We start from the raw sequence: 54250 nt of genomic DNA, 5'->3' as shown, positions 1-54250 counted from the left end.
GCCCGCGACCGCGGGCGCGTCGGGTCGCGCGCCGAGGCCGACGCCGACGCTCATGCGGCTGCAGGCGTCGGCCGGCAACGCGGCCGTCACGGCCCTGCTGCGGACGGGGAGTCGACCGAAACCCTCGCCGACGGATGCGCCGGGACCGGCCATCGCTCAGGCGACGGCGTCGGCTGCCCGCGGGCCGGCCGTCGCCGCTTCGGCCACCCGCGTGCCGGCCGCCGCCGGGTCCGTCGCGTTCATGTCGGGAGCCGTCGACACGACCACCGCTCCAGTCTCCGCTCCAGCTCCGGCCGAGCTCGAACGCGCGGTGCAGCGCCTCGTGCGCGGCGGCCCCGTGCCCCCGCCACCCGTGCCCCCGCCGCCGCCCGCCCCGCACGCGCACCCCGGCCTGCGGCTCGCGAAACGCTCCATCGCGCTGAACGCCGCGGCCGCGGCGAGGCATCCGTCGCCCGCCTCGAAGGCGCAGGAGGCTCAGCAGGCCGCGCAGCCCCCCGCAGGCGACCGCGACGCGCAGGCCAAGGCCGCGAAGGCCGACGCGCTCGGCGCCGTGCCCGCCGGAGGGTTCGACAAGGCCGCGTTCGTCGCGGCGGTGAAGGCCGCGATCGACAAGCAGACCCCGAAGACGCTCGAGGACGCCGACGAGTTCGGGAAGTCCGGCAAGGCCGACCAGGTCGGCGCCGAGGTGCGCGGCATCGCCGGCCGCAACGCGCAGGCCGCCGCCCGGCCGATGAACGAGGCATCCGCCCGCCCGCCCGACCCTTCGCGCGCCGTCGAGAAGGACGTCACCCCGCTGCCGGCCCAGGGCCCGCCCGGTCCGCTGAAGATCGACGCCGCCCAGGCCGCGCCGTCACGGGCGCCACCGGAGCAGACCGACCTCCGCAATGGCCCCGCCGAGACCGACCGGGCGATGTCCGACGCCGGGGTCACCGAAGATCAGCTCCGCCGCTCGAACGAGCCGGAGTTCACGGGCGCGCTCACCGCCAAGGCCGAGGCCGAACAGCACTCGGCGACCGCGCCCGCGCAACTGCGGGCCCAAGAGGGGGCGCAACTCGCGCAGGCGACGCAGGCTGCCGCGGGCGCCGGCACCGCGACATCCGCCGGGCTCATGGGCGTGGGCGCCGCGAACCGCAACGGCGTCGCGCGCGGCCAGCAGACGGCCCGCACCAAGGACGAACAGGAACGCGCCGCCGTCACCGCGAACGTGACGCGGCTCTTCGACGAGACCAAGACCGCGGTCGACGGCATCCTGAACGGCATCGACGCGAAGGTCGACGAGGCGTTCAAGGACGGCGAGGGCGCCGCGAAGAAGGCCTTCACCGAGCAGCACACGCGCGAGATGAAGGCGTTCCGCGACAAGCGCTACTCGTACGACACCGTCGGCGCCATGCGCTGGGCCGCCGACCTGCTGCTCGGCCCCGAACCCGAGGTCGACGAGATCTTCCGCCGCGCCCGCGCCACCTACGAGCGCGAGATGACGAAGGCCATCGACCGCATCGCCGACCTCGTCGGCGGCGAACTGAACGCCGCGAAGGTCAAGGTCGCCGAAGGCCGAGCGAGGATCGCCGCCTACACCCAGAGCCTCAACCCCTCGCTGCGCAAGGTCGGGGCGGATGCCGCGAAGGAGGTCGGCGGCCGGTTCGACGAGCTCGAGGCATCCGTCGACGAGAAGGGCCAGGCGCTCGCCGAGGACCTCGCGACGAAGTACGTCGAGGCGCGGAACGTCGTCGACGACGAGATCAAGGCCATGCAGGAGGCCAACAAGGGGCTCGTCGACAAGGCCAAGGACGCCGTCGTCGGCGCCGTCGAGACCATCCTGAAGCTCAAGACCATGCTGCTCGGCGCGCTCGCCCGCGCCGCCGGAGCCGTCGAGAAGATCATCAAGGACCCCATCGCGTTCCTCGGCAACCTCGTGAACGCGGTCAAGAGCGGCATCATGGCGTTCGGCGCGAACATCGCGACCCACCTGAAGAACGGCCTCCAGACGTGGCTGTTCGGCGCGCTGTCGGCCGCCGGCATCGACCTGCCCGCCAAGTTCGACCTGCAGGGCGTGCTCAAGCTCGTGCTCTCCATCCTCGGGCTCACGTGGGCGAACGTGCGCGCCCGCATCGCCGCGAAGCTGCCGCCCGGCGCAATCGAACTCGTCGAGCAGGGATTCGACGTCGTGAAGCTCATCATCAAGGAAGGGCTCGGCGGGATCTGGCGCATCATCCTCGAGAAGGTCGGGGACATCAAGGACATGATCATGGGCCAGGTCAAGGAGATGGTCGCCGTCGAGATCATCAAGGCCGGCATCGTCTGGCTCGTCTCCATGCTGAACCCGGCCTCGGCCTTCGTGAAGGCCTGCAAGATGATCTACGACGTCGTCATGTTCTTCGTCGAGAAGGCCGAGCAGATCAAGGCCTTCGTCGACTCGATCCTCGACTCGGTCGAATCGATCGCCTCGGGCGGGGTCGGCGCCGTCGCCGGGTACATCGAGAACACGCTCGGACGCATGGTTCCCGTGATCATCGGTTTCATGGCCTCCCTCCTCGGCCTCGGCGGCATCAGCGGCAAGATCAAGAAGATCATCGAGGCCGTGCAGAAACCCGTGAACAAGGTCATCGACTGGGTCGTCGGCAAAGCCGTCGCCTTCGGCAAGAAGGCCATCTCGCTCGGCAAGCGCGCGCTCGCGAAGGTCAAGGCGAAAGGCAAGGAGGCCTGGGGCAAGCTCAAGAAGAAGATCGGGATCAAGGAGAAGACGCCCGAGGAGAAGGAACGCGCCGGCGCTGCCGCGGGCGTTGCGGCGATCAACCGCTTCGCCGGGAAACGCGTCGGACAGCACATTCTGAAGCCGGCGCTCGGGTTGGCGCGGATCCGCAACGGCCTCGCCGTGCTCGAGGCCGTGCCGGGGGAGAAGCACTGGATGGTGCGGGCGTCGGTGCAGCGCGAGCAGACCGCCGAGAGCAACGTGGACAGTTCGGCCGGTGACGAGGCGAAGGATGGGCCGGTATCGATCAAGGTCGAGAACTCGAGCAGCGCGCCACCGCCGTACATCGGCCCGGAACGTCAGCTCGGGCCGGGGAAGCCGACGACGTTCACGCTCGCGCAGATCCTCAAGATGCCGCCCTCGCAGGAGAAGTACAAGGCGGCGGAGACCTTCATCGCCGAAACCTACCAGGGCACCCCGCAGGTGCACTCGCCCGTGCCGCAGGCGCCGACGAGCAACTTCGCCGTCGAAGGCACCGGAGGTCGGCACACCGACACGGTCGCCGCTGGCGGAGTGGGCCAGACGCTCGGCATCGAGGTGAAGACGTACATGCGCTGGCGGACCGTCAATGGAGTGGCCGTCGCCGGTTCCGTCCCCCTGAGCGACGAGATCATCGAGCAGGTCAACAAGGATGTGCACCTGCGCAAGCTCAACCCCGGATACGACCCGCGATGGATCTTCCTGGAAGCACCGCCGCATCCGAAGCTCGCGAACTACCTGAGCAACGCGGGCATCGTCTCCATCGTCTTCGCCAAGCCGGTCAAGGGCAACGCGCCGTAAACCACGCCTGCCCGATCGCGCACGCCTCGCTACCCGCACGCACGTCCCGGCGGACAGGGCCGCGCCGCGGCATCCGGTCGATGCTGAACCCGAGCATGCGAACCGCTGCGAACCGCGAAGGAGCATCCGATGCCCACCTATCTCTCTCCAGGCGTGTACGTGCAGGAGATCGAGGCTGCGACGAGGCCCATCGAGGGCGTCGGCACCGCGGTCGCGGCCTTCGTCGGCATGGCGCCGAAAGGCCCCGAGAACGCCCCGACGCTCGTGTCGAACTGGACCCAGTTCGTCGACACGTTCGGCGGGCTGTATCCGGGCGCGTACCTCGCCTACGCCGTGTACGGCTATTTCCTGAACGGCGGCGGCAACTGCTACGTCGTCCGCATCGGCACGGCCTCGGCCGGCGGTGGCGGCGGCGGAGGGGGCAAGGGCGCGAGCAAGCGCGGCGAGCCCAAGCAGCTCGCCGCGACCGGCCCGGCGACCGCCGCGGTCGGCAACTACGTCTTCACCGCCAAGAACGCGTCGCCGAACGCGAAGCCGATCTCGGTCGAGGTCGCCGAACCCGGCGGCGAGGATCCCGAGGAGGGGGCGTTCAAGGTCGTCATCACCGTCGACGGACGCGCGCCCGAGACGTACGAGCAGGTGTCGCCGAAGCCCGACAGCGCGGCCTACGTCGTGACGAAGATCACCGCCGACTCGAAGCTCGTCACGGTCGAGGAGCTCGACCCCGCGTCCGCGGGCGTCACGCCCCGGCCAGGCACCTTCGACCTCGCCGTGCCGGAGCCCGAGGAGCAGCCGATCGTGCTCGACGGCATCTCGGCCGCGAACTACATCGGCAGCCCCGCCGACCGCACCGGCTTCGGCGGCCTCGAGGAGGTCGAGGAGATCACGATGGTCGCCGTGCCCGACCTCATGGCCGCATACGAGCAGGGCGTCGTCACGCTCGAGGTCGTGAAGTCCGTGCAGCTCGCGGTCATCGCGCACTGCGAGCTCATGGGCGACCGCATGGCGATCCTCGACGCGCCGCCGAACCTCTCGGCGCAGGAGGTGCGCGAGTGGCGCCGCACGGGCGCCGGGTACGACTCGAAGTTCGCCACCCTCTACTACCCCTGGATCAAGGTGCTCGACCCCGTCACCTCGACGAACCGGTTCATGCCGCCGTCGGGTCACATGGCCGGGGTCTGGGCTCGCAACGACGCCGAGCGCGGGGTGCACAAGGCGCCGGCGAACGAGGTCGTGCGCGGCGCGGTCGAGTTGCAGACGCAGCTGACCCGCACCGAGCAGGAGTTGCTGAACCCGATCGGCATCAACGCCATTCGGGCGTTCCCGGGCCGGGGCATCCGCGTCTGGGGTGCACGCACCCTCTCGAGCGACGCCGCGTGGCGGTACGTCAACATCCGGCGCCTCTTCAACTACCTCGAGAAGTCGATCCTCGGGGCGACCCAGTTCGCGGTGTTCGAGCCGAACGACGAGGCCCTGTGGGGCAAGCTGCGGCGCTCGATCTCGGCGTTCCTCGTGAACGAGTGGCGCAAGGGCGCTTTGTTCGGCGCGACCGCCGACCAGGCCTTCTTCGTCAAGTGCGACGACGAGACCAACCCCGCCGAGGTCATCGACGCAGGCCAGGTCGTCTGCCAGATCGGCGTCGCCCCCGTGAAGCCCGCGGAGTTCGTGATCTTCGAGCTCTCGCAGTTCTCGGGCGGCACGAGCCTCGTGAACGAATGACCCGCGAACACCCAGCGAACACGAACAGGAGCACATCATGCCACTCGCAGATGCGATGGACTCATCGCCGGCATACGCCTTCAAGGTCACGATCGACGGCATCGAGGTGCCGAAGGTGACCGAGGTGTCGGGTCTGAAGAGCGAGGTCGACAAGATCGAGCTGAAGCAGCAGCTCGCCGACGGCAAGTACGTCGTGCGGCAGGTGATGGGTCGCCCGAAGGCGGGCGAGTTCTCGGTCACCCGCGGGCTCACGGACTCGAAGACGATCTCGGACTGGTTGACCACCGTCATGACGGGTGACGTCAAGGGCGCCCGCAAGACCGCCTCGGTCGAGCTGCTCGACTATCAGGGAGCCTCCCTCAAGAAGTACGAGTTCACGAACTGCTGGGTGCGCAGCATCGAGGTCAACTCGCTCAAGGCCGGCGCGACCGAGCAGGCCACCGAGAAGTTCACGGTCTGCTTCGACGAGCAGAAGGTGGTGTGACATGCAGCGCGTCATCGCGACGCGTCCGACCAGTGAGGGGGCGGATGTCGCGGACGCGCCCTCCTCGGACGACGGGGTGATGCGCACCGAGTTCGCCTTCGAGCTGCCGCGGGGCTACGTCGGGCAGGACGGCACCGTGCACCGGCGCGGCGTCATGCGCCTCGCGACGGCGCGTGACGAACTGCTCCCGCTCTACGACGCTCGCGTGCAGGAGAATCCGGCGTACACGACCGTGGTGCTGCTGGGGCGCGTGATCACCTCGCTGGGCTCGCTCGGCTCGATCGACTCGTCGGTCGTCGAGAACATGTTCGCCTCGGATGTCGCGTTCCTGCAGGACTTCTACCGTCGGGTGAATGCCGAGGGCCACACCCGCATCGCGGTCACGTGTCCGGAGTGCTCGCATCGCTTCACGGCCGACCTCGCCGGTGGCCGCCTGGGGGAATCATGACGTACTCGGCCGACCGCATCCATGAGGAGGTCGCGTACGTCGCCTATCACTTCCACTGGTCGCTCGACGACATCCTCGACATGGAGCACGCGGTGCGACTGCGCTACGTGCGCGAGATCGCGGCGATCAACACCAGGCTCACCGAGGAGCGGTGATGCGTTGGCCGTGGCAGCGCGTCGCGGCCGACGGGGGCGGCGACGGGGGTCCTGAATCCGGCATCCGGCGTGCGTCGGCTGCCGCGGGGTCGGATGTCTCGGGTGCGGATGCCTCGCGCATCGCGCCGGCCGGCTGGGCGTTCCTCCCTCCGCTGCAACGGCAGATCTCGGACGCCCCGCCGGCAGTGCTGCGTTCCGGTTGGATCGAGCGGCTGCCGACGCGCACCGTGCCGAGCCGGGTCGCGGAACTCACGCACCTCGTCGATGATGCGGCACCCTCCGGCACGGTCGCGACGGCATCTGCCGTGCTCGGGGCTCCGGTGCAGCGCGCGGCGGCGGCGGATCTCACGTTGCGTCCGCCGCAGACCGCCGCCGAGCTCGCACGGGACGCCACCCGGAGCCGGGTCTCGCAGGCGCCGGTGCAGCGCGAGGTCGAGCCCGACGTCGTGGAGGCCGCCGGACGAGCGGATGCGACGCCGCCCGCGAGCCCGGCCGACGCGGCGGCCGACGCGGCCGACGCGGCCGACGTGATGGGCGTATCGTCCCCGTCGTCTGCTGCATCGGGTCCTTCGATGCCGATGCCGGTCGCGCCTGTGCAGCGTGCGACGGCCGATCCGAGTGCCGACGAGCATTCGACCTCCACCGACCCGCCCGCGGACCCACTTGCGGCCGAAGCGCCGCCGTCCGGGCATCCGGCTCCGGCCTTCGTCGACGATGCCCTCGCGCCGACGATCGCGGGATCGCCGCCCATCGCCGACCCCGCCCGTCTCGGGCTCGCCGCGCCGATGCCGGGTGCGCCCGCCGTGCAGCGCATGGCCGCCGCACCCGACGTGCGCCTGCAGCGTCTGGGACTCGGCGCGCCGCTGCCGCCGGGAGCCAAGGCGGAACCGCGGCCATCACGCACCGACCCCGCGCCGAACCACGGAGGTGCGGACTCCGGGGCCGGCGGATGGACCGGCGCCACGGACCCCGCCCCATCCGCCGGCGACCTCGGATCCACCGGCGATCTCTCCGCCGGCCTTTCCGCCGGCCTTTCCGCCGGCGGCGCGCCCGACAGTGGTGCTCCCGACGGCATCCCAGCCTCGTCGAACGCTCCGGAATCGGTGAGCGATCTCGGAGACTCTGCCACTGATGCCACCCTGGCATCAGTGGCAGAGTCTCCGGACCTGGACGCCGCGTCGGGCCCGGCGTCGGGGCAGGATGGGTCGTCGGGTCCGGGTTCGGGGTCGTCGCCGGGGTCGGCGGAGGCGTCCGCGGCGGCGTCCGAGATGGCGCCGGGGTCGGCATCCGCGGGGTGGTCGGCTGACGGTCAGGACTCGGGGTCATCGGGCGGACTGCTCGGGAGCGCGGTCGAGGCATCGGGCGACGCCGCGCCCGACCCTGCGACGCCGGGGGAGTGGGCCGCTCCGATCGACCTCGCACTCCAGCGGTCCACCGCGAGCGAGGCCGGCTTCGGCGCCTCCGTCGGGTTCGGCGGTTCGGCCGATGGGGCCGTCGACGCGACCTTCGCCGCATCGGGAGACGCCGGCGCGTCAGCCGGGGCCGACGCATCCGGTGGGGCCGACGCATCCGGTGGGGCCGACGCATCCGGTGGGGCCGACGCATCCGGTGCGGCCGGCGCATCCGGTGCCGTTGATGGGGCAGCATCGGGCGCGGCTGACGCGTCGGGAGCGGGCGCGGAAACGGGGGCGCTCGCGTGGCCTGCGGCTCGCTCGACGGCCCCGGCGCGAGATGTTCCGTTGATCGCGCAGCGCGCGCTCGAGACCTCGCTCGAACCGATGGCGCCTCCGATCGGGCCCGCGCGGGCCCACGCCGTGCGCGCGACCGCGGTGGTCGTCCAACCCGAGCGCGACGGAAGCGGGTCGGCGGCGCAGTCGAACCCGGGGGCGTCCGGCCCCCGCGACGGAGCAGACGGAGCTGTCGGACCACTCGGAGCAGTCGGAGGAGCCCGCGACCCACGCATCGGGTCGGCTTCGGCGACGACCGGCCCCGCGGTGCAGCGCGAGGCGCGCGCCACGGCATCGCAGCGCGCCGCGGCAGCGCAGCGCGCGAGCGTGCACCGGAGCGCGACCGTGCAACGCCAGGGCGGGGCACGTGTCGCCGGCGCGGCGCCGACCCCGATCGGGTCATCGCCCTCCTCAGTAGGAGCGGGTCTGCCGGCCCTGCAGCGCGTCGGCGAGGATGAGGTCGCGCCGGCGACCGGTCCGCTCGCGTGGTTCCGACGGTGGTTCGGCGGGGGCGAGCCGAAGCCGCCGACCCCCGAACAGGCCGGGGAGGCGCTCGCCGAGGTCGCCGGCGAGGACCCGGCCTCGGCAGTGCAGGGCGCCGCACAGGCCGCCGAGCACGCCGGCGGGAACGCGGCGCAGTCCGCCGAGCAGACCGCGCTCGGCGCATTCGGCGGCGCGTCCGGGCTCCCGCTGCCCCTGGCCGGGGCCCAGGGACTCCCCGACCGGGCGCAGGCGGCGATGCAGGGAGCCGCCTCGCAGGGCGCCGCATCACCCGCGACGATCGCGGCACCCGTGCCGCAGCCGGCGCCGCAGCTTCCGGTCGCGAGCCCCATGCGCTCCGTGCAGGAGGCCATGCAGGCGACGATGCAGGGAGCAGGCCTCGGCCAGGGGCTCGACGCCGGACTCGGCATGCTCGCCGCCGGCGGGGCCGGGGCGGTCGCGGGCGGGATCGGCGCGTCCGCGGCATCCGCCCTCGAACGCGGCTCGTCATTCGCGGGAGGCGCGGGCGACCCCGGCGACCCCGGCGGCCCGGCGGGTGCAGACCTCGCAGCTCAGGCAGGCCACGGCGGCACCGCGGGCGGGATCGCCGTCGACACCTCGCCCGCAGGGATCGAGACGCTCGCCGCCCGCCTGTACGGCCCGCTCGCGCGCCGCCTCAAGGCCGAGTTGCTGCTCGATCGGGAACGCCGCGGCGTGCGGATCGACGGAATCTGAAGGGGGAGGCGACATGATCGAGGACACCCGCATCGCCATCGGCGTCAGCTACGTCGTGAAGATCGACGGCGAATCGCTCGGCGAGTTCTCGAGCTGCGAGGGGCTCGGCGTCGAGGTCGTGCTCGAGTCCCGCGAAGAGGGCGGCAACAACAGCTTCGTCTGGCAGCTGCCCACCCGCCTCAAGTTCTCGAACGTGAAACTCTCGCGGCCCGTCGGCAAGGGAACGACCGGGCCCATCCTCGCCTGGATCGCGAAGGCGCCCGCGCTGAAGCCGAGTTCCGCCGAGATCCAGGCGCAGAACTCGTTCGGCGAGAAGATCGCCGCCTGGTACCTGCAGCGCGTCGTCCCCGTGCGCTGGACCGGCCCCGCGTTCACCCCCGACCAGCCGAAGGTGCTCACCGAGACCCTCGAACTCGCCCACCACGGCATCGAAGCCGACGCCTGAGAGGAGCAGCAGATGCCCGTCACCAAGACCGACTCCGCGACGGCGAGCCTCACGCACGCCGTGCTCGAACTGCTCGAGCCCGGCAAGACCCCGGGGGTGCCCGGCGGTCCGATCGGCTCCATCGAGTTCCAGATGAACCCGAAGGAGCTCACGATGGCGAAATCGGCGAGCTGGAAGACCGAGAAGCAGAAGAAGGCCTCGTCGGCGCCGCCCGCCACGTACCAGGGACCCGAGGCGCAGAAGCTCTCCGTCGAGATGTTCTTCGACGACACCCAAGTCGCGAGCGGCGACAGCGTCGTGCAGCGCGTCGAGAAGCTGTTCCAGGCGTGCGCCCCGACGAAGGACTCCAAGCGCAGCGACACCCCGTCCGCGCCGTGGGTGCGCTTCAAGTGGGGTGTGCTCTCGGGCTTCGTGGGCTACGTGAAGTCGGTGTCGGCGAAGTACACGCTCTTCTCGCCCACGGGCACCCCGTTGCGCGCGGTCTGCACGGTCGCGCTCGAGGAGATCGCCGAGGAGCCGGGCAAGCAGAACCCGACCTCCGGCGGTCTGCGGCCCCGCCGTGTGCACACGTTGCGCGAGGGCGACTCGCTCGCCGCGATCGCCTACCGCGAGTACGGCAGTGCGGCGATGTGGCGCGTGCTCGCCGAGGTGAACGGCGTCGACGACCCGATGCGGCTCGCCCCCGGGCGTTCGATCTTCCTCCCCGCCGCCGACGAGCTCGCCGGGCCCACGGCGCGTGAACTCGCCCGCAAGGAGGTGGCCCGTGCCGTCGGTTGACACCTACACGAGCCTGCTACTCGTCGCCGTCGAGGGGCGCCCCCTGCCCGCGACGGCGGCGAGCCTGCTCGTCACGGGCCGGGTCACGGATGCCGCGAACCTGCCGGACTCCTTCGAACTCGAGTTCGCCGACCCCGCCGGGACCGCGCTGACCGACGGCGGCTTCGCGATCGGCAAGAAGGTCGTGCTGTCGGTGTCCGAGAACGGGGCGCAGGGGCCTCAGCGGCTCATCGACGGCGAGGTGACCGCGATCGACCGCGAAGACGTCGCCGGCGCACTGCGCACGCGGGTGCGCGGGTTCGACCGGTCGCATCGGCTGTTCCGCGGGCGCCGCGTCGCCGCCTACCTCGACAAGACGACGGCCGACATCGTGCGCGAGGTCGCGAACCGCGCGGGCGTGCCCGTCAAGTCGATCGAGGCCGCCGGTTCGGTCTCCAAGCACGTGACGCAGGACAACGTGAGCGACTGGGTGTTCCTGAAGCGCCTCGCGGATGCCTCGGGCTGCACGTTCTCGGTCGTCGAGGGCGGCCTCGTCTTCTCGCCGCCGACCCGGGCCACGGAGGCCCCGGGCGGTGCGGTGTCCGCGCGCGACGACGCGCTCGTGCTCGAGCACGGCATGAACGTGTCGTGGCTCTCGGCGACGGTCACGGCGGCGAGCCAGGTGCCGCAGGTGGAGGTGCGCGGCTGGGATCCGGTCGCGAAGCAGGCCGTGGTCGCGAGCGCGAAGCCGACGACGCGGGTCGTGGAGCTGCCGACGCTGAAGCCCGAGTCGGTCGCTGCGACGTTCGGGTCGCCCACCTACGTCGCCGCGACCGGCGACGGGCGGCAGCGCTCGCAGGATTCGCAGGCGGGTGCCGTCGCCGAGCGCATCGCGGGCGGATTCGCCGAGATCGAGGCCCAACTGCTCGGCAACTCGAAGATGCGCTCGGGCACCGCGGTGAACCTGAAGGGCTACGGCGCGCCCTTCGACGGTCGGTACACGGTGACGGAGGCGAAGCACGAGTTCTCGGCCGAGGCCGGGTACATGACGAGCGTGGTCATCAGCAACGCATCGGACCGTTCGCTGTACGGCATCGCGAGCGGGGGCGGCGACGCCGGGGCATCCGCCGATGAGGCCGCGCGCATGCAGGGCGTCGTGTCGGCGCTCGTGAGCGACATCGACGACCCCGACGGCATGGGCCGGGTGAAGCTGACCTTCCCGTATCTCTCGGCCGACTACGTGAGCGGCTGGGCGCGCACCGTGCAGCCCGGAGCCGGTGCCAAGCGCGGATCCGTCGTGATGCCCGAGGTCGGCGACGAGGTGCTCGTCGCGTTCGAGGGCGGGCGGTTCGATCGCCCGTACGTCATCGGCGGCCTCTACAACGGCAAGGACCAGCCCGAGATGGGGTGGGGCAAGGCGGTCGTCGACGGGGCGGTCGTGCGCCGGGCCTTCACCTCGCGTTCGGGCATGGAGGTCGTGTTCACGGAGGAGTCGGGCACCGAGACGTTGACGCTGTCGACGAACAAGAAGGCGCAGCGGGTGACCCTGACGCAGTCGGGCGAGAAGGGCATCGAGATCATCTCGGAGGGGCCCGTCACGGTCACCGCCAAGAAGGACGCGACGGTCAAGGCCGACCAGGGCACGCTCTCGCTCTCGGGGTCGAGCGTGAAGGTCAAGGCGACGGGCGAGGTCTCGGTCGAGGGCGCGTCGCTCAAGCTCAAGGCCACGGGGGCGGCCGAGCTCGAGGGCGCGACGATCGCCGTCAAGGCGCAGGGCACCGCGGAGCTGTCGTCGTCGGGCGTCACGACGGTCAAGGGCAGCCTGGTCAAGATCAACTGAGAGGTGGGGCGGATGTCTCGGGAGTTCGTCGGGCACGGATGGTCGTTCCCCGTGCACGCCGATGCGACGGGTCGCATCGCGCTCACGTCGGACGAGCGCGAGATCGAGGAGAGCATCCGGCTGATCCTCGCGACCGCGCCGGGGGAGCGCCCGATGCGGCCCGAGTTCGGGTGCGCCGTGCACGACTACGTCTTCGCCCCCGCGGATGCCTCGACCGCGGGCGCGATGGGCGTCGCCGTGCGTTCGGCCCTGCGGTTCTGGGAGCCGCGCATCGAGCTCGGCCAGGTGTCGGTCTCGCTCGAGCACGCCGAGGACGGGGTGCTCTACATCGACGTCGGCTACACGATCCTCGGCACGAACGACCCGCGGAACCTCGTGTTCCCGTTCTACGTGATCCCCCAGGACGCCGATGCGCAGCAAGGAGCGCCGTCATGAACCTGCCCGCACCGAACCTCGACGACCGTCGGTTCCAGGACCTCGTCGACGACGCGAAACGGCTCGTCGCGCTGCGGTGCCCCGAGTGGAGCGACCACAACGTGTCCGACCCCGGGGTGACGCTCATCGAGGCGTTCGCCTTCATGACCGACGAACTGCTCTACCGGTTGAACCGGGTACCCGATCGGCTCTACCTCGCCTACCTCGACCTGCTCGGGGTCACGCTCTTCCCGCCCACGAACGCCTCGGCCGACCTCGTCTTCTGGTTGTCGGCTCCGCGCGACGAGACGGTCGTGGTGCCCGCGCGCACCGAGGCGGGCACGCCGCGCACCGAGACCGCGGAGTCCATCGTGTTCGCCACGGTCGACGACCTCGAGATCCCGCCGCGCGAACTCGTGCGGGTCGGCAGCCAGCCCGCCGACGGCGACCCGTGGGTGCGCGACACGAACCTGCGCGGCGAGGAGATCGACGCGTTCCAGAAGTCCCCGGTCCCCGGCGACGCGCTGCTGTTCGGGCTCGACGAACCGGCGGGCAACCTCGCGATCTCGCTCCGCATCGATTGTGCGGTGCGCGGCGTCGGCGTCGATCCGAAGGATCCGCCGATCGTGTGGGAGGCGTGGTGCGGCAAGGAGTGGGTCGCGTGCGACGTCGTGTCCGACGGCACCGGCGGCCTGAACCGCCGGGGCGACGTCGTGCTCATCGTGCCGGCCGGCCACGCGGCATCCGTCGTCTCGGGCGAGCGGGCGGGCTGGGTGCGCACCCGGCTCGTCGAACGCGAGGCCGAGGTGCCGACCTACAGCGCCTCGCCGCTCGTGCGCTCGGTCGAGGCGAAGACGGTCGGCGCGGTGACCCGGGCGATCCACGCGACCACGATCGACGACGAGGTGCTCGGGCTCAGCGAGGGCGTTCCCGGGCAGGAGTTCACGCTCGGGGTGCATCCGGTGGTCGACGACGGCGCGCCGTTCACGGTCGACGTCGGCACGGGCGCCGAATGGGAGTCGTGGACCGAGGTCGACGACTTCGCCGACCAGGACGCCGACGCCCGCGTCATCCGCGTCGATCGCACGAGGGGGGTCGTGACCTTCGCGCCCGCCGTGCGCGAGGCCGACGGCGTGCTGCGCTTCTACGGCTCGGTGCCGCCGAAGGGCGCGCCGATCCGGGTGCCCCGCTACCGGGTCGGCGGCGGCGCTCGCGGCAACGTCGCGCCGGGCGCGCTCTCGGTGCTGCGTTCGACCGTGCCGTTCGTGAACCGGGTCGTGAACCGCAGGGCGGCGCACGACGGCGTCGACGGCGAGTCCGTCGAGGAGGCGAAGGCGCGCGGCCCCCTCACGCTGCGCACCCTCGACCGGGCCGTGACCCTCGAGGACTACGAGCAGCTCGCCCGCCGGGTGGCGCCGTCGGTGGCCAGGGTGAGGGCGGTGCCCGCGACCGGCAAGGGGGAGGAGCAGGGGGTGCGCCTGCTCGTCGTGCCGTCGGCCGTGCACGCCGCCGACGGCCGCGTCGAGTTCGCGGACCTGATCCCCTCGGAGGACGTTCTGACGTTGCTCGCCGACGAGCTCGAACGGCGCCGCACCGTGGGGGCGCGGCTCGCGATCGAGCCGCCGCTGTACCAGGGCATCACGATCGTGGCGAAGCTCATCGCGAAGCCGCGGTTCGCGGTGGAACGCCTGCGCGAGGATGCCGTCGCGGCCCTCTACCGTTCGTTCGACGCCGCGCACGGCGGATCCGACGGCACCGGATGGCCGTTCGGGCGCCCCGTGCTCGCGGGCGAGGTCTACGCGGTGCTGCAGAGCCTGCCCGGCACCGAGCTCGTCGACGAGGTGCTGCTCTTCGGCGCCGATCCGGTGAGCGGCAAGCGCGGCGACCCCGTACAGCGCATCGACCTCGAGCCCGACGCCCTCGTGTTCGGCTTCGAGCACCGCGTGCGCGTCACGGCGGGGGTGTGACATGCGCGGCGTCGTGCCGGACCTGGAGAACCCGTCGCCCTTCATCACGCGCGTGCCGGCGGTGCTGCAGGAGGACGAGTTCCTGCAGCGGTGGCTCACCGCGTTCGACGCGTCGGTCGCGCCGATCATCTCGGTGCTCGACAACCTCGAGGCGTACGTGCATCCGGGCACGACGCCGCCGGACTTCCTCGACTGGCTCTCGGGCTGGGTCGACGTCGAGCTCGACGAGAACTGGCCGGTCGAGCAGCGCCGCAAGGTCGTCGCCGACGCGGCCGGGCTGCACCGGCGGGCGGGACGGTTCGACGGCGTCGCCGAGACGATGCAGCTCGTCGCCGGGCCCGAAGCCGAGGTCGAGGTCGCCGAGAGCGGCGGCACGTCGTGGTCGACGACGGCGCACGGCTCGCTCCCGGGCTCGGCCGACGGGACGGTGCGCGTGCGCATCGTGGGCGCCGCGGGCGCGCGCGGCGACGTCGAGGCCTTCCGGCGGCGCATCGAGCGCGCGGCGCGGCGGGTGGTGCCCGCGCATCTCCGTATCGAGATCGAGATCACGGAGGCGTGAGCATGGCCGACGGCATCGTGTGCGACGAATGCGGGGCGCACAACGACGAGGGCGACGACTTCTGCGGGCAGTGCGGCGCATACCTCGCGTGGGAGCGTCCCGCTGCGGCGACGGATGCCGCGCCCGCCGCGTCGTACGAGGAGGCGGCCTGGGAGGCGGAGCCCGAGCCGGAGCCTGAGCCGGAGCCGATCGCGGAAGCCGAGCTCGAGCCGATCCCGGAGCCCGAGCCGGAGCCGGAGCCGGAGCCGATCGCGGAAGCCGAGCTCGAGCCGATCCCGGAGCCCGAGCCGGAGCCGGAGCCGGAGCCGGAGCAGATCGCGGAAGCCGAGCTCGAGCCGATCGCGGAACCCGAGCCCGAGCCCGAGCCGATCCCGGAACCGGAACCGGAACCGGGACGTAAGCCGGAGTCGATCGCGGAGCCCGCACCCGCAGCCGAGCCGGTGCCCGATCCGGAGCCGTTCGCGGAAGCTGAGCCCGAGCCGATCGCGGAAGCCGAGCCCGAGCCGACGCCGGAGTCGATCCCGGAGCCTGCACCCGAGCCGATCCAGGCCCAGGTCCCGGCCCCGGCGCCTGAGCCGACGCCGGAACCTGCACCCGACTCGGTCCCGGAACCGAATCCCGAGCCCGCGGCCGAGCCGACGCCCGTGGCCGAGTCCGACTCGAAGCCCGAACCCGCGCCGCAGACCGAGCGAGCGAGAGCGAATACGACGAGCGAGCAGGTACTGCGACCGCGCACTCGTCGCATGTTCGCGCGTTCACCGATGTCGGAGCCTACGACCGACGCCGTCGCGGGGGCGGGGGCCGCGGGTGCCGGTGCCGCGGCATCCGCTCGTCATGCCGCGGCGCCGACGGTCGCAGCCGCAGCCGCAGCCGCAGCCGCAGCGGCAGCGGCAGCGGCAGCGCCGAGCGTGGCGGAACCGAAGACCGTGACGCCGACGAAGCCCGCGCCGCCGGCCGCGACCAAGCCGTCCCCGACCAAGCCGGCCCCGACCAAGCCCGCCGCGACCGTGCCGGCGCCGACGAAGCCCACCGCGACCAAGCCCGCCGCACCACAGCCGAAGTCCACGGCGCCGGCCCCGATGAAGCCGACGGCCGTGCCGCAGCGCCAGGTGCGACGGCAGGCGACGCCCGCCGATGCGCCGAAGCCGGGCGACCTGGTCTGTCCGAGTTGCGGCGCGGGCAACGCGCCGGGGCGCCACTTCTGTCGTCGGTGCGCGGCGGCGCTCGAGCCCGAGCCGGATCGGTCGCGACCCGTGTCCAGGCAGGCGGCCATCGGCACGCGCCCGAAGCGTCGGCGCCGGTTCCGGTACGGCTGGATCATCGCGGTGCTCGTGATCGGCGGCCTCGTGACGCTGGGGTGGTTCACGCGCGCGTCGATCTTCGGGTTCTTCGCGGCGGCGGCCGATCGCGTGGTCGACTCGAGCGCCCACAACCCGGTCGGGCTCACCGCGTCGAGCGCCGCCGACGGGCGCGGGCCCGAGCTCGCGCACGACGGCTTCTCGGATCGCTCGTGGGCGCCCGCGCCGACGGGGCCGGCGACGGGCGAGTGGTTGTCGGCGACCTTCGGCACCCCGTTCCGGCTCGTCGCGGTGCAGGTCTCGCCGGGGGCGTCGGCCGAGCAGGCGGTGTTCCTCGCCGAGGCCCGTCCGTCGACGATGCTGGTCACGACGACGGATGCCGCGGGCACGACGCACGATCAGACGATCAAGCTCGCCGACGAGCCCGGGCCCCAGCGGTTCGAGCTCGGGGTCGACGACGTGGTCGCGGTGCAGCTGACGATCGAGGGCGCGTACGGGGCGACGGATGCGACGCGCGTCGCCGTCGCCGAGGTGGAGTTCTTCGGCCGGTGAGCGCTCACTCGACGCCGAGGGCGGCGCGCATGTTCCGATAGCCCTGCTGGGCCCGCCGGGCGGCGATGACGTCGCCGGCCTGCTCGTGCATGGCGACGAGGGTTCGCCACGACTCGTCGAGCCAGGGGTCGATCTCGACCGCGCGTCGTGCGGCGGCGACCGCCGCGTGGGTCTCGCCGAAGTGGGCGTGCAGGTGCGCGAGCGACGATGCGGCCTCGCTCGCACGGTGTCGGTACCGTTCGCGGGCGCCGACCGCCCACTCCGCGGGTCCGTCCTCGGGCAGCACGTCGCCCGTGTAGAGATCGAGCGCGGAGACGAGCCGGTCGCGCGCCGTCGCGGGTTCGCGTCGGGCCTTGGCGACGGCGGCTTCGCTGAGGTGCGCGTCGAAGTCGACGAGGTCGCAGTCGCCGCCGCCGGCCAGTCCGAGCCGGTAGGCCTCGCCGACGCGTTCGACGATGCCGCCCTCGCCGCGTCCTGAGCCGGGCGCGATGCGGCGCAGGCTCGACACGCTGACGTGCAGGGCGTGCATGGCCGACTCGCTGCCGAGGTCGGTCCAGAGCAGGTCGGCGATGAGCTCGCGGTGCAGCGGGGCGCCGGCGTTCAGCGCGAGCATGCGGAGCAGGGTACGCGCCTGCGGGCGCACGAGCCTGAGGTCGGCGTCGACGCCGTCCAACCGGAGGCGGAAGCCGCCGAAGCAGCTCACGGTGACCTGCGCGACCGCCGCCTCGCTGACCTGCGCGCGGGCGCGCGGCCGACGGGGGAGCGCGACGGGGATCCGCGGCAGACCGGTCTCGAGGGCGGCGCGGCGCGCGGCGCCGGCGTGCCTCGCGGCTGCACGCGGGTCCGACGTCCGGAGCGCGGATGCCGCCTCGAGGAGCGCCCGCGGCCCGGGCAGGCCTCCCGTGATCGTCGCGGCGTCGACGGCGGCGAAGAGCTCGGCCGCACGGGGATCGCCGGTGCCGACCGCGCCGATGACGGCGACGGATCGACCCCAGGTCGCGACATCCGGCAGTCCGAGGCGTTCGCAACGTGCCGCGAACGCGATCGCTCGGTCCGTGCCGAAGACGCCGTGCCGAACACGGTCGAGCAGGTCGATCGCGTCGACGATGCAGATGCCCGTGAGGTCGTCGCGCTGTTCGAGCTGGTCGACGACCTGACGCACGGTGCCGCGCTCGGGGTGAGCGGTCAGCGCTGCGAGCGCCCCCCGCGCGAGTCGGCCGATGCCGCCGAGCCCGTGCTCGACCGCGCGGCGTTCGACGGCGATCAACCCGTCGAACGTCTCGTCGACCGGGGCGAGCGGCGCACGGATCACGAGCAGCGCGAGCTGGGCGACGCAGCGCTCGCCGACGTCCACCGCGGTTCGCAGGATGCGTCGCAGGAGCGGGACGGCGCCGGCGAGGTCGCCGCGGCGGATGCGCATCAGTGCGGCGTGCATCGGGGGGAGGGGCTGCCGCGTCGGGAGGTCGGACTGGTGGCCGTCGGGTCGCACCGACGCGACGCGGTCGCGGGCCCGGCCGAGTTCGATCGCCGTCGCGATGGCCGGCGAGCGGCGCACGACCCGGGCCGGTACCGACTCGGCCCAGAGTACGGCGCTCACCGGCATGCCCTCCTCGCCGAGCAGGTTCTCGAGCTCGCTCCAGCAGCGCCCGGCGGCGAGCGCGTCGGCCGCCTCGGCCACGCATCCCTCGTCCATGAGCACCCGGCACGCGGCTCGGGATGCCTCGGCGCGTTCGGACGCCTCCATGCCGCGCAGGAGGTGCCGACGGAGGATGGGCGGGAGCATCGGACGGCCGCCGTCGCTCCGGCTGTGCATGACGACGCCGCGGTCGAGGGCGCCGAGGAGCGCGACCGCATGGGTGCGGCCGAGGAGGCCGGCGACCCGCGCGAGATCGAGCTGCGGCATCGTCGCCGTCGCGGCCAGCGCGTGCACGAGGTTCGTGGGCAGGCCGCCGAGCACCTCCTCGAGCCAGCCCGAGGCCGTGTCGCCGGCGAGCGACTCGGCCAGCCATCCCTCGAGCGACTCGTCGTCGGCCCCGTCGGCGTTCGCGGCCAGATCGCGGATCGGCTGCGCCCAGCCGGCGGTCTCGAGGCGAACGCGGGACGCCGTCTCGAGGTCGATCCGGTGCCGGCCCGCCTCGCGGAACATCCCGGCGACGTCGGGCAGCCGCAGCGCGAGGTCGGGCGCGGTGACGACCCGGTCGCGCGCCACGTCGAACGAGGGCGGCCGCCGCGACACCACGAGCAGACGGCCCAGTCCGGATGCCGCGACGAACGCCTCGAGCACGGCTTCGGCGTCCGTGCCGAGCAGGTGCTGGGCGTCGTCGATCGCGAGCGTTCCGTTCGAGTCGGCCGCGGCGTCGCCGAGACGGCGGCGCGCGGCATCCGCATCTCCCCAAGCCCTCGTGGCGCGCACGAGGGTGCCGGCGGTGTCGGCGACGATGCGCTCGGCGTACGCGGTCTTGCCGCTGCCGGCCGCGCCGATCACGAAGGTCACCGTGCCGGCCGAGGCCGCCTCGCGCGCGCGTCGGATCGCGCCGGATCGTGAACCGGCATCGTCGAGAACCGTGGCGTTCGAGATCACGGTCGTCCCCCAATTGACGAACTGCGCTCCGAATGCGGCAAGCGTACTGCGGTGCTCGCGGGGCCGGAATCCGTGGCAGCACTGACGGCTGGCCCCAGAACGGGGGCGATTCGCGATTCGTCGAGGTTCCGCGCTGGTTCGGACCATGCCCGTGGAGGTGATATCCTCTTCAGGTTGCCGATTGCGGCACACGCCCCGATAGCTCAGTGGTAGAGCACTTCCATGGTAAGGAAGGGGTCGTCAGTTCAATCCTGACTCGGGGCTCTGGTTCTCCCGGTTCGGCCTTCGCGGGCCGGTCGGCGAAGCCTTCCCGGCGGGGTAGCTCAGGTGGTTAGAGCACACGGCTCATAATCGTGGTGTCGCGGGTTCGAGTCCCGCCCTCGCTACAACAGCCCTGGATTTCTTGCGAGATCCGGGGCTTTCGTGCTGTTCTAGACCGTCGCCGTCCCGGCCGCCCCGTCGTCGCGGCATCCCGAGGAGCCAGCCATGCGCAGATCGCGTCGCCCTGCCCGCAGCGAGTTGAAGAACACCGCGTACGAGATCTTCATCGGCGTGCTGTCGATCCTGTCGATCGTCAATCTCGTGCTCGTGTACGTCTGGCACGACGACGGCGCGCTCGAGCTCATCCTGTCGGCCATGAACGCCCTGTTCAGCGTGGTCTTCCTCGGCGACTTCATCTATCGCATCGCGACCGCCGAGTCGGCCGCGAGGTACTTCTTCCGCGGGTACGGCTGGGCCGATCTCCTCGCGAGTCTGCCGTTCCCGCAGTTGAAGATCCTGCGCGTGTTCCGGCTGCTGCGGGTGTACCGGCTCCTGCGCGACGTCGGGCCGCGGGCGGTCTGGAACACGCTGATCCACGATCGGGCGAACAGCGCGCTGATGACGTTGCTCCTGTTCGGCGTGCTCGTGCTCGAGTTCGGCAGCATCTCGGTGCTCGCGGTCGAGGAGCACTCCGAGGGCGCGAACATCACCTCGGCCGCCGACGCGCTCTGGTACACGATCGTCACGATCTCCACGGTCGGCTACGGCGACCAGTACCCGGTCACGACGTCCGGGCGGCTCATCGGCGCGCTCATCATCGTGGTCGGCGTCGGCATCTTCGGCACGTTCACGGGATACCTCGCGAACCTCTTCCTCGGGTCGGGCGGCGCGACGGCCGACGGGTCGGCCGACGACGAGGGCACCGACGGGTCGGTCACGGCGGGCAGCGACGCCGCCGCGGCGGGCGGGCCCGCGCAGGTCGAGGCGGAGCGAGCGGATGCCTCCGAGCGAGCGGATGCCTCGGAGCGAGCGGATGCCTCCGACGGCGCCCTGCTCGAGCGGCTCGCGACGCTGCTCGCACAGTCCGAGCGCACGACGAGCGAGCTGCGCGTGCTCCTGGCGGATGCCGCGCGCGAGGCCGACGGCGAACGGTGACGTCGGGGGTGCCCGGGCGTGATGTGATGGGAGCATGCCGACCATCCGTCTCGCCGTGACGGGCGCCACCTGGATCACGCCGAACCTGCGGAGGCTCCACCTGCGCGGCGACGATCTGTCGGCGTTCGACGGCAGCCCGTTCACCGACCGGTACCTGAAGCTCGTGTTCCCGAAGCCGGGGGTGGTCTACCCCGAGCAGATCGACGTGCGCGAGCTCCGCGCCACGATGCCCGCCGAAGACCTGCCGGTCGTCCGCACGTACACGGCGCTGCATCCGGATGTCGCGGCGGGCACGCTCGACATCGACTTCGTCGTGCACGGCGACGAGGGGGTCGCCGGCCCGTGGGCCGCGAACGCTCGGCCCGGCGACGTGCTGCTCGCGAACGGCCCCGGCGGCGCGTACCGGCCCGACGCCGGGGCCGACTGGCACCTGCTCGCGGGCGACGAGTCTGCCGTCCCGGCGATCTCGGCGGCGCTCGAGGCGCTGCCGGCCGATGCCGTGGCCAGGGTCGTCGTGCTCGTCGACTCGGCCGGGCACGAACCCTCGCTCGCGCTGCCCGAGCACGGCACGGTCGTGTTCCTGCACCGCGACGGCGGCACCGGCGAGGGGCTCCTCGCGGGGGCCGTGCGCTCGATCGAGTGGCTCGAGGGCCGCGTGCACGCGTTCGTCCACGGCGAGGCCGAGGAGGTCATGCGCGGAGTCCGGCCGTACCTGCGCACGGAGCGCGGGCTGGGGCGCGACCAGGTCTCGATCTCGGGGTACTGGCGCCGCGGTCGCACCGAGGACTCCTTCCGCCAGTGGAAGGCCGAATTCGCACGCGCCGAGGGCGCCGACGCCTGAGGGCGCCAAGGCCCGAGCGCGCCGACGCCCGAGCACGCCGCGGGTAGGCTGTCGGGGTGGAACCCGGCCTCGTCTTCGCCCTCGCATGGGCTGTGGTCGCGCTCGTCATCGGCGGCGTGCTGGTCGTGCGACGGCGGTGGATCGCCGAGGCCATCACGGCCGAGCGTCAGGCGACCGTGAACCGGGCGGGCTCGCGCGGCCCGAGCTCGAACGTGTTCCTCATCGTCGGCCTGGTGTTCGTCGCGATGGGCCTGTTCATCATCGTCTGGTGGGTCGCGAGCGCGTTCTGACCCGGGGCCGGCGCGGGCTCAGCGGAAGATGCGCCGCCACACGTTCGTGTCGGCGAGGTCGAGCAGTTCGTCGCCGCGGCCCGACATGACGGTGCGCAGCGCGTAGAGCGAGAAGCCCTTCACTTGCTCGGCGGTGATCGACGGCGGGATCGAGAGCTCCTGCCGTGCGACGACGACGTCGACGAGGGCGGCGCCCGGCTCGGCGAACGCGCGGGCGAGGGCGGCCTCGAGGTCGGCGCCGTGCTCGACGCGGATGCCGGTGATGCCGACCGATTCGGCGACGGCGGCGAAGTCGGGGTTCACGAGCTCGGTCCCGAAGTTCACGATGCCGGCCGCCTTCATCTCCACCTCGACGAAGTTCAGCGACGAGTTGTTGAAGACGACGATCTTGATCGGCAGGTCGTTCTGCCTGATCGAGAGCAGGTCGCCCATGAGCATCGAGAGGCCGCCGTCGCCGGCGAGCGCGATGACCTGGCGGTCGGGGGCGGCCCCCTGCGCGCCGAGCGCGTGGGGCATGGCATTCGCCATCGACCCGTGCGTGAACGATCCGATGAGGCGCCGCGCACGCGACATCCGCAGGTATCGGGCGCTCCAGACGACGGGGGAGCCGACGTCGGCGGTGAAGATCGCGTCCTCGTCGGCGAGCCGGTCGATGACGCGCGCCACGTACTCGGGGTGGATCGGCTGCTTGCCGTCGTCGTCGGCGAGGCCGTCGAGCTCGCGGCGGGACTTGGCGTAGTGCTTCAGGCTCGACTCGAGGTGCTTGCCGCTGCGGTCGGCCGCGATGAGCGGATGCAGCGCGGCCGCGGTCTCGCGCACGTCGCCGACGAGCCCGACGTCGATCGGCGTGCGCCGGCCGAGCTGTTCGCCGCGCAGGTCGACCTGCACGATCTTCGCCTTCGACGGGTAGAACTGCCGGTACGGGAAGTCGCTGCCGAGGATGAGCAGCGCGTCGCACTTCTCCATGGCGCGGTATCCGGAGGCGAAGCCGAGCAGCCCGGTCATGCCGACGTCGTACGGGTTGTCGTACTCGATGTGCTCCTTGCCGCGGAACGCGTGCACGATCGGCGCCTGGAGGCGTTCGGCGAGCGCGACGACCTCGTCGTGCGCGCCCGCGACGCCCGCTCCGGCGAGGATCGTGACGGATGCCGCGGAGTTCAGCACTCCTGCGGCCTCGTTCAGCTCCTCGACAGCGGGCAGCACGCGGGGTCGGGTCGCGCGGATCGGCGCGCTCGGCCGGCGCGCGGGCGCGTCGCGGAAGAACACGTCGCCCGGCACGACCACGACGGCGACGCCCTGCCGTTCGACGGCGGTGCGCATGGCGATCTCGAGCACCCACGGCAGCTGCGACGGGTCGCCGACGAGTTCGCAGTAGACGCTGCACTCGCGGAACAGCTCCTGCGGGTGCGTCTCCTGGAAGTACCCGCTGCCGATCTCGGACGACGGGATGTGCGAGGCGATCGCGAGCACGGGCACGCGGCTGCGCTGCGCGTCGAAGAGCCCGTTGACGAAGTGCAGGTTGCCGGGCCCGCAACTGCCGGCGACGACCGCGAGTTCGCCGGTCACGGCGGCATCCGCGGCGGCGGCGAAGGCGGCGGTCTCCTCGTGCCTGGCGTGCAGCCAGCGGATGCCGCCGTCATGGCGCAGTGCGTCGGTGAATGCGTTGAGCGAGTCGCCGGGCAGCCCCCAGATGCGGCTCACCCCCGCCCGCTTCAGCGTCTCCACGAACAGTTCGGCGATGGTCTGCGACATCCGTCGTCCTCCCCCGAGGATCCCCGACGCCGGACGACGCCGTGCTTCCACCGTACGCGCGGCGGGCGTATCCTGCGGGGGGTTGCGCAAGATCGGGGGTGGCCGTGGCCGACGTCGTGATCCTGAGCGGGGCCGGGCGCTACGCCGACCCGTGGCATCCGTTCGCCGAGACGAGCGACGCGCTCGCCGGGCTCGCGAGCGACGCGGGGTTGACGGTGCGGGTGGCCGACGATCCGGATGCCGCGCTCGCCGTGCTCGACGACGGGGTGCGCATCGTCGTGGTGAACGCGGGCGACCCCGAGGGCCGGCCGCCGGCGAGCGCCGAACGGGTCGTCGAGGCGGCCGCCGCGCTCGACCGGGCGCTGCAGCGCGGCATCGGGATCCTCGCGATGCACGCCGCCGCGGCGAGCCTGCGCGACTACCCCGCGTACGAACGCGCGGTGGGTGCGCGGTGGGTGCGCGACGTGTCGTGGCATCCGCCGATCGGCGAGACGCGGGTGCATCTCGTCGGCGACCACGCCGTCGCCGAGGGCCTCGTCGACTTCACCGTGTTCGACGAGCGCTACACGGGCCTGCGGCTGCTCGGCACGATCGAGCCGATCGCCGAGCACGAGCAGGACGGCACGCGGCATCCGCTCGTGTGGGCGCGCGAGTCCGGACGGTCGCGCCTCGTGTACGACGCGCTCGGGCACGACGACCGCTCCTACGAGTCGGCCGGGCATCGCGAACTCGTCACGCGTGCGCTGGGCTGGCTCGCCGAGGCGACGTCGGCCTCGCGCTGACGCCTCGAGGTCGGGCGTCGAGGTCGAGGTCGAGCGGATGCCGCGCGCCCGCGCCTGCGCCCGGCTACGCGTTCGCGGGGCAGTGCACCTGCGTGCGCTCGCCCGAGCGGTCGATGCGGTGCCGGTCCATCGCCCCGCCGCAGAGCGGGCAACGGGGGTCGGCCGGCGGCACGTACGGCGCCTCGGGGCGGCCGATGCCGACCTGCGCCGGGCCGGTGAAGTTGTAGACGAGCGCGTTGAAGCGGTTGTAGAACCCGGGCTTGCCGAGGAACGGGTTGAGCCGGGCGGGCGTGCGCGGGGCTCGCGGTGGGGCCGGTTCGCTCGCGGGAGGCGGCGAGCCCGCGGCATCCGCATCTCTTCGTGCCATAAACGTTAGTATACTAATGAATTGTGACGAACCGAACGGATGCCCCTGACGCCGAGCCCGCCGGCCGCGTCGACGACGTCGACCTCGTTGATGCCGACTCCGTCGATGTCGACCCCGTCGACCCGCTCGCGCTGGAACGCCAGCTCTGCTTCGCGCTCGCCGTCGCCTCGCGCCTCGTGATCGGCGTCTACAAGCCGATCCTCGAGCCGATGGGGCTGACGCATCCGCAGTACCTCGTCATGCTCGCGCTGTGGGAGCAGGAGCCGCGCGCCCTCGGCGAGGTGGCCCGGCTCGTGCGGCTCGAACCCGCGACGCTGTCGCCGCTCGTGAAGCGGCTCGAGGCGGCGGGCTACGTCACCCGCGAGCGGTCGAGCCTCGACGAGCGGCAGCTCGCCCTCCGCCTCACCCCCGAGGGGCGACGGCTGCGCGCGCAGGCCGAGCGCGTGCCCGAGCAGGTCGTCGCCGCGCTCGGCGTCGAGGTCGACGACCTCGTGCACCTGCACGGCGAGCTCTCGGCGCTCATCGGGCGGGTGAGCCCCGCGCCGCGCGACTGACCGCGCGACCGAGCGGGTCGGTCAGGCCGGGCCGAGCACCGCGTTGACGAGCCTGGCGGCCGCGGCGGCGTCGGTCGGCGCGCGGCCGAGCGCGCGCAGCACGACCGCGCCCACGAAGGCGTCGCCGAGCTCGTCGAGCGGCCGATCGGGCGACAGTTGGCCCGCGGCGACGGCGGACTCGAACCGGGCTCGCAGCAGCGGATTCGCGCCGAGCTGCTCCGAGAGCCGGGCGCCGACGCTCGGGTGGTCGCCGGCCGCGGCGATGAGCGAGTGCACCATCGTGTCGCCGCCCTCGCGGTCGACGAACGCGAGGATGCCGCGGAGCCAGGCGATCAGGTCGGCGCGAAGGTCGCCCGTGTCCGCCGGGCTGAATCCCTCGGGGAACAGCCGGCCCTCGAGCAGGCAGTCGGCGACGAGCGCGCCCTTCGACGGCCACCACCGGTAGATCGTCTGCTTGCCTACGTGGGCCTCGGCCGCGATGCCCTCCATCGTGAGGTGGTCGTAGCCGCGCGCCGCGAAGAGGCGGGCCGTGGCGTCGAGGATCGCGACCCGCGCGGCCTCGCTGCGGACCGGACCACGTCGATGCTCGGACATCTGCACATGGTACTCAGGCCGAGGGCGGTGCACGCGCGGCGCTCGCATGATCCTCCCAGCAAGACGAGACGGTGCGTCTCGTATACTCGCACGGTCGATCGCGACGCGATCGCAGGCGAGAGGAACCGACGTGGCCGAGCTGCTGTACCGACTGGGCAAGTTCTCAGCCCGCCGAGCCTGGGTGGTCATCGCCGCCTGGACGGTGGTGCTGGCCATCGCGGTCGGCGGGTTCCTCGTCGGCTTCAAGGGCCTCACGACGAGCTTCGACGTGCCGGGCACCGCATCGGGCGACGTCGTCGCCGAACTCGAGGACGAGCTGCCCGAGTACAGCGGCGGCGCCGGCACGGTCGTCTTCACCACGACCGACGGATCGGCGCTGACCGAGACGCAGCAGGCCGAGATCAGCGCGCTCATCGCCGATCGGTCCGACCTCGTCGACGTCGAGGACGTGGTCGACCCGTTCGAGGCGCAGCAGCAGCTCGACGACCAGCGGCAACAGGTCGCCGACGGCCAGACGCAGCTCGACGACGGCCAGGCCCAGCTCGACGAGGGCCAGGCCCAGCTCGACGCGGGCGCGGCGCAGCTCGACGCGGGCCAGGCCCAGCTCGACGCCGGGCAGGCGCAGCTCGACGCGGCCCGCGAGCAGGCCGTCGCCGCGGGCGCGCCCACCGACGAGCTCGACGCCCAGCAGGCGCAGCTCGACGCGCAGCAGGCCCAGATCGACGCGCAGCGCGAGACGCTCGACGCCGAGCAGGCCAAGCTCGACGACGGCCGCGACGAGCTCGCCGCCAACACCGAGCAGCTCGAGCTCGGCACGGAGCTCCTCGGCTACGCCGACGACATCCGCCTCGTCTCCGAGGACGGCTCGACCGCGATCGCGAACGTCTCGTTCACGGTGCCCCGCCTCGAGCTCTCCGAAGACGCGAAGCAGTCGGTCATCGACCACTTCTCCGAGCCCGTCGAGGGCGTCTCGGTGTCGTTCTCGACCGACATCTCGCAGGGCGTGCCCGAGCTGTTCGGCGTCGGCGAGGCGGTCGGCCTCGTCATCGCCGCGATCGTGCTGCTCGTGATGCTCGGCTCGGTCATCGCGGCATCCCTCCCGCTCGTCACCGCGATCTTCGGCGTCGCCGTCGGCATCCTCGGCTCGCTCGCCTTCTCGGGCGTCGTCGACATGGCCTCGGTCACGCCCATGCTCGCGGTCATGCTCGGCCTCGCGGTCGGCATCGACTACTCGCTCTTCGTCGTCAACCGCCACCGCAAGCAGCTGCTCCAGGGCGCCGAGGTCGTCGAGTCCATCGGCCTCGCGAACGGCACCTCGGGCAATGCGGTCGTCTTCGCCGGCACGACCGTCATCGTCGCACTGGCCGCGCTGAACATCACCGGCATTCCGTTCCTCGGCCTCATGGGCACGGTCGGCGCGGTCGCCGTGGCGGTCGCCGTGCTCATCTCCACGACGCTCACACCTGCGCTGCTCGGCCTGCTCGGCATGCGCATCCTCCGGCGGAAGGTGCGCGCCCACCTCGGCGAGGGCAACCGGCACGAACCGCCCGTCGTCACGGCCATGCCCACCTGGCGGGCCGTGCTCACGGGCATCGTCGCGATCGTGGCGCTGCTCGTGGTCGCCATCCCGGCGCTCTCGATGCGCGTCGGCCTGCCCGACGGCTCGAGCGAACCCCACGACTCCGCCGCCTACGAGGCGTTCACCGTCACCGAGGAGCAGTTCGTCGCCGGCGCGAACAGCCCGCTGCTCGTGACCGCCGAACTCCCCGAGGGCACGACCGAAGACGACGTGCTGCCGCTCCAGGTCGACATCGCCTCGACGATCGCCGAACAGGACGACGTGGTCGCCGTCGCGGCCGTCGACGTCTCCGACGACCGCTCGCTCGCCGTGTTCCAGGTGATCCCGGCCGAGGGCCCCAACGCCGCCTCCACCGAGCAGCTCGTGCGCGACCTCCGGGCGCTCCCGCCGGTGAACGGCGACATCGCACTCGGCGTCGCGGGCCAGGCGGCGATCAACATCGACATCTCGGAGGGGCTCGCCGACGTGCTGCCGCTCTACCTCGTCGTCGTGGTCGGCCTGTCGCTGCTCATCATGATCCTCGTGTTCCGGTCGCTGCTCGTGCCGATCGTCGCCACCGGCGGGTTCATCCTGTCGCTGTTCGCGACGTACGGCGCGATCGTCGCGGTGTTCCAGTGGGGCTGGGGCGCCGACGCGCTCGGCATCAGCACCGGACCGATCCTGAGCTTCCTGCCGGTGATCCTCGTCGGCATCCTGTTCGGGCTCGCGATGGACTACCAGCTCTTCCTCGCGACGGGCATGCGCGAGGCCTTCGTGCACGGGTCGCCCGCGCGGCTCGCGGTGGCGCAGGGTCTGCGTGCCGGCCGCTCTGTCGTCGTCGCCGCGGGACTCATCATGGTCTCGGTCTTCGGCGGGTTCATCTTCTCGGAGTCGACGATGATCCGCTCCGTCGGGTTCGGCCTCGCCTTCGGCGTGCTCGTCGACGCGTTCATCGTGCGCATGCTGCTCATGCCCGCGATCATGCACCTGCTCGGCCGTTCGGCCTGGTGGATCCCGAAGTGGCTCGACCGCATCATGCCCGACGTCGACGTCGAGGGGGCCGCGCTCGAGCGTCGCCACCACCTCGTCACCGCGGCAGGCGAAGCGGATGCCGCGGGGCCGGCGCTCGTCGTCACTGGAACGGCCGGCGTGCCGGCCGCCGACGAGACGGCGGCGCCCTCGACCACGCACTGACGACTGCCCGATCGGGCCTGCCCGCTCGTCCGCCCCGGCGTTAGCATGACGCCGTGGCGGATGAGCGGGATCGATGACCTCACCCGATCGGGGCGGCAGCAGGGCCGGCACCACGCGCAGCACGGTCGGCGTCGTGGCGTTCATCGTCGCGCTGCACCTGCTCGGCTGGGGCGTGCTGCTCGTGGCCGTGGTGCCCGCCGGCATCCCGCTCGGCGCGGGTGACGGCACCGCGCTCGTGACCCTCGGCGTCGGACTCGCCGCGTACACGCTCGGCCTGCGGCACGCGTTCGACGCCGACCACATCGCGGCCATCGACAACACGACCAGGCGCCTGAGCGAGCGCGGCCGGCCGGCGAACACCGTGGGGTTCTGGTTCTCGCTCGGCCATTCGACGATCGTGCTCGTGCTCTGCGTGCTGCTCACCTTCGGCGTGACCGCGATCAGCACGTCGCTCGCCGACGACGCGTCGGCCCTGCACGCCTGGACCGGGGTGATCGGTCCGACCGTCTCCGGCGTCTTCCTGCTCGTCATCGCCGCCGTGAACATCGCCTCGCTGCGGGCACGCGCGCGCCCCGAGGCATCCGACGCTCGCGCGAGCGGGGGACCGGTGCTGCGCCTGCTCGGCCCGTTCGAGCGTGCGGTCGACCGGCCGTCGCGCATGTACGGCGTCGGCCTGCTCTTCGGCCTCGGCTTCGACACGGCGACCGAGATCGGGCTGCTCGCGCTCGCCGGGGCCTCGACGCTCGCCGCGGTGCCCTGGTGGGCGGCGCTCACCCTGCCCATCCTGTTCGCGGCGGGCATGAGCGCGTTCGACACGGCGCAGGGCGCCGTGATGCGGCGGGCGTACGCTTGGCAGCCGGCGAGCGCTGGCGCCGACGGCGGAGGCATCCGGTCCCGCAGTGTCGGCATCGCCTACGGCATCGGCATGACCGTGCTCTCGGTGGTCGCCGCGATCCTCATCGCGGTCGTGCAGCTGTCGGACGTGCTCGTCGCGAACCTCGGTTTCGGCGACCCGTTCGCGTGGATCGCCGCGATCGGCATCGACGACCTCGGGCTCGTGCTCACGGCCCTGCTGCTCGCGACGTGGGCGGCGGTGCTCATCGCGACGAGGCGCACGCGTCCCGTGCCCGTCTGACCCCGCGGCATCCGCTCGCCGGCTGCTCGGGCGGTCGCCGTCAGGGCGCCGACGCGCGCGCGACGAGCCGGTACGGCGCCTGCTCGACCCGCGGCGGTGAGGCGGGATCCTCGACCAGCCGCAGCACGGATGCGACCGCGAGGCGCGCGATCTCGTGGAGGTCGGGCGCGATGCTCGTGAGCGCCGGCGCGGCGAAGGCGGACTCGGGGGAGTCGTCCCAGCCGACCACGGCGACCCGGTCGGGCACGGCGACGCCCGCCTCGCGGAAGGCGCGCAGCGCGCCGATCGCGAGCAGGTCGTTCGCGCAGACGAGGGCGTCGATCTCCAACGGGCCCCGCTCGAGCAGCGCCAGCACGCGGGCGTGGCCCTCCTCGCGCGAGTAGTCGCCGTCGGGCGAGGCCGGGTCCCACGACGACACCTCGAGCAGCTGCCGCGGATCGGGTTCGAGTCCGGCCTCGCGCAGCGCGAGGCGGAAGCCCTCCAGGCGCAGGTCCGCCGCCGCGGCGCCGATCGAGGCATCCGGAACCGCACCGAGGAAGCCGAGCGAACGGCGGCCGGAGGAGATGAGGTGCGCCGTGGCGTCTCGTGAGGACAGCACGCTGTCGACCACGACGCGATCGACCCTCGCGCCCCGGATGCGCTCGCCGAGCACCACGAGCGGCACCGGGCGGGCCCGTCGTCGCGCCTCGGCGAGCTGCCCGTCGTCGAGCGACATGGGGCTGAGCAGGACCCCGTCGGTCAGGAGCGTGCCGTATCCGGATGCCGCGCGCAGTTCGCGCTCGGGGTCCCCGTGCGTCTCGTCGACGACCACGTCGTAGCCGACCCGCTCGGCCGCGCTCACGATCGCGTGGGCGAGCTGCGCGAAGTAGGGCAGCGACAGGAACGGGACCGAGAGGGTGAGCAGGTTGCTGCGCCCGGCGCGCAGCTGCCGTGCGGCGAGCTGCGGCCGGTAGCCGAGCTCGGCGGCGGCGGCCTCGACCTTCTCGCGGGTCGCCGCGCTGACCGCCGCGCCCCCGTTGATCACGTTCGAGACCGTGCGGTACGAGACGCCGGCGATCGCCGCGACGTCCTTCAGGGTGGGGCCGGCCGAGCGGTGGCCCGGCCGGGATCGGCCGCCGCTCACCAGCGGTTCCGAACGTCCTCGGCCCAGCCGAGCAGCCCGTCGACCTCGAGGCGCTCGCCGTCGACGAGGACCCAGCCGGAGTAGTGGCCGAAGCACTGGTGGCCGTGCGAGCCGAAGACGAGCAGCTCGGTCGAGCTCACCCGGTCCCAGAACGGCTCGAAGCGAAGGTCGGCGGATGCCCCGTGGATGCGCCATGGCGCGAGCCAGTCGGTCTCGTCGTACTCCCAGTCGAGCTCTTCGCCGATCTTGTGCAGGCGTCGGCCGACGAGCACCGCGTTCTCGGTGGACCCGGTGCCGTCGGTCCACCTGCCGCCGAGCTGCAGGCCGATCGTGCGCCCGCCGACCGTGCCAGAGGCGGCGCCCCAGTTCCAGACCATGCGGTACGGCCAGCGCCCGCGGCCGTGGTCGAGCACCGCCCAGCTCTCGCCGACGGGCAGTTCGATGCGCTCGCCGCCGACCTCGAGCCATCCGCTCGCCGGTCTCGCGACGTCCTTCACGGTGTACTGGAACCGGGTCGCCGACCAGGGCACGACGACGCCGAGGCATTCGTGGCCGTCGGGCCGGTGCGCGATGATATCGAGGCGAACGTCGCCCGCCGTCGCCCGCAGGCGGGTGCCGCCGTCGACCTCGTCGAGATCGATCGTGAGCGACCGCGTGCGGGCGCGGGCCGGTCCGTCGCCGAGCGAGGCCGGCAGTTCGGCGCTCGAGGCGAGCGGGGCGATCGCCGATCGGTCGATCGTCGCGCCGGTGCGGCGGTCGTGCACGAGCACGGCGTGCACGGCGGCGTAGTCGAGCGAGGAGACCGTGAGCGCGACGAGGTGGGTCGGCGTCGTGACGGCCCAGTACTCCCAGCGCTTGTTGCGGCCCCAGGCACCGCGGCCGTCGATGCCCGAGGTGTCGAGCAGCGGGGTGCGCGTCCAGCCGACGGCCTCGGGGTTCAGGCGTCCGTCGGCCCCGACCAGGGCGACGGGGGCGGTGAGCTCACGCTCGGCGATCATGCGGGGCATCGGCGTCCTCTCGGGGGTTCGGGCTCGGATTCGGCTTCGCGTTCGGGCTCTGGTCCTGGCTCCGACCCGTCGCCTCGGCGAAGCGGGCGTGGAGCTCGGCGGTGACCTCGCGCACGCGGTCGGCACTCGCCTTGACGAGCGTGCGGTCCGCGGTCAGCAGGCCGTTCAGCTCGTCCTCGACGTCGGAGAGCTGCGTGTAGATCGTGCCCGCGAGCCCGGCCCTGATCGCCGGCAGCACCTCGCGGCGATGCAGCTCGACGAACGCGTCGGTGAAGGCATCGGGGTCCGTGTACCGCCGGTAGCCGAACTCGCGCGGACCGAACTCGTGACCTGGCAGGCGCAGGCTGTAGCCGCCGTACTCCGAGACCACCACGGCCCGGCCGTCGCGGCGCCACGACCGATCAGGACGGATGCGTCGGAAGTAGACGTGCAGGCTCCGCAGGTCGCCGCCGCGCTGGTCGTGCCATCCGCTCGCGTGGTCGATGACCCGGTCGGGGTCGATCGCCCGGATGCGCTCGACGGCCTCGAGGGCGTCGAACTGCCCCCAGCCCTCGTTGAACGGAACCCAGATCACGATGCTCGGCGTGTTCTTCAGCAGCCGCACCGTCTCGTCGAGCTCGGCCGTGAACTCGGCGCGACCGGCCTCGTCCTGGCGGCCGAAGAGCCGGTGGCGGCGGTCGTCCAGGCGCACCGGCAGGGCGACGGGCGCCGTGATGACGGCCGGGTTGTAGCGGCGGCCGCCGTTGACCATGTCCTGCCACACGAGCATGCCGAGCCGGTCGCAGTGGTGGTACCAGCGCATCGGCTCGATCTTGATGTGCTTGCGCAGCACGGTGAAGCCGAGCTCCTTCATGGTGCGGATGTCGTGCACCATCGCGGCATCCGACGGCGGGGTGTAGAGCCCGTCGGGCCAGTACCCCTGGTCGAGCACGCCCGCGTGGAAGACCGGTCGCCCGTTGAGCATGAGCCGCTGGTGGCCGTGCTCGTCGAGCGCGACGCCGACCGACCGCATGCCGACGTAGCTCTCGACGCGGTCGTCGCCGAGCGTGACGACGAGGTCGTAGAGGAAGGGGTCGTCGGGGGACCACTCGCGGGGGTCCTCGACCGGGAGTGTGAGCGTGGTGCCGGTCGGCCCGTTCGTGCGTGCGACCTCGCGGCCCTCGGCGAGCAGCACCACGGTCGCGATGCCGGCGACGGATGCCTCGACCACGACCTCGACCCGCCGTTCGCCCAGCACGGGGCGAACGTCGAGCCCGCGCACGAACTGCTCGGGAACGGATTCGAGCCAGACCGTCTGCCAGATGCCCGACTGCGCCGTGTACCAGATGCCGCCGCGCTTCAGGGCTTGCTTGCCGCGCGAGTGGAACGACGTGTCGCTCGGGTCGACGATGTCGACCCGGAGCGTGTGCTCCAGGCCGTCGGCGAGCGCCTCGGTCACGTCGATCGTGAAGGGCAGGTACCCGCCCCGATGCCCGCCAACCTGCTCGCCGTCGACGAACACGCGGCAGCGCTGGTCGACCGCGCCGAAGTGCAGCAGCACGCGGCCGGCGAGGAACCCCTCGGGCAGGCGCACCGTGCGCTCGTACCAGAGGTGCTCGTCGGGCTGCAGCTGGCGCTCGACGCCCGAGAGCGCGGACTCGGGCGAGAACGGCACGAGGATCTCGCCGTCCCACGTCGTCGGTACCGCGGCGTCGCCGGTGATCGCGTACGACCAGCGGCCGTTCAGGATCAGGCAGCTGTCGCGGACGAGCTGCGGGCGCGGGTACTCGGGCAGGACCGCGTCGGGGTCGAGCTCGTCGGCCCACGGGGTGCGCCGGCTCACGGACGCGCCTCCGTGGCGGGCTCGGCCGGCTCGGTGCGCCCGGCCGGCTCGTCGCGGCGCAGCACGCGAGCCCTGGCGAGCGCGAGCAGCGGCACGAACACGAGCACGGCGGCGGCGACCGGGAAGATCTCCGCGCCGGGAACCGGGCTCTCCTGCCCGAGCTCGACGTAGGTGTGGGCGGCGCCCGAGATGACGGCCGCGCCGATGGCCGGGCCGATCACCATCGGCAGCATGATCGCCATGATCATGCGGGCGCCCTGCACGCCGCCGGCGCGGTCGGCCGGGGTGTGGTCGCGGGTCATGGCCGAGACCGTCGCGACCGAGGCCATCATGCCGGCCATCATGAGCGTCGCGGCGGCGATGACCCACCCGAACTCGCGGGCGAACGCCATCGCGATGAGCCCCGCCGCGAACACGCCGACGGCGGGCAGCAGGAAGCGCGCCTTGCCCACCCGGTCCATGACGCGGCCGCCGAGCACGCTCAGCACCGAGGCGAGGATGAGCACGACGCCGAGGGCGATCGCATAGGCCTCGAGCCGCAGCGAGTAGCGCAGGTAGATCAGCACGTACGGGAGGAACACCTGCGAGGCGATGCCGACGACCATCCAGATCGAGAGCGTGATGAACAGCGCCGGCTCGCGGCGGATCGTCGCGGGGCGCAGCCCGTCGAAGATGGACCGGAACACCCCCGACGTGCGGGTCGGCACGCCGCGGTCCTGCACGAGGAACCAGGCCGCGACACCGGTGAGGGCCGTGATGCCGCCGATGAGCGCGAAGAACGCCGTCCACTGCCCGTTCTGCGTCATCGGGTCGAGCAGTCCGAAGACGAGGAGCATGCCGAGCAGCGGCATGATCGCGAGCCAGCCGTCGACCCGGCCGCGGTTCGCGGGCACCGTGGAATCGGTCACCCATGCCGAGAACGCGGCGTCGTTCGCCCCGGAGCCGAAGACGCTCATGACGCAGTCGAGCGCGATGATCGCGATGATCGACCCGAGCAGGGCGGGAGCGGCCGACCCCGCGGCATCCGAGGACCCGAACAGGCCGAAGGCCGCGGTGAGCAGGCCCCAGACGACGTAGCCGACGGCGATGATCTCGCGGCGCCGGCCGAGCCGGTCGGACCAGGCGCCGACGACGAGCGTGGCGACCGTCGCCGCGATCGCGCTCGCGGCGACCATGATCGCGATGACGGCGGGGTCGGTCGAGATCGTGTCGTAGACGAACAGGTTGAGGTACATGTTCTCGATGACCCAGGCGATCTGGCCGACGAGCCCGACCACGATGACGGCCGTCCAGGTGCGAGGGCCGAGCGCGGCGCGGGCCTCTGGCCTGGGCGGGCCGGGAGTGCGGGTCGGGATCGGGCTGGGGGTGCTGGCTGGTGCGGTCATGGGTTCCTCGTTCTGGATTTCAACGTTGAAATCACGAGCGAGCGTAGCAGGCCCGGCCCGCCCAGCGGCACCCGGACGCCTCACAGGCGGCAGGACTAGGCTGAGATGTGACTTCCGGCGAAAACCCCGTCGTGGCCGAGGCTCCCGAAGAGCCCGCCGCGATCAGCTTCGCCGACCTCGGACTCGACGGCGCCGTGCTCAAGGCCCTCTCCGATGTCGGCTACGAAACCCCCTCGGCCATCCAGGCCGCCACCATCCCGACGCTCCTCGCGGGGCGCGACGTCGTGGGCCTGGCCCAGACCGGCACCGGCAAGACGGCCGCCTTCGCGCTCCCGATCCTCGCGCGCCTCGACGAATCCCAGAAGAGCCCGCAGGCGCTCGTGCTCGCCCCCACGCGCGAGCTCGCCCTGCAGGTCTGCGAGGCCTTCGAGAAGTACGCGTCGCGCATGCGCGGCGTGCACATCCTCCCGGTCTACGGCGGCCAGGGCTACGGCGTGCAGCTCTCGGCGCTGCGCCGCGGCGTGCACATCGTCGTCGGCACCCCCGGTCGCATCATGGACCACCTCGACAAGGGCACGCTCGACCTCTCGGAGCTCAAGTACCTCGTGCTCGACGAGGCCGACGAGATGCTCAAGATGGGCTTCGCCGAAGACGTCGAGACGATCCTCGCCGACACCCCCGACGACAAGCAGGTCGCCCTGTTCTCGGCGACGATGCCTTCGGCAATCCGCCGCATCTCGAAGCAGTACCTGAACGACCCCGAAGAGATCACCGTCAAGACCAAGACGACGACCTCCGCGACCATCACTCAGCGCTACCTCGTCGTCTCGCACCAGCAGAAGATCGACGCCCTCACGCGCATCCTCGAGGTCGAGAACTTCGAGGGCATGATCATCTTCGTGCGCACGAAGAGCGTCACCGAAGAACTGGCCGAGAAGCTCCGCGCCCGCGGGTACTCCGCCGCCGCGATCAACGGCGACATCGCGCAGGCGCAGCGCGAGCGCACCGTCAACCAGTTGAAGTCGGGCAAGCTCGACATCCTGGTGGCGACGGATGTCGCGGCCAGAGGCCTCGACGTCGAGCGCATCAGCCACGTCGTCAACTACGACATCCCCACCGACACCGAGTCGTACGTGCACCGCATCGGGCGCACCGGCCGGGCCGGCCGCACGGGCGACGCGATCAGCTTCGCGACGCCCCGCGAGCGGCGCCTCATCTCGGCGATCGAGAAGGCCACGCGCCAGCAGCTCACCCAGATGCAGCTGCCCAGCGTCGAAGACGTCAACGTCACCCGTCTCTCGCGCTTCGACGACCGCATCACCGCGGCGCTCGAGCAGACCGACCGCATCGCGGGGTTCCGCGACATCATCGGCCACTACATGAAGCACCACGACGTGCCCGAGGTCGACGTGGCGGCCGCGCTCGCCGTCGTCTCGCAGGGCGAGTCGCCGCTGCTGCTCGAGCCGGAGCCCGAGCGTCCCGCACGCGAGTGGAAGGAGCGCGACGACCGCGGCCGCGGCTCGCGCGACGGCGGTTCGCGCGACGGCGCGCGCGGCGGGCGCTACGACCGCGACGACGATCGCGGCGACCGTCGCGGCCGCGGCGGTCCGCGCCTGGCGACCTACCGCATCGCGGTCGGCCGCCGGCACAAGGTCGAGCCCCGCCAGATCGTGGGCGCGCTCGCCAACGAGGGGGGCCTCCGCCGCGAGGACTTCGGCGCGATCCAGATCCGCCCCGAGTTCTCGCTCGTCGAGCTCCCCGCCGACCTGCCCCGCGAGACGCTCGAACGCCTCGACGGCACGCGCATCAGCGGGCGCCTCATCGAGCTCCGACCCGACCGCGGCGCCCCGTCGCGCGGCGGCGACCGCGGCGATCGCGGCAATCGGTACGACCGGGGCGGCGATCGCCCGGCGAAGCGCTACGACCGCGACGACGGACCTGCGCGTTCGTACGACGACCGAGCAGACCGCGACCGCCGCGACGGCGCCGACTCGGGTGCCCCGGCCGACGCCGAGGGCCCCGCTCGCAAGCCGCGGCACAAGCCCGGTCGCGACGACTAGGGTCCGTGCGACGAGGTTCCGCGCGGCCGCGCTCCATGCGGTCGAGGCCCGTGCGGGCGCGATCCGTGACGCCGCGATCGGTCGGGGCGCGTCCTGGCGAGGCGCATGCTGACGGGTCGCGTGCTGATCGGGCGCGTGCCGTCCGGGTTCGCTGCGCGATCGCGGCCGTCGTCGTGCTGCTGGCGGGCCTCGCCCTGCAGTTGCCCGACCGCACGGTCGCGATCGACCTCGCCGGAAGCGCGCTCTACGCGTCCCTCGTCGGGCTGATCGTCGCGATCGCGAGCCCGCGCCTGTCGGGCCCGGCGGTCGCGCTGATCGGATTCGGCGTCTCGACGGCGGTCGAACTGCTCCAGCTCACGGGCATCCCGGCGGCGCTGGTCGCGGCCGTGCCGCCGCTGCGGCTCGTCTTCGGCAGTTCGTTCGATGCGCTCGACCTCGTCGGCTACGCCGTGGGCGCGGTGCTGCTCCTCTTCGTGCACGGGGCCGCGCTGCGCTCGGCCCGCAGCTCGACGCGGCGTGCGACCGGTCGCTCGGTCGGTCGCGCAGCCGAGCGCTCCGATCAGCGCACGGACCAGCACGCGGCCCGCAGCGCGGAGCCCGCCCCGGGGCCGGCCCGCAGCGACGAACGCGACCCCGGGCCCGCCGGCGAGCGGGAACCCTGAGCCCGACCGCCCGACCACGCGGAAACGGCGGATGCCGCGGAGCACGAGCCCCGCGGCATCCGCCGTTCGTCTGCTGCGTCAGCCCTGCAGGCCGATCTCGAACGACACGCGGCCGTCGTCGCCGACCTTCGCGTCGAGCGTCTTGTCGGTGAGGGCGACCGCGGCGGTCTCGCCAAGGTAGACGCGCGCGCCGTCCTGTTCGACCACGGAATCGGTCGGATCGGGCGTCGGCACGACGGCCACGGCGAACTCGGTCGCCGCGGTGTCCTGCGCGTTGATGCGCAGCCCGGATCCCTCGGGGGCACCGTTGCGGGAGACGATCTCCTTGACGACGGTGCTGGCGTTCTCGGTCAGTGTGAGCATGTGCTCCTCCTCTGCGATCACGAATGTCCTACCCTTCCGAAGCCGTCGGATGCTCGCAACCCCTTGCATCGGGCGAGCGGATGTCCCAGACTGGGCGCCCCTCGAAGGTTTCGACTCGGTCACACTCCGTCTTCATGTGCCGTTCAGTTCGGCGTGTTCGGCTAGGTTGAGCGCGACGCCCGACGTCGCGCGTCGCCGCCGAACGATGGGATGCCCTCGTGAGAACCCGCGCAGCCGAATACCCGCGGCCGCACCACTTCCTCCTGCACATCAGCGACACGCACCTGCTCGCCGGGGGCGGGCGGCTCTACGACCGGGTCGCGAGCGAACAGCACCTGCGGAGCCTGTTCGAGGAGTTCGAGGCATCCGGCGGGCGCCCCGAGGCGATCGTCTTCACGGGCGACCTCGCCGACAAGGGCGAGCCCGACGCGTACGACCGCATCCGCCGCATCGTCGACCCGGTCGCCGAACGTCTCGGCACTCGCGTGATCTGGGTCATGGGCAACCACGACGACCGCGACGCGTTCCGCCGCGGGCTGCTCGACGACGCCCGCGGCGGGTACCGACCGGTCGACCGGGTCGACGATGTCAACGGGCTGCGGGTCATCACGCTCGACACGACCGTGCCAGGGCAGCACCACGGCGAGGTCGCGCCCGAGCAGCTCGACTGGCTCGCCGAGGAGTTGTCGATCCCGGCGCCGCACGGCACGATCCTCGCGATGCACCACCCGCCCGTGCCGAGCGTGCTCGACCTGGCCGTCTCGGTCGAGCTGCGCGACCAGGCCTCCCTCGCCGAGGTCGTCGAGGGCAGCGACATCCGCTCGATCATCGCCGGGCACCTGCACTACTCCTCGACGGCGACGTTCGCGGGCATCCCCGTGTCGGTCGCCTCGGCGAGCTGCTACACGCAAGACCTCAACGTGCCCGTCGGCGGCACCCGCGGGCGCGACGGCGCGCGCGCCTTCAACCTCGTGCACGTGTACCCGACGACGGTGCTGCACTCGGTCGTGCCGCTCGGCACGACGCCCGCGCTCGACTGGATCGACGCCGACGAGAGCGCACGCCGGCTCGCCGCGTCGGGCATCGCGATTCCGGATGCCGCCGCGCCGCCGGTGCCGAACGACCCGCCGTTCACGATGCCGGTGCCCGTGCTCGCGCGCTGACCCGGCGTGTGCCCGACGGGAATCCCGTTCGATCACCGGAAGCCCGGCATCACGGGATTCTGCGGCGGGATCGGGATTCGTGCGGGCCATCTCGAGCGGTCACGTCAGATACCGCCGCCGTCTGGTGCGCGGGACGCCGAGGCGCAGCAGACGCTCCTCGACGGGAGCCCTGGCGAGCATGTCGTTCCAATCCCAACGATCGAAGCCCGCCACCTGTCGCCGGATCGCGTTCTCGCGGTCCTTCTCGCTGATGACGGCGTCGACGGCGCGGCCCACGGCCGTCCCGTCGGCGGATCGGCTGCCCGCGCGGTACTTTCCCCGACCGTCGACCTCGACGCCGACTCCGACCTCCGGCCAGAAGAAGTCGAGGAACGCGGGCCGGCCGAGCTCCGGCAGCCAGAGTTCGTGCTGCAGCTGCGGTTCCGAGAAGCCGAGCTCCTCGATCAGGATCCGGCTGCCGGTCTCGAGCGGTGAGTCCGCGAGCGGTGTCGCGCGCGACAGCACCGCCTCGGCCCGACGGCTGCCAGCGTAGGGCTTCAGGCGGATGTGCTCCGCCGCCAGACGGTCGGGGGTCGTGTGCGGGGTCCGTGCGGTGATCCGCGGGATGTGGAGTGCGGCATCCGTCGCCGTCAGGGCGGCGATGAGCGGCGCGTGCCGGGCGAGCTGCAGCAGCGAGAACTCGACGGATGTCGTGAGGCATCCGTCGATCTCGAGGCACTCGACTGGTTTCGTGCGGGCGACCTCGACCACACCCGCGCGGCGGCGGCCGTGGGGGCCGCGGGCGAGGATGTAGACCTCTGCCGGCCAGGGGCCGATGATGGGGAGCCCGTGCAGTACGGCGGCGGAGTAGCTCGTGAAGACCGGCGCGGAGAAGGTGCGTGCGACCGCGTGGGTCGCGGCGAGGTACTCGATTCGGCGGCGTTCGGCCGGCGATGGCGCCGGACCCGTGCCGATGGGCGCCTTCGACGCGTCACGGTAGACGCCGCGGCGGATCTGGACGAGGTCGCCGTTCGCGACGGCCGCGCGCAGTTCGCTGTGACGGCCCTGCGCTCGGACGTCTGCGAAGTGCACGAGGCCATGCGGATCGAGCGGGAGGCGTTGCGGCATGCGTCGAGCATCGCCGAACGCCCGCCGCCGACGCTCGAGTCGCCGTCGAGACGTGGACCAGCACCGTGGTGCATCCGGTTGGGGAGGAGCGGTCGCTCCTCGCAGAATCCCGTTCTGCCGCGGGAATCCCGCGCTCCAGGGGTGCGAGCGCTCGAACGGGATTCCCGCACGGCGGCGCGCCGCGGGACGCCCGGCGTCAGGCGGTGAGGTCGGGCCCGCCCGAGGCGCCGAGCGCCGCGGGCGCCGCTGCCGAGGCATCCGCCGCCTTCTCCCACGGAGCGGGGAACGGGAAGTAGTGCTCGAGGAAGTCGATGACCGCGGACGTGCGCTGCTCGACCGAGATCTCGGGGAAGCTCCCGTCGTTCAGGCAGAACATGTCGTGGTCGCGGCGCTTCAGGAGGCGCTCCATCGCGGGGAGCGCCCGCTTCAGCGTGGTCTCGATGTACTTCACGCGGGCATCGGTCTGCACGACCGCGCGCCCGGTGAGCAGCGCGTAGTAGTGGTAGAGCGAGTTCGTGACCGAGATGTCGGTCGCCGAGCGGAAGCGGCTCGCGGCGGTGCGGCGGAAGTCCTCGGGGAACGCGGCCTCGAGGTCGGCCATCACGCTCTTGCGCAGCGGGGCCGCGCAGTGCTCGAGGTGCCGGGTGGTGACCTTGCCGAAGCGGTCGCGCAGCAGCGCCCGGTTCACGCGTGCGGCGTTCTCGAACCCCGAGCGGCCCGGGTGGGTCTCGCCGAGGCCGATGCGGGTCGCGGCCTCGACGAACTTCGTCACGCCGCCGGGTGAGAAGAACATGCCGGGGGAGAGCGGGCGGCCGAAGAACATGTCGTCGTTCGAGTAGAGGAAGTGCTCGGCGAGGCCGTCGATGTTGTGCAGCTGGCTCTCGACGGCGTGCGAGTTGTGGGTGGGCAGCACTGAGGGGTCGGCGAACATCTCCTCACTGCGCACGATGGTGACCTTCGGATGCCGCGCCAGCCACGCCGGGGCAGGGGAGTCGGTGCAGATGAAGATGCGACGGATCCACGGGGCGAACAGGTGCACGGAGCGCAGCGCGTACTTCAGCTCGTCGATCTGGCGGTAGCGGGCCTCGGAGTCGTCGCCCTCGCCGACGACGTAGCTGGCCATGCGCTTCGCGCGCTCGCGCTGGAACTCGTCGCTCGATCCGTCGACCCACGAGAACACGAGGTCGATCTCGAAGTCGACGTCGCTCGCGAGGGGCGCGAACATGTGCTCCAGCGTGCGCCACTCGCGACCGTGCAGGTGCACGACGTCGTCGACGGCCTCGCCGCGGGGCAGCGTGCGGCGCATGAGCGCGTTCTCGGCGGGGGCCTCGATCTCGTCTTCGCCGAAGCGCCAGAACTCGAGCTGCACGGCCGACTCGGCGCCGTAGCGCAGGCGCCCGACGGGCTCGACGCGGGGACGGTAGAGGCGCACGGCCTCGGGCTTGCGGTGCGCGGAGAGCGAGCCGTCGGCCACGAGCACGGGTGCCGCCGCAGCGGCCTTCGCGGGGGCGACCGTGGCCGCGTAGAACGGTTCGTCGGCGAACGCCGCGGCGAGCACCGCCGTGATCTCCTTGCGCCGGGCGCGGTCGACGGCGAGCACCGGACGGTCGTCGTCGCGGCGCACGAGCAGGTGGTCGACGCCGGCGTCGTCGAGGGCGGATGCCACGGCGAGGAGGTCTTCGACCATCGACTCGCGCGGCGTGACGTGGCCGTTGCGGAGGCTCCACATGCCCTTGCGCAGCACGAGGTCGTCGCGGCGGAACCTCGCGTTCAGGGCCGGCGCGCCGACGAGCACGAGCTCGGGCACGTCGCTGAGCCGCAGGCCCGGCTCGGACCGCGGCTCTCGTCGGCGGAAGGCTTCGCCCCGGCGGTGCCGGTCGGTCTGGCGTGCGGGCTGGCTGCGGTCGTCGTGGTCGCTCGTCGTCACGTCGGTGGGGTGCTCCTGGGTCTCGTCGGATGGGTGCGGAGGGTTCCGCGTCGGCCGGGCCGGTCGGTGCTCGAACGGTCGCGGTCGGCGGATGATCGTGCGGCGCGGATGCGCCATCGCGTCAGATTCGCGGGGCGGGCACCGACGGTGCGCGCCGTGTTCACATCGTACGTCCGCCGGACGGGTTCTCGGTGCCCGATCTCGACGAACCTGCGAGCGGCGCCGTGTTGCCGAATGTTGCACGCTGTGACGGCGCGCGTCGGCGAGGGGTTGAGGCGCCCCGCGGGCGTCAATAGCCTCGACGAACCACGCCCCGAGGAGAGCCCTGTGATCGCCACCGAGACCACCGCCGTCCGCGCCGCGCGAACGACGGGGGCGGCGAGCATGCCGGATGCCTCGACCGAGGCCGCGACGAGCACCGCGACGGATGCCTCGACCGGCCGCATCCCCTCCTCGTTCGCCGGCCCGCTGGCCGAGCTCGCCGACGCGGGCCTCGAGATCCCGGTGCTGGGCGGCGCGACGGTGCGGCACGTCAACCTCGACGTCGCGGCATCCGCCCCCGCGCTGTCCTCGGTCGCCGCGCACGTCGCGAGGTTGCTGCCGTACTACTCGAGCGTGCACCGCGGCTCCGGGTACCCGTCGCAGGCCACGACCGCGCTCGTCGAAGACGCCCGCGTCGCCGTCGCCCGTCACCTCGGCGCCCGCGACGGCGACCTCGTCGTCTTCACGCGCAACACGACCGAGGCGCTCAACCTGCTCGCCACGGCCGTGCCAGGGGAGACCGTGGTGCTCGACATCGAGCACCACGCGAACCTGCTGCCGTGGCGCGACCGTCGCGTCGTCGTCGCGCGGCCCTCGATCGCCGAGACGCTCGCCGCGCTCGAGGCCGAGCTTGCCGCGCGACCGGCCGCCCTGCTCTCGGTGACGGGCGCGTCCAACGTCACCGGCGAGGTGCTCCCGATCGCCGAGCTCGCCCGCATCGCCCACGCGCACGGCGCCCGCATCGCAGTCGACGCCGCGCAGCTGCTGCCGCACCGACGCGTCGACCTCGCGGCATCCGACCTCGACTACGTCGCGTTCTCGGGGCACAAGGCCTACGCTCCGTTCGGCTCCGGCGCGCTCGTCGGCCGCGCCGACTGGCTCGACGCGGCGACCCCGTTCCTGGCCGGCGGCGGCGCCGTCGAGCACGTCGGCCTCGACGACGTCTCCTGGAAGACGGGCGCCGACCGCCACGAGGCCGGCACGCCGAACGTCGTCGGCGTCGCCGCGCTCGCCAGGGCGCTCGCCGAGCTCGAACGCCTCGGCGACGCCGAGCGTGAGGCCCACGAGGCGCAGCTCACCGCCCGGCTGCACGACGGCCTCGATGCGCTCCCCGGCGTGCGGGTCATCCGCGGCTTCGACGACGCGCACGACCGCCTCGCGATCGCGACGATCGAGCTCGAGCACGGATCCGTCGGGCTCGTCGCCGCCGCCCTGGGCGCCGAGCACGGCATCTCGGTGCGCGCCGGCCGCTTCTGCGCGCACCCGTTCTTCGACCGCATCTCGACGCGCTCCAACGGGCTGCGCGCGAGCCTCGGCGCCGGGTCGAGCGTCGACGACGTCGACCGGTTCCTCGAGGCGCTCGCGAAGCTCGTCGCCGACGGCCCCGCGTTCGAGTACTCGCGCACGCCGGGCGGCTGGTGTCCGGTCACCGACGACCGGCCCTGGCCCGTCATCGACTGAGCGGATGACGCGGGGCGGGCGTGTTCATGCGGCGGGCGGATGCCGCGGGGCGGGCGTCCAGACTACGGCGACGTCGGCTCAATACGATGGAGTCATGCGCGCGACCACGACCGGCCCCCTCATCGGCACCCTCGCCGTCACCGCACTCCTGCTCACCGGCTGCGCCGTGAACGAGCAGGGGCAGGGCGTGAGCGACCTCTCCGGCACCATCGACGGCGCCGGCTCCTCGGCACAGGGCGCCGCCCAAGACGTGTGGATCGCCGGATTCCAGCAGGCGCACGGCAGCGTCACCGTCGACTACGACCCTGCCGGCTCGGGTGCCGGTCGCGACCAGTTCCTCGCGGGCGCCGTCTCGTACGCCGGCAGCGACGCGGCCCTCGCGATCGACCAGACGAGCGGCGACGTGGGCCGCTGCGCCCCGGGCGCGGGGGCGGTCGACCTGCCCGTGTACCTCTCGCCGATCGTGCTCGCGTTCAACATCGACGGGGTCGACGAACTGCACCTCGACGCGGCATCCGTCGCCCGCATCTTCAGCGGCGACCTCGACCGCTGGAACGACCCGGCGCTCGTCGCGCTGAACCCGGGGGCCGCGCTGCCCGATGCGCGCATCACCGCCGTGCACCGTTCCGACGACAGCGGCACCACGTGGAACTTCACCGACTACCTGCACGAGGCCGCCCCCGCCGAGTGGCCCGACGAGCCCGACGACGCCTTCCCGTTCCAGGGCGAGGCCGCGCAGGGCAGTTCGGGCATCGCCGGCGTCATCCGCGACGGCGTCAACGTCATCGGCTACCTCGATGCCTCGCGCGCCCAGGGCATGGGCGTCGCCTCGCTCGTGGTCGGCGACGACGTCGTGGCGCCCGACGCGGCATCCGCGGCCGCCATCGTCGACGTCTCGCCCGTCGAGGCCGGCCGCGCCGAGGGCGACCTCGTCATCGACATCGACCGCGCGACCGACGAGGCCGACGTGTACCCGCTCGTGCTCGTGAGCTACGTCATCGCCTGCCGGCAGTACGCCGACGAGAGCGAGGGCGAGATCGTGCAGGCCTACCTCGAGTGGGTCGCGAGCGCCGAGGGGCAGGATGTCGCGGCCGACGACGCCGGGTCGGCGCCGATCTCCGACGAGCTGCGCGCCAAGGTGCTGGCCGTGGTCGACACGATCGGCTGACGGTGATGGGATCGTAGGGTGCGGTCGCGGTTCGCGACGACCGAGCGACCGAGACCGGCGAATGGGGTGTGCATGCGAGCGTTGAGCGAGACCGAGGTGCGCGCGGCGATCCGCAACGCCTCCGAGACCGAGCTCGAGCAGCTCTCGCTCCCGGTCTCGTTCTTCGTGACCGAGTGGGCGCATCTCGACGCCTTCGCCTGGCGCGATCCGCGCATCCCCACGCGCGGGTACCTCGTGACCGAGCTCGACGGCGAACCCGTCGGCGTCGTACTGCGCACGCCCGCCGCGAGCGGGTCGCACCATCGCGCGGCCATCTGCAACCTCTGCCACACCCAGCAGCCCGCCGACCAGGTCGCGATCATCTCGGCGCGAAAGGCCGGCCCGGCCGGTGAGCGCGGCGACAGCGTCGGCACGTACATGTGCAGCGACCTCGCCTGTCAGGAGACGGTGCGCCTCGGCCGCCCGGCCGGACCGTCCGAGGTGCTGCCGAGCCTGCGCGAGCTCGAGCGCATCGAGGGCCTCGCCCGTCGCACGCGCGCCTTCGTCGCGAACGTCGTCGCGTCGGTCTGACCCCGGCCGCCGCACGGGCCCTGTCCGGCGGCCGGTCAGACCCGGTGTGTACACTCACCACCGTGAGTCAGCATGTTCCGTTCGCGATGCCCGTGGGGCGTCAGGGGGTCGTCGGCGCCATCGAAGCCCGCCGCAGAGGGCCGTCGCGCCCGTGACCTGCCGCGCCCTCGGCGCGCTTCCCGTGACCGGCCGTCGCCGCACGGGCTCCTCCCTCCGGAACAACACCACCTGAACGGGTTCGCGCGAGCGACCCGACACGATGAAGGACTCTCACATGCTTCCCCTCGACGACAAGCTCATCCGCGCCTCGTTCATCAACGCGACCCAGCGCGAACGCGCCTCGGTCACCCTCCCCGCCGGCTTCGCCGAACTCGACTGGGACCAGCTCGACTTCCTCGGCTGGCGCGACCCCAAACTCCCGAAGGTCGGATACCTCGTGGTCGAGCAGGACGGCGCGCTCGCCGGGGTCATCCTCCGCGAGGCCGACGGCCGCATCCGCACCCGGCCGCAGTGCTCCTGGTGCGAGGACGTGACCCTGCCGAACGACGTCGTGTTCTACACGGCGAAGCGGGCCGGCGCCTCGGGTCGCAACGGCAACACCGTCGGCACGCTCGCCTGCGCGAACTTCGAGTGCTCGAGGAACGTGCGCCGGCTGCCGACCTCCGCCTACCTCGGCTACGACGTCGAGGCCGCGCGGCTCCGGCGCATGGAGGCGCTGCGCGAGCACGTCGCCGGATTCGTGCAGACGGTGCGCGAGGGCTCGTAGCCCGCTCGCAGCGGTTCAACCGAGTCCGAGCGCCACTCGTCGGCTGCCGCGGCACGGCTGTGTCGTTGAGTTGCCCGACTTTGGACGGAAGTGGGCGACTCGGGAGGTGGTGGCGGCTGCCGCGGCAGGGCTGTGTCGTTGAGTTGCCCGATTTTGGACGGAAGTGGGCGACTCGGGGAGTGGTGGTGGCTGCCGCGGCAGGGCTGTGTCGTTGAGTTGCCCGATTTTGGACGGAAGTGGGCGACTCGGGGGGTGGTGGCGGCTGCCGCGGCACGGCTGTGTCGTTGAGTTGCCCGACTTTGGACGGAAGTGGGCGACTCAGAAGGCGGTAGTCGGGGTGCGCGTCAGCGCGCGGCATCCGGTTCGAGGGGTTCGAGCGTGGCGCGCTTGGGCTCGCGGCCGTCGCCGGATGAGCGGCCGGTGAGGCGCCGACCGATCCACGGCAGCACGAACTCGCGGTAGTACGCGGCCGTGTTTCGACTGCGCGGGCCCGCCGGTGCGGCCGCGACCTCGGCGACGCCCCACTCCTCGGGCACGGCGACGCCGAGCGCGGTGAGCACGTTGCTCGCGACGCGCGCGTGCCCCAGCGAGTTCAGGTGCAGCTTGTCGGCCGACCAGTAGCGGATGTCGCGGAGCCCGCGATCGTTGAAATTGTCGACGAACGTGACGCCGGGAACGTCGGCGAGGTCGACGAGCGCCGTGGTGAGCCGTGCCCCGCGGGCGTCGAACACCTTGCCGAGCGGCAGATGCTCGGTCGGATTCGCCCCGCTCAGCATGAGCACGTGGATGCCCGCTTCACGGATGCGGTTGATCGCCTGGCGGAAGCGGGCCGCGGTCATCTGCTCGTCCATGCGGGGGCGCAGCATGTCGTTGCCGCCCCCGTTGAAGCTCAGCAGCTCGGGCTTGAGCGCGATGGCCGCGTCGAGCTGCTCGTCGATGATGGGTCCGAGCTTGCGGCCGCGGATCGCGAGGTTGGCGTATCCGATCGGCTCCTGGGCGGCGAGCGCGAGGCCCATCGCGACGAAGTCGGCCCAGCCGCGCACGGTGCCGTCGGGCATCTCGTCGCCGACGCCCTCGGTGAAGCTGTCGCCGATGGCGGCATAGGAGTGGAACATGCGTCCAACGCTACTCGCCGGTCGGGGAGTGGAGCGTCTCGGGGCCGGTGGGGGTGGTCTCGAGACGGCGCCGGCGGTCTCGAGACGGCGCTGGCGGTCTCGAGACGGCGCTGGCGCGCCTCCTCGACCGGCGCTGGGGCGCCTCCTCGACCGGCGGGCGCCTCCCGGCCGGCGCGCTACTGCACGGCGAGGAGCGCCGCCCAGAGGTCGGCGCGCGCGTGGAATCCCGAGAGGTCGCGATCGAGCAGTCGCTCGGCGAGGGCGATGCGGCTGCGCACGGTGTGGCGGTGCACGCCGAGCTGCTGCGCGGTCGCGTCGAACTGGCCGCCGTGCTCGAGCCAGGTGCGCACGGTCTCGACGAGCGCGGTGCCGGATGCCTCGTCGTGCTCGACGAGCGGCGCGAGCGTGGCGATGGCGACGGCCCTGGCATCGGTGCGGGCGAGGAACGCCAGCACGCCCTGGCGGCTGATCTCGTCGAACGCGACGACCCGCGGGGTGCGGGCGTCGTCGTCGGAGCCGCGGGATCCGGCCTCGCGGGCGCGGTCGAGCGCGCGCAGCGCCTGCTCGTGCGCGACGGCGAGCGCGTCGAGCCCGACGGCGTCGGAGAGACCGACCGGCACCTCGAACTCCGTCGAGAGCTCCTCGGCGAGCGCGCTGTCGGGGGCTTCGAGCACGAGCACGACGCGGTCGTCGTCGCGGGCGAAGAAGAGGCGGCCGTCGCGCTCGTCGACGTGGAGCTCGAGCAGCTCGCTCATGCGGTCGAACGCGGGCCCGGGGGCATCCGTCACCGCGATGCGAACGGGAGCACCGGGAAGCGGCCCCCACATCTCGGTGGCGACGCCCTCGGCGAGGGCGGTGTCGCCCGACAGCAGGCTGCGGAGGAGCCCGGTGCGCAAGTGCCCACGCGCACGGTCGAGGTTGCGGTTCTGCTCGAGCGAGAGCCCCGCGAGCGCGATGACCGAGGTCACGACCTCGCGCCCGGCCTGGTCGAGCTGGGGCGAGTCGCCGATGGCGAGCACACCGCGGAGGGCCCCGCCCGCGCCGAGGGTCTGCAGGGTGATGCGCTGCGGCTCGCCGACGGACTCGCCCGCGAGCAGTGTGCGCCCGGCGCGCTGACCGCGTCGCAGCATCGTCCGGGCCTCGCCGACCACCTCGCCGAGCGCGGGCTGCGCGAGTCCGCCGGCGGGTGCCTCGCGGTCGAGCGCGCCGGTCGCGTCGACGAGCCCGACCCAGGTGCCGAGGCGTTCCGAGAGCTCGCCGAGCGTGGCCGAGAGGCCGTCGGGGCGCAGCGCCGCCCGCGAGATGGCGCGCTGCGCCGAGAACGCCCACGCCTGGCGGGCGTACGCGTCCTCCGAGAGCAGGTCGGCGACGAGCTTGGCGATCGCGATGAACGGCACCCGGTAGGGCACCTCGAAGAGCGGCAGCCCGAGCCGGGTGCAGGCCTCGACGAGCGCGACGGGCGTTCCGTCGCGGATGACCTCGGTGCCGAACCCGAGGGCGGCGACCCCTCGCTCGCGCAGTCGTTCGACGTAGGCGTGCGCGAAGCCCGCGGCATCCGCCCCCGTCTGGTCGCCGTCGAACTGGGTTCCGGTGGTGAGCAGCACGTGGCCGGCGTCCAGGAACGGCGTCGGATCGACGAGGTCGGAGCTGTGCGCCCAGGCGACCGGGGCGGCGAGCGCGTCGGTCGGGAGCCCGTCGGCCGGCGTGACGAGCCCGAGTCCGAGCTCGTCGCGGTCGAGGAGGGTCTGCACGGTCGGCTTCACGGGGCTCCTCGCTGCGCCGGCCGGGTGACCGACCGCGCGATGTACACGGCGGCGAACAATCAGCCCCGAGTGTACCTGCGGGAGGAGGGCGGATGCCTCAGGTCACCGCGCCGCGACGGGCGAACCGCGGCTCGCGCCACACCTCGGTCGCGAGCACGTCCTCGAGCACCGCGACCGCGTCCCACACGTCGGCGTGCGTGACGTAGAGCGGGGTGAAGCCGAACCGCATGAGGTCGGGCGCCCGGTAGTCGCCGATGACGCCCCGCTCGATGAGCGCCTGCACGACCGCGTAGCCGTCGGCGCGGTCCGTGCGGATCGACACCTGGCTGCCGCGCCGGGCCGACTGCCGGGGGGTGACCACCTCGACGCCCCACGCGGCGAGCCGCGCGTCGACGAGCGAGATGAACAGCTCGGTCAGGCGCAGGCTCTTCTCGCGGAGCTGCGCGAGGTCGACGTCCTCCCAGAGGTCGAGGCTCGCCTCGAGCGCGGCCACGGACAGCAGCTGGGGCGTGCCGACGCGGAACCGGGTGACGCCCGGCGCGGGCGCGTAGCCGACGTCGAACGAGAACGGGTCGGCGTGGCCGTGCCATCCGGTGATCGCGGGTCGCGCCGCGGACTGGTGGCGCTCGGCGACCCAGATGAACGACGGCGAGCCGGGCCCGCCGTTGAGGTACTTGTACGTGCAGCCGAACGCGAAGTCCGCGCCCGCGGCGTTCAGGTCGACGGGCACCGCGCCCACGCTGTGGCAGAGGTCCCACACCATGATCGCGCCCGCCTCGTGCACGCGCCGCGTGACGTCGGCCAGGTCGTACATGCGGCCCGTGCGGTAGTTCACGTGGGTGAGCACGACGACGGCGACGTCATCGCCGAGCACCTCGTCGAGGCCCGGGCCGTCGTCGTCGATGAGCCGGCGCTCGAGTGGCGCCGCGCCGCCCGCGAGCTCCTGCACCGCTTCGAGCACGTACAGGTCGGTCGGGAAGTTGCCCCGCTCCGAGACGATCACCCGACGCTCGGGGCGCAGCCGGGCCGCGGCGACCGCGACCTGGAACAGGCTCGCCGAGGTGGAGTCGCCGAGCACGACCTCGCCCGCGGCCGCCCCGATGAGCGGGGCGATGCGATCGCCGAGCGCCTGCGGCTTCGTGAACCAGCCGGCATCGTTCCAGCTGCGGATGAGGCCCGTGCCCCACTCCTCGGCGATGACCCGCTGCACGTGCCCGGCCGTCGCGCGCGGCAGGGCGCCCAGCGAGTTGCCGTCGAGGTAGACGACGCCCTCCGGCAGGTCGAACCGCTCGCGGAACCCGGCGAGCGGGTCGGCGGCGTCGAGCGCCTCGCAGGTCGCGCGGTCGATCGCGTGCGTGGCTGGTGCGGTGAGGCTCATGGCGGGGCGTCCTTCGTGGTCGAGCGGGTGGGGCGGATGTCGCGGGGCGGATGCCGCGGGGCGGATGCCTCGGCGCTCAGAGCGCCAGGAACCGCCGGGCGTTGCCGTGGCGGATGGCGTCCTTCTGGTCGGCGGTGAGGAAGTCGGCGCGATCGATCACGCTGCCGACCGGACGCTCGCCGAGCGGATACGGGTAGTCGCTGCCGAGCATCACCTGCTCGGCGCCGAGCGTGTCGACGAGCAACCGCAGCGCGGTCGGGTCGAACACGACCGAGTCGACGCTGAACCGGTCGAGGTAGGCCGACGGCGGCCGCTCGCTCACGCCGACGAGGTCGGGGCGGCGGTGCCAGGCGTTCTCGAACCGGCCGAGCCAGAACGCGAACGACCCGCCGCCGTGGGCGAACGCGATGCGGAGCGTCGACGGCACGCGGTCGAAGACGCCGCCGAGGATGAGCGAGATGATCGACAGGTGCGTCTCGGCGGGCATGCCCACCAGCCACTGCGCCATCCAACGGTCCAGGCGCGGCGACGACGGCATGTCCCACGGGTGCACGAGCACGGGCACGTCGCGGTCCGCGCAGTGCTGGAGGAACGTGACGACGCCCTCGTGGTCGAGGTCGCGATCGCCGACGTGGTTGCCGATCTCGACGCCGCGGTGCCCCGACGCGATCGCACGATCGAGCTCGGCGCACGCGGCATCCGGGTCCTGCAGCGGAACCTGCGCGAACGGCAGCAGGCGCTCGGGGGCGGGGGCGCAGATCTCGAGCATGAGGTCGTTGAAGATGCGCGCGACCTGCACCGCCTGATCGGCGGGCGCCGCGTAGGAGAAGAACACCGGCGTCGGCGAGACGACCTGGATGTCGACGCCGTCGGCGTCCATCTCGGCGAGGCGCGCCTCGGCGCTCCAGCAGGTCTCGTCGACCTGGCGGAACTCGGCGGCGTCGATCATGATCGTCGCCTCGCGCTCGGAGTCCACGCGCAGCCGCGGCCACGAGCCCGGCCCGACCTGCGTGGACAGGTCGGGCCAGCCCTTCGGCACGGCATGCGTGTGGATGTCGATCGTGCCCAATCCGGTTCAGCCCTTGCCGGGGTGCACGGCGCCGCAGTTCGGGCAGGTGCGGCCGGCTTCGCTCTCGTAGAACTCGCGGAACACGGGCGGGAGGTCCTCGACGATGTCGCGCACCTGGAGCTCGACCTCGTGCACCTTCTCGTTGCAGTTCGGGCAGAACCAGGCGAACTTCTCGAGGGTGCCCTCCTCGCGGATGCGCTCGATGACGATGCCGATCGAGCCCGCCTCGGGGCGCTGCGGCGAGTGGAACACGTTGCCGGGCAGCAGCCACATCTCGCCCTCGCGGATGTCGATGCGCTGCAGGCCCTCCTCGGTCTGGATGTTCACGTGCATGTTGCCGCGGTACTGGTAGAACCACTCCTCGTACGGGTCGAAGTGGAAGTCGGTGCGCTGGTTCGGGCCGCCCACGACCTGCACGATGAAGTCGCCCATCGGCTCCCACGCGGCCTTGTTGTTCACCGGGGGCTTCAGCAGGTGCTCGTGCTCCTCGATCCACTTCGGGAAATCGATGACGGGTGGGATGGTGCTCATTGGTCCTCCTCGGTTGTGGTGGTTCCCGCGGGCGCGGCGTCACGACGCCGGGCGATCGCCTGGATCTCGATGCGCAGATGCGGATGCGGCAGCGCGTGCACCGCGACCGTCGTGCGCGCCGGGCCCTGCTCGTCGAAGTACTCCGCCCAGACGGCGTTGTACCCGGCGAAGTCGTTCATGTCGACGAGGTAGCTCGTGGCCTGCACGAGGTCCTCGAGCGTGCAGCCCGCCTCGGCGAGCACCTCGCGGATGTTCTCGATCACGGCCCGCGTCTGCACGGCGATGTCGAGCCTCGTCGTGCCGAACCCGTCGACCTCGGCGCCGGCGATGCTGTTGTCGGGCCGTCGGCTCGACGTGCCCGAGACGAACACGAGGTCGCCGGAGACCCTGGCGTGCGGGAACCGGCCTCGCGGGGTCGCCTTGCCGGCGACGAGGATGCCGCGGGCGGCACCGGCCCCGTTCGGGTTCGCGGCGCTCATCGGCGGGCCTCCGCCCGCATGCGCACGTTGGCGGGATGCTCGCCCGGCTCGACCCGGAGGCTCACCGTTCCGAGGCCTGTGATGCTCGCCTCGAGGATGCCGCGGTGCGGCACGGGCTGGGCGACGGTCGCGGCGCCCGCGAGCAGCACCGTTCCGGCCCGCAGGGGGAACCCGTGGGCCCTTGCCAGCCGGAGCGTCGTCGCGATCGCGCGGACGGGGTCTCCGAGGATCGCCGCCGTCGAACCCGTCGCGGCCAGCCGGTCGTCGATCTCGAGCGTCACCGCGCGGTTGTCGAGCGCGAGGTCGGCCAGCGCGCTCGTCGGCTGCCACGCGCCGATCGCGAACGCGGCCGACGACGCGTTGTCGGCGACGACCTCGCCCAGGCTGAACCGGAAGTCGCGGTAGCGGGAGTCGATGATCTCGAGGGCGGGCGCGACCGCGGCGACGAGGCCCGCGGCCGCGGACGCGGGCCACGAGTCCGACGGGCCGCCGGGCGACGGGTCGGCGAGCATCGCGTCGTCGACGTCTGCGCCGAGCAGGAACGCCACCTCGGGCTCGACCCGCGGGTGGATCGCGGTGCCGCGCTCGAACACGCCGCCGTCGTCGAGGCGCATGCCGTCGGTGAGGGTGCCGATGATGACGTCGTCGACGCCCATCTGCTGCGCCTTCGCGCGGCTCGTGAAGCCGAGCTTCACGCCGACGATCTGCTCGCCGCGTGCGAGGCGCCTCGCGACGAGCGCGTGCTGGGTGGCGTAGGCGGTGCCGAGGTCGAGGGAGTCCTCGGCGGTGAGCTGCGCGATCGGCGAGGCCGTGCGCTGTGCGCGGTCGAGGGCGGCCGCGAACGCGGCGGCGGCGGTCACGCGACGGCCCCCGCGCCGGCCGACGCGGCCGCGCCGGC

Annotated in this window: 45 protein-coding genes and 2 tRNA genes; 29 read left to right on the top strand and 18 right to left on the bottom strand. The window is 72.6% G+C overall.

Annotation, left to right across the window (positions count from 1 at the left end; genetic code table 11):
- The first annotated feature begins 211 nt into the window (after positions 1–211).
- From GQQ92_RS15490 to GQQ92_RS16665, 13 genes are all read left to right on the top strand, one after another.
- Positions 212–3529: a phage tail protein gene (locus tag GQQ92_RS15490; protein WP_157000204.1), complete on the top strand. Its 3318-nt coding sequence runs from the start codon at positions 212–214 to the stop codon at positions 3527–3529.
- Between the two features lie 129 nt (positions 3530–3658).
- Positions 3659–5248, top strand: a complete 1590-nt coding sequence (locus GQQ92_RS15485) for a phage tail sheath family protein (RefSeq protein ID WP_157000203.1) — start codon at positions 3659–3661, stop codon at positions 5246–5248.
- A gap of 37 nt (positions 5249–5285) precedes the next feature.
- The gene (locus GQQ92_RS15480; RefSeq protein WP_157000202.1) at positions 5286–5732 is read left to right on the top strand and encodes a phage tail protein; all 447 of its coding nucleotides are present in this window, start codon (positions 5286–5288) and stop codon (positions 5730–5732) included.
- 1 nt (position 5733) lies between these two features.
- Positions 5734–6180: a hypothetical protein gene (locus tag GQQ92_RS15475; RefSeq protein ID WP_157000201.1), complete on the top strand. Its 447-nt coding sequence runs from the start codon at positions 5734–5736 to the stop codon at positions 6178–6180.
- Positions 6177–6335, top strand: a complete 159-nt coding sequence (locus GQQ92_RS15470) for a DUF6760 family protein (protein WP_157000200.1) — start codon at positions 6177–6179, stop codon at positions 6333–6335. Before GQQ92_RS15475 ends, GQQ92_RS15470 begins: the two co-directional genes overlap by 4 nt.
- Complete coding sequence (locus tag GQQ92_RS15465) at positions 6335–9277, top strand: hypothetical protein (RefSeq protein ID WP_157000199.1); 2943 nt, start codon at positions 6335–6337, stop codon at positions 9275–9277. The genes GQQ92_RS15470 and GQQ92_RS15465 overlap by 1 nt, the downstream gene beginning before the upstream one ends.
- Before the next feature lie 13 nt (positions 9278–9290).
- A complete protein-coding gene (locus tag GQQ92_RS15460) occupies positions 9291–9722 on the top strand; it encodes a phage tail protein (protein WP_157000198.1) in 432 nt (143 codons plus the stop codon).
- 12 nt (positions 9723–9734) lie between these two features.
- The gene (locus GQQ92_RS15455) at positions 9735–10499 is read left to right on the top strand and encodes a CIS tube protein (RefSeq protein WP_157000197.1); all 765 of its coding nucleotides are present in this window, start codon (positions 9735–9737) and stop codon (positions 10497–10499) included.
- Positions 10486–12318 carry a VgrG-related protein gene (locus tag GQQ92_RS15450; protein ID WP_157000196.1) on the top strand — a complete coding sequence of 611 codons (1833 nt, stop codon included), beginning with the start codon at positions 10486–10488 and terminating at the stop codon, positions 12316–12318. Before GQQ92_RS15455 ends, GQQ92_RS15450 begins: the two co-directional genes overlap by 14 nt.
- A 12-nt stretch (positions 12319–12330) precedes the next feature.
- Positions 12331–12753: a GPW/gp25 family protein gene (locus tag GQQ92_RS15445; RefSeq protein ID WP_157000195.1), complete on the top strand. Its 423-nt coding sequence runs from the start codon at positions 12331–12333 to the stop codon at positions 12751–12753.
- Entirely contained in the window at positions 12750–14699 is a 1950-nt protein-coding gene (locus tag GQQ92_RS15440) for a putative baseplate assembly protein (RefSeq protein WP_157000194.1), read from the top strand. Before GQQ92_RS15445 ends, GQQ92_RS15440 begins: the two co-directional genes overlap by 4 nt.
- Positions 14700–14712: 13 nt before the next feature.
- Positions 14713–15258, top strand: coding sequence for a phage tail protein (locus tag GQQ92_RS15435; RefSeq protein WP_197738294.1), 546 nt, complete (start codon positions 14713–14715; stop codon positions 15256–15258).
- 2 nt (positions 15259–15260) lie between these two features.
- Positions 15261–17108 (top strand): zinc ribbon domain-containing protein, encoded by a 1848-nt coding sequence (locus GQQ92_RS16665; protein ID WP_197738293.1) that lies wholly within the window; start codon positions 15261–15263, stop codon positions 17106–17108.
- Positions 17109–17112: 4 nt separating this feature from the next.
- Here the strand turns inward: GQQ92_RS16665 and GQQ92_RS15425 are convergent, their stop codons facing one another.
- On the bottom strand, positions 17113–19689 hold the full coding sequence (locus GQQ92_RS15425) for a BTAD domain-containing putative transcriptional regulator (RefSeq protein WP_157000192.1): 2577 nt from the start codon (positions 19687–19689) through the stop codon (positions 17113–17115).
- A 192-nt stretch (positions 19690–19881) separates the two neighbouring features.
- On the opposite strand from GQQ92_RS15425, the gene GQQ92_RS15420 reads away from it, so the two are divergent.
- From GQQ92_RS15420 to GQQ92_RS15400, 5 genes are all read left to right on the top strand, one after another.
- A tRNA-Thr gene (locus GQQ92_RS15420) sits at positions 19882–19953 on the top strand.
- Between the two features lie 48 nt (positions 19954–20001).
- Positions 20002–20075 (top strand) — tRNA-Met (locus GQQ92_RS15415).
- Between the two features lie 100 nt (positions 20076–20175).
- Positions 20176–21105 (top strand): potassium channel family protein, encoded by a 930-nt coding sequence (locus tag GQQ92_RS15410; protein ID WP_157000191.1) that lies wholly within the window; start codon positions 20176–20178, stop codon positions 21103–21105.
- Between the two features lie 34 nt (positions 21106–21139).
- Positions 21140–21946 carry a siderophore-interacting protein gene (locus GQQ92_RS15405; RefSeq protein ID WP_157000190.1) on the top strand — a complete coding sequence of 269 codons (807 nt, stop codon included), beginning with the start codon at positions 21140–21142 and terminating at the stop codon, positions 21944–21946.
- A 56-nt stretch (positions 21947–22002) separates the two neighbouring features.
- Positions 22003–22236: a hypothetical protein gene (locus tag GQQ92_RS15400; protein WP_157000189.1), complete on the top strand. Its 234-nt coding sequence runs from the start codon at positions 22003–22005 to the stop codon at positions 22234–22236.
- Between the two features lie 18 nt (positions 22237–22254).
- Here the strand turns inward: GQQ92_RS15400 and poxB are convergent, their stop codons facing one another.
- Positions 22255–23988: a ubiquinone-dependent pyruvate dehydrogenase gene (poxB, locus tag GQQ92_RS15395; RefSeq protein ID WP_157000188.1), complete on the bottom strand. Its 1734-nt coding sequence runs from the start codon at positions 23986–23988 to the stop codon at positions 22255–22257.
- A 98-nt stretch (positions 23989–24086) separates the two neighbouring features.
- Between poxB and GQQ92_RS15390 the strand changes: the two genes are divergently transcribed.
- The gene (locus GQQ92_RS15390; RefSeq protein ID WP_197738292.1) at positions 24087–24770 is read left to right on the top strand and encodes a ThuA domain-containing protein; all 684 of its coding nucleotides are present in this window, start codon (positions 24087–24089) and stop codon (positions 24768–24770) included.
- 64 nt (positions 24771–24834) lie between these two features.
- On the opposite strand, the gene GQQ92_RS16660 is transcribed toward GQQ92_RS15390, so the two are convergent.
- Complete coding sequence (locus GQQ92_RS16660) at positions 24835–25137, bottom strand: hypothetical protein (RefSeq protein WP_197738291.1); 303 nt, start codon at positions 25135–25137, stop codon at positions 24835–24837.
- Between the two features lie 23 nt (positions 25138–25160).
- On the opposite strand from GQQ92_RS16660, the gene GQQ92_RS16655 reads away from it, so the two are divergent.
- Complete coding sequence (locus GQQ92_RS16655; RefSeq protein WP_197738290.1) at positions 25161–25691, top strand: MarR family winged helix-turn-helix transcriptional regulator; 531 nt, start codon at positions 25161–25163, stop codon at positions 25689–25691.
- A gap of 21 nt (positions 25692–25712) precedes the next feature.
- Here the strand turns inward: GQQ92_RS16655 and GQQ92_RS15375 are convergent, their stop codons facing one another.
- Positions 25713–26285, bottom strand: a complete 573-nt coding sequence (locus GQQ92_RS15375; RefSeq protein ID WP_157000186.1) for a TetR/AcrR family transcriptional regulator — start codon at positions 26283–26285, stop codon at positions 25713–25715.
- 130 nt (positions 26286–26415) lie between these two features.
- On the opposite strand from GQQ92_RS15375, the gene GQQ92_RS15370 reads away from it, so the two are divergent.
- Positions 26416–29037, top strand: coding sequence for an MMPL family transporter (locus tag GQQ92_RS15370; RefSeq protein ID WP_157000185.1), 2622 nt, complete (start codon positions 26416–26418; stop codon positions 29035–29037).
- Positions 29038–29110: 73 nt separating this feature from the next.
- Entirely contained in the window at positions 29111–30172 is a 1062-nt protein-coding gene (locus tag GQQ92_RS15365; protein WP_157000184.1) for a HoxN/HupN/NixA family nickel/cobalt transporter, read from the top strand.
- 40 nt (positions 30173–30212) lie between these two features.
- On the opposite strand, the gene GQQ92_RS15360 is transcribed toward GQQ92_RS15365, so the two are convergent.
- Genes GQQ92_RS15360 through GQQ92_RS15345 form a run of 4 tightly spaced genes read right to left on the bottom strand, consistent with a single transcriptional unit; the run spans position 30213 to position 35509 of the window.
- Positions 30213–31295 carry a LacI family DNA-binding transcriptional regulator gene (locus GQQ92_RS15360; RefSeq protein WP_197738289.1) on the bottom strand — a complete coding sequence of 361 codons (1083 nt, stop codon included), beginning with the start codon at positions 31293–31295 and terminating at the stop codon, positions 30213–30215.
- Positions 31292–32302 carry a DUF2804 domain-containing protein gene (locus GQQ92_RS15355; protein WP_197738288.1) on the bottom strand — a complete coding sequence of 337 codons (1011 nt, stop codon included), beginning with the start codon at positions 32300–32302 and terminating at the stop codon, positions 31292–31294. Before GQQ92_RS15355 ends, GQQ92_RS15360 begins: the two co-directional genes overlap by 4 nt.
- A complete protein-coding gene (locus GQQ92_RS15350) occupies positions 32277–34124 on the bottom strand; it encodes a glycoside hydrolase family 2 protein (protein ID WP_157000182.1) in 1848 nt (615 codons plus the stop codon). The genes GQQ92_RS15355 and GQQ92_RS15350 overlap by 26 nt, the downstream gene beginning before the upstream one ends.
- Positions 34121–35509, bottom strand: a complete 1389-nt coding sequence (locus tag GQQ92_RS15345; RefSeq protein WP_157000181.1) for an MFS transporter — start codon at positions 35507–35509, stop codon at positions 34121–34123. The genes GQQ92_RS15350 and GQQ92_RS15345 overlap by 4 nt, the downstream gene beginning before the upstream one ends.
- Positions 35510–35616: 107 nt before the next feature.
- Between GQQ92_RS15345 and GQQ92_RS15340 the strand changes: the two genes are divergently transcribed.
- Together GQQ92_RS15340 and GQQ92_RS15335 are read left to right on the top strand one after the other, a co-directional pair.
- The gene (locus GQQ92_RS15340; protein WP_157000180.1) at positions 35617–37569 is read left to right on the top strand and encodes a DEAD/DEAH box helicase; all 1953 of its coding nucleotides are present in this window, start codon (positions 35617–35619) and stop codon (positions 37567–37569) included.
- A gap of 65 nt (positions 37570–37634) precedes the next feature.
- Complete coding sequence (locus GQQ92_RS15335; RefSeq protein WP_197738287.1) at positions 37635–38231, top strand: ribosomal maturation YjgA family protein; 597 nt, start codon at positions 37635–37637, stop codon at positions 38229–38231.
- 78 nt (positions 38232–38309) lie between these two features.
- Here GQQ92_RS15335 and GQQ92_RS15330 read toward each other — a convergent pair whose 3' ends face one another.
- Complete coding sequence (locus tag GQQ92_RS15330) at positions 38310–38594, bottom strand: hypothetical protein (protein ID WP_157000178.1); 285 nt, start codon at positions 38592–38594, stop codon at positions 38310–38312.
- Positions 38595–38812: 218 nt separating this feature from the next.
- Between GQQ92_RS15330 and GQQ92_RS15325 the strand changes: the two genes are divergently transcribed.
- Entirely contained in the window at positions 38813–39757 is a 945-nt protein-coding gene (locus tag GQQ92_RS15325) for a phosphodiesterase (RefSeq protein ID WP_157000177.1), read from the top strand.
- A 99-nt stretch (positions 39758–39856) separates the two neighbouring features.
- Here GQQ92_RS15325 and GQQ92_RS15320 read toward each other — a convergent pair whose 3' ends face one another.
- Both GQQ92_RS15320 and GQQ92_RS15315 read right to left on the bottom strand, forming a co-directional pair.
- Complete coding sequence (locus tag GQQ92_RS15320; RefSeq protein ID WP_157000176.1) at positions 39857–40864, bottom strand: hypothetical protein; 1008 nt, start codon at positions 40862–40864, stop codon at positions 39857–39859.
- Positions 40865–41060: 196 nt separating this feature from the next.
- Positions 41061–42671, bottom strand: coding sequence for a stealth family protein (locus GQQ92_RS15315; RefSeq protein WP_232057741.1), 1611 nt, complete (start codon positions 42669–42671; stop codon positions 41061–41063).
- 447 nt (positions 42672–43118) lie between these two features.
- Between GQQ92_RS15315 and GQQ92_RS15310 the strand changes: the two genes are divergently transcribed.
- The 4 genes from GQQ92_RS15310 to GQQ92_RS15295 all read left to right on the top strand — a co-directional run bounded on the left by GQQ92_RS15310 (position 43119) and on the right by GQQ92_RS15295 (position 47017).
- Positions 43119–44513, top strand: a complete 1395-nt coding sequence (locus GQQ92_RS15310; RefSeq protein WP_232057740.1) for an aminotransferase class V-fold PLP-dependent enzyme — start codon at positions 43119–43121, stop codon at positions 44511–44513.
- Positions 44514–44607: 94 nt separating this feature from the next.
- The gene (locus GQQ92_RS15305) at positions 44608–45681 is read left to right on the top strand and encodes a phosphate ABC transporter substrate-binding protein PstS (protein WP_157000175.1); all 1074 of its coding nucleotides are present in this window, start codon (positions 44608–44610) and stop codon (positions 45679–45681) included.
- A gap of 72 nt (positions 45682–45753) precedes the next feature.
- On the top strand, positions 45754–46251 hold the full coding sequence (locus tag GQQ92_RS15300) for an FBP domain-containing protein (protein WP_157000174.1): 498 nt from the start codon (positions 45754–45756) through the stop codon (positions 46249–46251).
- A gap of 274 nt (positions 46252–46525) precedes the next feature.
- On the top strand, positions 46526–47017 hold the full coding sequence (locus tag GQQ92_RS15295) for an FBP domain-containing protein (protein WP_157000173.1): 492 nt from the start codon (positions 46526–46528) through the stop codon (positions 47015–47017).
- Positions 47018–47361: 344 nt separating this feature from the next.
- On the opposite strand, the gene GQQ92_RS15290 is transcribed toward GQQ92_RS15295, so the two are convergent.
- The 7 genes from GQQ92_RS15290 to GQQ92_RS15260 all read right to left on the bottom strand — a co-directional run.
- Complete coding sequence (locus tag GQQ92_RS15290; protein WP_157000172.1) at positions 47362–48132, bottom strand: SGNH/GDSL hydrolase family protein; 771 nt, start codon at positions 48130–48132, stop codon at positions 47362–47364.
- A 176-nt stretch (positions 48133–48308) separates the two neighbouring features.
- Positions 48309–49895 carry a PucR family transcriptional regulator gene (locus GQQ92_RS15285; protein ID WP_157000171.1) on the bottom strand — a complete coding sequence of 529 codons (1587 nt, stop codon included), beginning with the start codon at positions 49893–49895 and terminating at the stop codon, positions 48309–48311.
- A gap of 97 nt (positions 49896–49992) precedes the next feature.
- A complete protein-coding gene (gene kynU, locus GQQ92_RS15280) occupies positions 49993–51273 on the bottom strand; it encodes a kynureninase (RefSeq protein WP_157000170.1) in 1281 nt (426 codons plus the stop codon).
- Positions 51274–51349: 76 nt separating this feature from the next.
- Positions 51350–52342 (bottom strand): amidohydrolase family protein, encoded by a 993-nt coding sequence (locus GQQ92_RS15275; RefSeq protein ID WP_157000169.1) that lies wholly within the window; start codon positions 52340–52342, stop codon positions 51350–51352.
- Positions 52343–52348: 6 nt separating this feature from the next.
- Positions 52349–52873: a 3-hydroxyanthranilate 3,4-dioxygenase gene (locus tag GQQ92_RS15270; protein ID WP_157000168.1), complete on the bottom strand. Its 525-nt coding sequence runs from the start codon at positions 52871–52873 to the stop codon at positions 52349–52351.
- The gene (locus GQQ92_RS15265; RefSeq protein ID WP_157000167.1) at positions 52870–53352 is read right to left on the bottom strand and encodes a RidA family protein; all 483 of its coding nucleotides are present in this window, start codon (positions 53350–53352) and stop codon (positions 52870–52872) included. Before GQQ92_RS15265 ends, GQQ92_RS15270 begins: the two co-directional genes overlap by 4 nt.
- Positions 53349–54250, bottom strand: a 902-nt coding sequence (locus GQQ92_RS15260) for a 2-keto-4-pentenoate hydratase (protein WP_232057739.1), incomplete at its 5' end; no start/stop codon positions are given. The genes GQQ92_RS15260 and GQQ92_RS15265, both read right to left, overlap by 4 nt.

Source organism: Agromyces terreus, from assembly GCF_009749465.1.
GTDB classification, from domain to species: domain Bacteria; phylum Actinomycetota; class Actinomycetes; order Actinomycetales; family Microbacteriaceae; genus Agromyces; species Agromyces terreus.
Note: the sequence above shows the minus strand (reverse complement) of the source record. Positions and strands in the feature narration are given on the sequence as shown.

Coding starts and splice junctions, on each gene's coding strand:
- GQQ92_RS15445 (WP_157000195.1), top strand. CDS start 12,331: ATGTCTCGGGAGTTCGTCGGGCACGGATGGTCGTTCCCCGTGCACGCC.
- GQQ92_RS15465 (WP_157000199.1), top strand. CDS start 6,335: ATGCGTTGGCCGTGGCAGCGCGTCGCGGCCGACGGGGGCGGCGACGGG.
- GQQ92_RS15300 (WP_157000174.1), top strand. CDS start 45,754: ATGCGAGCGTTGAGCGAGACCGAGGTGCGCGCGGCGATCCGCAACGCC.
- GQQ92_RS15405 (WP_157000190.1), top strand. CDS start 21,140: ATGCCGACCATCCGTCTCGCCGTGACGGGCGCCACCTGGATCACGCCG.
- GQQ92_RS15375 (WP_157000186.1), bottom strand. CDS start 26,285: ATGTCCGAGCATCGACGTGGTCCGGTCCGCAGCGAGGCCGCGCGGGTC.
- GQQ92_RS15480 (WP_157000202.1), top strand. CDS start 5,286: ATGCCACTCGCAGATGCGATGGACTCATCGCCGGCATACGCCTTCAAG.
- kynU (WP_157000170.1), bottom strand. CDS start 51,273: ATGAGCCTCACCGCACCAGCCACGCACGCGATCGACCGCGCGACCTGC.
- GQQ92_RS15460 (WP_157000198.1), top strand. CDS start 9,291: ATGATCGAGGACACCCGCATCGCCATCGGCGTCAGCTACGTCGTGAAG.
- GQQ92_RS15440 (WP_157000194.1), top strand. CDS start 12,750: ATGAACCTGCCCGCACCGAACCTCGACGACCGTCGGTTCCAGGACCTC.
- GQQ92_RS15355 (WP_197738288.1), bottom strand. CDS start 32,302: ATGCCCCGCATGATCGCCGAGCGTGAGCTCACCGCCCCCGTCGCCCTG.
- GQQ92_RS15305 (WP_157000175.1), top strand. CDS start 44,608: ATGCGCGCGACCACGACCGGCCCCCTCATCGGCACCCTCGCCGTCACC.
- GQQ92_RS15455 (WP_157000197.1), top strand. CDS start 9,735: ATGCCCGTCACCAAGACCGACTCCGCGACGGCGAGCCTCACGCACGCC.
- GQQ92_RS15295 (WP_157000173.1), top strand. CDS start 46,526: ATGCTTCCCCTCGACGACAAGCTCATCCGCGCCTCGTTCATCAACGCG.
- GQQ92_RS16665 (WP_197738293.1), top strand. CDS start 15,261: ATGGCCGACGGCATCGTGTGCGACGAATGCGGGGCGCACAACGACGAG.
- GQQ92_RS15470 (WP_157000200.1), top strand. CDS start 6,177: ATGACGTACTCGGCCGACCGCATCCATGAGGAGGTCGCGTACGTCGCC.
- GQQ92_RS16660 (WP_197738291.1), bottom strand. CDS start 25,137: ATGGCACGAAGAGATGCGGATGCCGCGGGCTCGCCGCCTCCCGCGAGC.
- GQQ92_RS15290 (WP_157000172.1), bottom strand. CDS start 48,132: ATGTTCCACTCCTATGCCGCCATCGGCGACAGCTTCACCGAGGGCGTC.
- GQQ92_RS15475 (WP_157000201.1), top strand. CDS start 5,734: ATGCAGCGCGTCATCGCGACGCGTCCGACCAGTGAGGGGGCGGATGTC.
- GQQ92_RS15410 (WP_157000191.1), top strand. CDS start 20,176: ATGCGCAGATCGCGTCGCCCTGCCCGCAGCGAGTTGAAGAACACCGCG.
- GQQ92_RS15320 (WP_157000176.1), bottom strand. CDS start 40,864: ATGCCGCAACGCCTCCCGCTCGATCCGCATGGCCTCGTGCACTTCGCA.
- GQQ92_RS15270 (WP_157000168.1), bottom strand. CDS start 52,873: ATGAGCACCATCCCACCCGTCATCGATTTCCCGAAGTGGATCGAGGAG.
- poxB (WP_157000188.1), bottom strand. CDS start 23,988: ATGTCGCAGACCATCGCCGAACTGTTCGTGGAGACGCTGAAGCGGGCG.
- GQQ92_RS15330 (WP_157000178.1), bottom strand. CDS start 38,594: ATGCTCACACTGACCGAGAACGCCAGCACCGTCGTCAAGGAGATCGTC.
- GQQ92_RS15365 (WP_157000184.1), top strand. CDS start 29,111: ATGACCTCACCCGATCGGGGCGGCAGCAGGGCCGGCACCACGCGCAGC.
- GQQ92_RS15485 (WP_157000203.1), top strand. CDS start 3,659: ATGCCCACCTATCTCTCTCCAGGCGTGTACGTGCAGGAGATCGAGGCT.
- GQQ92_RS15265 (WP_157000167.1), bottom strand. CDS start 53,352: ATGAGCGCCGCGAACCCGAACGGGGCCGGTGCCGCCCGCGGCATCCTC.
- GQQ92_RS15345 (WP_157000181.1), bottom strand. CDS start 35,509: ATGACCGCACCAGCCAGCACCCCCAGCCCGATCCCGACCCGCACTCCC.